The 57,671-nt window shown below is 37.2% G+C and carries 59 protein-coding genes and 1 other annotated feature (2 of these 60 cut by a window edge); of the genes, 53 read left to right on the top strand and 6 right to left on the bottom strand.

Going from position 1 to position 57,671, the window contains the following annotated elements; all coding sequences use genetic code 11:
- Positions 1 to 288: the 5' end (the start) of a sporulation integral membrane protein YtvI gene (gene ytvI, locus BMX63_RS13260; RefSeq protein ID WP_342733021.1), read on the bottom strand. Its footprint begins 780 nt before the window's first position; the window shows 288 of its 1,068 coding nt (coding positions 1-288); its start codon is at positions 286 to 288; its stop codon lies off the left edge, out of view.
- A gap of 129 nt (positions 289 to 417) precedes the next feature.
- Positions 418 to 795 carry a YugN family protein gene (locus BMX63_RS13255; protein WP_093136513.1) on the bottom strand — a complete coding sequence of 126 codons (378 nt, stop codon included), beginning with the start codon at positions 793 to 795 and terminating at the stop codon, positions 418 to 420.
- A gap of 186 nt (positions 796 to 981) precedes the next feature.
- Here BMX63_RS13255 and BMX63_RS13250 point away from each other — a divergent pair, with 186 nt between their 5' ends.
- The 6 genes from BMX63_RS13250 (at position 982) to BMX63_RS13225 (ending at position 4,199) form a co-directional block, all read left to right on the top strand.
- The gene (locus BMX63_RS13250; RefSeq protein WP_093136511.1) at positions 982 to 1,413 is read left to right on the top strand and encodes a CBS domain-containing protein; all 432 of its coding nucleotides are present in this window, start codon (positions 982 to 984) and stop codon (positions 1,411 to 1,413) included.
- A gap of 113 nt (positions 1,414 to 1,526) precedes the next feature.
- On the top strand, positions 1,527 to 2,609 hold the full coding sequence (locus BMX63_RS13245; protein ID WP_093136509.1) for a CAP domain-containing protein: 1,083 nt from the start codon (positions 1,527 to 1,529) through the stop codon (positions 2,607 to 2,609).
- Between the two features lie 79 nt (positions 2,610 to 2,688).
- Positions 2,689 to 3,081: a spore coat protein YlbD gene (gene ylbD, locus BMX63_RS13240; RefSeq protein WP_093136507.1), complete on the top strand. Its 393-nt coding sequence runs from the start codon at positions 2,689 to 2,691 to the stop codon at positions 3,079 to 3,081.
- A gap of 12 nt (positions 3,082 to 3,093) precedes the next feature.
- Positions 3,094 to 3,333 carry a YlbE-like family protein gene (locus tag BMX63_RS13235; protein WP_093136506.1) on the top strand — a complete coding sequence of 80 codons (240 nt, stop codon included), beginning with the start codon at positions 3,094 to 3,096 and terminating at the stop codon, positions 3,331 to 3,333.
- 106 nt (positions 3,334 to 3,439) lie between these two features.
- Complete coding sequence (locus tag BMX63_RS13230; protein ID WP_093136504.1) at positions 3,440 to 3,880, top strand: YlbF/YmcA family competence regulator; 441 nt, start codon at positions 3,440 to 3,442, stop codon at positions 3,878 to 3,880.
- A 43-nt stretch (positions 3,881 to 3,923) separates the two neighbouring features.
- On the top strand, positions 3,924 to 4,199 hold the full coding sequence (locus BMX63_RS13225) for a YlbG family protein (protein WP_093136563.1): 276 nt from the start codon (positions 3,924 to 3,926) through the stop codon (positions 4,197 to 4,199).
- A 55-nt stretch (positions 4,200 to 4,254) separates the two neighbouring features.
- Here BMX63_RS13225 and BMX63_RS13220 read toward each other — a convergent pair whose 3' ends face one another.
- The gene (locus tag BMX63_RS13220; protein WP_093136503.1) at positions 4,255 to 4,638 is read right to left on the bottom strand and encodes a DUF7147 family protein; all 384 of its coding nucleotides are present in this window, start codon (positions 4,636 to 4,638) and stop codon (positions 4,255 to 4,257) included.
- A gap of 434 nt (positions 4,639 to 5,072) precedes the next feature.
- Between BMX63_RS13220 and rsmD the strand changes: the two genes are divergently transcribed.
- Positions 5,073 to 5,627: a 16S rRNA (guanine(966)-N(2))-methyltransferase RsmD gene (rsmD, locus tag BMX63_RS13215; RefSeq protein WP_093136501.1), complete on the top strand. Its 555-nt coding sequence runs from the start codon at positions 5,073 to 5,075 to the stop codon at positions 5,625 to 5,627.
- Between the two features lie 13 nt (positions 5,628 to 5,640).
- Entirely contained in the window at positions 5,641 to 6,132 is a 492-nt protein-coding gene (gene coaD, locus BMX63_RS13210) for a pantetheine-phosphate adenylyltransferase (RefSeq protein ID WP_093136500.1), read from the top strand.
- A gap of 170 nt (positions 6,133 to 6,302) precedes the next feature.
- Here coaD and ylbJ read toward each other — a convergent pair whose 3' ends face one another.
- On the bottom strand, positions 6,303 to 7,502 hold the full coding sequence (gene ylbJ / locus BMX63_RS13205; protein ID WP_093136498.1) for a sporulation integral membrane protein YlbJ: 1,200 nt from the start codon (positions 7,500 to 7,502) through the stop codon (positions 6,303 to 6,305).
- Positions 7,503 to 7,678: 176 nt separating this feature from the next.
- On the opposite strand from ylbJ, the gene BMX63_RS13200 reads away from it, so the two are divergent.
- Together BMX63_RS13200 and BMX63_RS13195 are read left to right on the top strand one after the other, a co-directional pair.
- The gene (locus BMX63_RS13200) at positions 7,679 to 8,464 is read left to right on the top strand and encodes a patatin-like phospholipase family protein (RefSeq protein WP_093136496.1); all 786 of its coding nucleotides are present in this window, start codon (positions 7,679 to 7,681) and stop codon (positions 8,462 to 8,464) included.
- Between the two features lie 2 nt (positions 8,465 to 8,466).
- Positions 8,467 to 9,483: a SepM family pheromone-processing serine protease gene (locus BMX63_RS13195; RefSeq protein WP_093136495.1), complete on the top strand. Its 1,017-nt coding sequence runs from the start codon at positions 8,467 to 8,469 to the stop codon at positions 9,481 to 9,483.
- 33 nt (positions 9,484 to 9,516) lie between these two features.
- Here the strand turns inward: BMX63_RS13195 and BMX63_RS13190 are convergent, their stop codons facing one another.
- Positions 9,517 to 10,755, bottom strand: coding sequence for a nucleotidyltransferase (locus BMX63_RS13190; RefSeq protein ID WP_093136493.1), 1,239 nt, complete (start codon positions 10,753 to 10,755; stop codon positions 9,517 to 9,519).
- Between the two features lie 262 nt (positions 10,756 to 11,017).
- Between BMX63_RS13190 and BMX63_RS13185 the strand changes: the two genes are divergently transcribed.
- The 4 genes from BMX63_RS13185 to BMX63_RS13170 all read left to right on the top strand — a co-directional run bounded on the left by BMX63_RS13185 (position 11,018) and on the right by BMX63_RS13170 (position 13,121).
- Complete coding sequence (locus tag BMX63_RS13185; RefSeq protein WP_093136492.1) at positions 11,018 to 11,533, top strand: YceD family protein; 516 nt, start codon at positions 11,018 to 11,020, stop codon at positions 11,531 to 11,533.
- Between the two features lie 38 nt (positions 11,534 to 11,571).
- Positions 11,572 to 11,745, top strand: coding sequence for a 50S ribosomal protein L32 (gene rpmF, locus BMX63_RS13180; protein WP_093136490.1), 174 nt, complete (start codon positions 11,572 to 11,574; stop codon positions 11,743 to 11,745).
- A 64-nt stretch (positions 11,746 to 11,809) separates the two neighbouring features.
- Positions 11,810 to 12,580, top strand: coding sequence for an enoyl-CoA hydratase/isomerase family protein (locus tag BMX63_RS13175; protein WP_177167310.1), 771 nt, complete (start codon positions 11,810 to 11,812; stop codon positions 12,578 to 12,580).
- A 55-nt stretch (positions 12,581 to 12,635) separates the two neighbouring features.
- Positions 12,636 to 13,121, top strand: coding sequence for an RsfA family transcriptional regulator (locus BMX63_RS13170; RefSeq protein ID WP_093136487.1), 486 nt, complete (start codon positions 12,636 to 12,638; stop codon positions 13,119 to 13,121).
- Between the two features lie 40 nt (positions 13,122 to 13,161).
- Here the strand turns inward: BMX63_RS13170 and BMX63_RS13165 are convergent, their stop codons facing one another.
- Positions 13,162 to 13,644 (bottom strand): N-acetyltransferase, encoded by a 483-nt coding sequence (locus BMX63_RS13165; RefSeq protein ID WP_093136485.1) that lies wholly within the window; start codon positions 13,642 to 13,644, stop codon positions 13,162 to 13,164.
- 169 nt (positions 13,645 to 13,813) lie between these two features.
- Between BMX63_RS13165 and BMX63_RS13160 the strand changes: the two genes are divergently transcribed.
- The 39 genes from BMX63_RS13160 to carB form a co-directional block, all read left to right on the top strand.
- Positions 13,814 to 14,719, top strand: coding sequence for a ketopantoate reductase family protein (locus BMX63_RS13160; protein WP_220083833.1), 906 nt, complete (start codon positions 13,814 to 13,816; stop codon positions 14,717 to 14,719).
- A complete protein-coding gene (locus BMX63_RS13155; RefSeq protein WP_093136481.1) occupies positions 14,712 to 15,092 on the top strand; it encodes a DUF3397 domain-containing protein in 381 nt (126 codons plus the stop codon). The genes BMX63_RS13160 and BMX63_RS13155 overlap by 8 nt, the downstream gene beginning before the upstream one ends.
- Before the next feature lie 87 nt (positions 15,093 to 15,179).
- Positions 15,180 to 16,805 (top strand): bacillithiol biosynthesis cysteine-adding enzyme BshC, encoded by a 1,626-nt coding sequence (bshC, locus tag BMX63_RS13150; RefSeq protein ID WP_093136479.1) that lies wholly within the window; start codon positions 15,180 to 15,182, stop codon positions 16,803 to 16,805.
- Between the two features lie 262 nt (positions 16,806 to 17,067).
- Positions 17,068 to 17,499 (top strand): division/cell wall cluster transcriptional repressor MraZ, encoded by a 432-nt coding sequence (gene mraZ, locus BMX63_RS13145; protein WP_093136562.1) that lies wholly within the window; start codon positions 17,068 to 17,070, stop codon positions 17,497 to 17,499.
- 34 nt (positions 17,500 to 17,533) lie between these two features.
- Positions 17,534 to 18,511 carry a 16S rRNA (cytosine(1402)-N(4))-methyltransferase RsmH gene (rsmH, locus tag BMX63_RS13140; protein ID WP_093136477.1) on the top strand — a complete coding sequence of 326 codons (978 nt, stop codon included), beginning with the start codon at positions 17,534 to 17,536 and terminating at the stop codon, positions 18,509 to 18,511.
- Positions 18,511 to 18,882, top strand: coding sequence for a cell division protein FtsL (gene ftsL / locus BMX63_RS13135; RefSeq protein ID WP_093136475.1), 372 nt, complete (start codon positions 18,511 to 18,513; stop codon positions 18,880 to 18,882). The genes rsmH and ftsL overlap by 1 nt, the downstream gene beginning before the upstream one ends.
- Before the next feature lie 14 nt (positions 18,883 to 18,896).
- Positions 18,897 to 21,143 carry a penicillin-binding protein gene (locus tag BMX63_RS13130; RefSeq protein WP_093136473.1) on the top strand — a complete coding sequence of 749 codons (2,247 nt, stop codon included), beginning with the start codon at positions 18,897 to 18,899 and terminating at the stop codon, positions 21,141 to 21,143.
- Between the two features lie 288 nt (positions 21,144 to 21,431).
- Positions 21,432 to 23,378, top strand: coding sequence for a stage V sporulation protein D (locus BMX63_RS13125; RefSeq protein ID WP_093136471.1), 1,947 nt, complete (start codon positions 21,432 to 21,434; stop codon positions 23,376 to 23,378).
- 74 nt (positions 23,379 to 23,452) lie between these two features.
- Positions 23,453 to 24,928 (top strand): UDP-N-acetylmuramoyl-L-alanyl-D-glutamate--2,6-diaminopimelate ligase, encoded by a 1,476-nt coding sequence (locus BMX63_RS13120; protein WP_093136469.1) that lies wholly within the window; start codon positions 23,453 to 23,455, stop codon positions 24,926 to 24,928.
- On the top strand, positions 24,928 to 26,289 hold the full coding sequence (locus BMX63_RS13115; RefSeq protein WP_093136467.1) for a UDP-N-acetylmuramoyl-tripeptide--D-alanyl-D-alanine ligase: 1,362 nt from the start codon (positions 24,928 to 24,930) through the stop codon (positions 26,287 to 26,289). Before BMX63_RS13120 ends, BMX63_RS13115 begins: the two co-directional genes overlap by 1 nt.
- Positions 26,290 to 26,319: 30 nt before the next feature.
- Positions 26,320 to 27,306 carry a phospho-N-acetylmuramoyl-pentapeptide-transferase gene (mraY, locus tag BMX63_RS13110; RefSeq protein ID WP_093136465.1) on the top strand — a complete coding sequence of 329 codons (987 nt, stop codon included), beginning with the start codon at positions 26,320 to 26,322 and terminating at the stop codon, positions 27,304 to 27,306.
- Positions 27,303 to 28,649, top strand: coding sequence for a UDP-N-acetylmuramoyl-L-alanine--D-glutamate ligase (gene murD, locus BMX63_RS13105; protein WP_093136463.1), 1,347 nt, complete (start codon positions 27,303 to 27,305; stop codon positions 28,647 to 28,649). Before mraY ends, murD begins: the two co-directional genes overlap by 4 nt.
- Positions 28,650 to 28,739: 90 nt before the next feature.
- Positions 28,740 to 29,822: a stage V sporulation protein E gene (spoVE, locus tag BMX63_RS13100; protein ID WP_093136560.1), complete on the top strand. Its 1,083-nt coding sequence runs from the start codon at positions 28,740 to 28,742 to the stop codon at positions 29,820 to 29,822.
- Positions 29,823 to 30,646: 824 nt separating this feature from the next.
- Entirely contained in the window at positions 30,647 to 31,474 is an 828-nt protein-coding gene (locus BMX63_RS13095) for a cell division protein FtsQ/DivIB (RefSeq protein ID WP_093136461.1), read from the top strand.
- A complete protein-coding gene (locus tag BMX63_RS13090; RefSeq protein ID WP_093136459.1) occupies positions 31,458 to 32,162 on the top strand; it encodes a DUF881 domain-containing protein in 705 nt (234 codons plus the stop codon). Before BMX63_RS13095 ends, BMX63_RS13090 begins: the two co-directional genes overlap by 17 nt.
- Positions 32,134 to 32,880: a DUF881 domain-containing protein gene (locus BMX63_RS13085; protein ID WP_093136457.1), complete on the top strand. Its 747-nt coding sequence runs from the start codon at positions 32,134 to 32,136 to the stop codon at positions 32,878 to 32,880. Before BMX63_RS13090 ends, BMX63_RS13085 begins: the two co-directional genes overlap by 29 nt.
- A 3-nt stretch (positions 32,881 to 32,883) precedes the next feature.
- Entirely contained in the window at positions 32,884 to 33,249 is a 366-nt protein-coding gene (locus BMX63_RS13080; RefSeq protein WP_093136455.1) for a small basic family protein, read from the top strand.
- 158 nt (positions 33,250 to 33,407) lie between these two features.
- The gene (gene ftsA / locus BMX63_RS13075; protein ID WP_093136453.1) at positions 33,408 to 34,703 is read left to right on the top strand and encodes a cell division protein FtsA; all 1,296 of its coding nucleotides are present in this window, start codon (positions 33,408 to 33,410) and stop codon (positions 34,701 to 34,703) included.
- Positions 34,704 to 34,769: 66 nt separating this feature from the next.
- Positions 34,770 to 35,894 (top strand): cell division protein FtsZ, encoded by a 1,125-nt coding sequence (gene ftsZ / locus BMX63_RS13070; RefSeq protein ID WP_093136452.1) that lies wholly within the window; start codon positions 34,770 to 34,772, stop codon positions 35,892 to 35,894.
- Positions 35,895 to 36,250: 356 nt separating this feature from the next.
- On the top strand, positions 36,251 to 36,970 hold the full coding sequence (locus BMX63_RS13065) for a nucleotidyltransferase domain-containing protein (RefSeq protein WP_093136450.1): 720 nt from the start codon (positions 36,251 to 36,253) through the stop codon (positions 36,968 to 36,970).
- 418 nt (positions 36,971 to 37,388) lie between these two features.
- Complete coding sequence (spoIIGA, locus tag BMX63_RS13060; RefSeq protein ID WP_177167308.1) at positions 37,389 to 38,312, top strand: sigma-E processing peptidase SpoIIGA; 924 nt, start codon at positions 37,389 to 37,391, stop codon at positions 38,310 to 38,312.
- A gap of 86 nt (positions 38,313 to 38,398) precedes the next feature.
- A complete protein-coding gene (gene sigE / locus BMX63_RS13055; protein ID WP_093136447.1) occupies positions 38,399 to 39,118 on the top strand; it encodes an RNA polymerase sporulation sigma factor SigE in 720 nt (239 codons plus the stop codon).
- Positions 39,119 to 39,225: 107 nt separating this feature from the next.
- Entirely contained in the window at positions 39,226 to 40,005 is a 780-nt protein-coding gene (sigG, locus tag BMX63_RS13050) for an RNA polymerase sporulation sigma factor SigG (RefSeq protein ID WP_093136446.1), read from the top strand.
- 116 nt (positions 40,006 to 40,121) lie between these two features.
- A complete protein-coding gene (locus BMX63_RS13045) occupies positions 40,122 to 40,406 on the top strand; it encodes a YlmC/YmxH family sporulation protein (RefSeq protein WP_093136445.1) in 285 nt (94 codons plus the stop codon).
- Between the two features lie 64 nt (positions 40,407 to 40,470).
- On the top strand, positions 40,471 to 41,271 hold the full coding sequence (gene pgeF, locus BMX63_RS13040; RefSeq protein ID WP_093136444.1) for a peptidoglycan editing factor PgeF: 801 nt from the start codon (positions 40,471 to 40,473) through the stop codon (positions 41,269 to 41,271).
- Between the two features lie 21 nt (positions 41,272 to 41,292).
- Positions 41,293 to 41,970, top strand: coding sequence for a YggS family pyridoxal phosphate-dependent enzyme (locus tag BMX63_RS13035; RefSeq protein WP_093136442.1), 678 nt, complete (start codon positions 41,293 to 41,295; stop codon positions 41,968 to 41,970).
- A 20-nt stretch (positions 41,971 to 41,990) separates the two neighbouring features.
- Positions 41,991 to 42,407, top strand: a complete 417-nt coding sequence (locus tag BMX63_RS13030; RefSeq protein ID WP_093136440.1) for a cell division protein SepF — start codon at positions 41,991 to 41,993, stop codon at positions 42,405 to 42,407.
- Between the two features lie 16 nt (positions 42,408 to 42,423).
- Positions 42,424 to 42,690, top strand: coding sequence for a YggT family protein (locus BMX63_RS13025; protein ID WP_093136439.1), 267 nt, complete (start codon positions 42,424 to 42,426; stop codon positions 42,688 to 42,690).
- A gap of 24 nt (positions 42,691 to 42,714) precedes the next feature.
- A complete protein-coding gene (locus BMX63_RS13020) occupies positions 42,715 to 43,488 on the top strand; it encodes a YlmH family RNA-binding protein (protein ID WP_093136437.1) in 774 nt (257 codons plus the stop codon).
- Between the two features lie 101 nt (positions 43,489 to 43,589).
- Entirely contained in the window at positions 43,590 to 44,117 is a 528-nt protein-coding gene (locus BMX63_RS13015) for a DivIVA domain-containing protein (RefSeq protein WP_093136436.1), read from the top strand.
- Positions 44,118 to 44,160: 43 nt separating this feature from the next.
- Positions 44,161 to 44,392: a binding site (T-box leader), on the top strand.
- Positions 44,393 to 44,477: 85 nt separating this feature from the next.
- The gene (gene ileS / locus BMX63_RS13010) at positions 44,478 to 47,228 is read left to right on the top strand and encodes an isoleucine--tRNA ligase (RefSeq protein WP_093136435.1); all 2,751 of its coding nucleotides are present in this window, start codon (positions 44,478 to 44,480) and stop codon (positions 47,226 to 47,228) included.
- A gap of 88 nt (positions 47,229 to 47,316) precedes the next feature.
- The gene (gene lspA / locus BMX63_RS13005) at positions 47,317 to 47,832 is read left to right on the top strand and encodes a signal peptidase II (protein WP_281242756.1); all 516 of its coding nucleotides are present in this window, start codon (positions 47,317 to 47,319) and stop codon (positions 47,830 to 47,832) included.
- Positions 47,829 to 48,740 (top strand): RluA family pseudouridine synthase, encoded by a 912-nt coding sequence (locus BMX63_RS13000; protein WP_093136433.1) that lies wholly within the window; start codon positions 47,829 to 47,831, stop codon positions 48,738 to 48,740. Before lspA ends, BMX63_RS13000 begins: the two co-directional genes overlap by 4 nt.
- Before the next feature lie 180 nt (positions 48,741 to 48,920).
- Positions 48,921 to 49,463: a bifunctional pyr operon transcriptional regulator/uracil phosphoribosyltransferase PyrR gene (gene pyrR, locus BMX63_RS12995; protein ID WP_093136432.1), complete on the top strand. Its 543-nt coding sequence runs from the start codon at positions 48,921 to 48,923 to the stop codon at positions 49,461 to 49,463.
- 429 nt (positions 49,464 to 49,892) lie between these two features.
- A complete protein-coding gene (locus BMX63_RS12990; protein WP_093136430.1) occupies positions 49,893 to 51,275 on the top strand; it encodes a solute carrier family 23 protein in 1,383 nt (460 codons plus the stop codon).
- A gap of 2 nt (positions 51,276 to 51,277) precedes the next feature.
- The gene (locus BMX63_RS12985; protein ID WP_093136428.1) at positions 51,278 to 52,180 is read left to right on the top strand and encodes an aspartate carbamoyltransferase catalytic subunit; all 903 of its coding nucleotides are present in this window, start codon (positions 51,278 to 51,280) and stop codon (positions 52,178 to 52,180) included.
- Entirely contained in the window at positions 52,164 to 53,450 is a 1,287-nt protein-coding gene (locus BMX63_RS12980; RefSeq protein ID WP_093136427.1) for a dihydroorotase, read from the top strand. The genes BMX63_RS12985 and BMX63_RS12980 overlap by 17 nt, the downstream gene beginning before the upstream one ends.
- Positions 53,447 to 54,538, top strand: coding sequence for a carbamoyl phosphate synthase small subunit (locus BMX63_RS12975; RefSeq protein ID WP_093136425.1), 1,092 nt, complete (start codon positions 53,447 to 53,449; stop codon positions 54,536 to 54,538). The genes BMX63_RS12980 and BMX63_RS12975 overlap by 4 nt, the downstream gene beginning before the upstream one ends.
- A protein-coding gene (carB, locus tag BMX63_RS12970; RefSeq protein ID WP_093136424.1) for a carbamoyl-phosphate synthase large subunit crosses the window boundary here: on the top strand, positions 54,535 to 57,671 show its 5' portion. Its footprint extends 64 nt past the window's final position; 3,137 of the gene's 3,201 nt are visible here — the first part of the coding sequence; it begins with the start codon at positions 54,535 to 54,537; its stop codon lies off the right edge, out of view. The genes BMX63_RS12975 and carB overlap by 4 nt, the downstream gene beginning before the upstream one ends.

Here is a 57,671-nt window from a genome sequence, read left to right as displayed (position 1 = left end):
TTCTGTAAGTTTAACCAGCTGTGCAACTGATTTTGTGGTTACGTATGTACCTATTGTGGAAATAATTAACAAAAACATAATAAATATAATGATCACACTAATTTTTCGACTGATTCGAAATTTAAATCGTAAAAATCGAACAAGTGGGTTTAAAATGAAAGCTGTGAGCAATGCAAGGATGAGTGGGACAGCAACAGGTAATACAAAAATGATGATGAGTAAAGCAATGATGGAAAGAATGATTTTGGTCCACTGTCGTTTGGTTAATTTATTGAACAATTTCAGCATGTAGCTCCCTTCTAGAAAAACTCTCCTTTTAATATAGCATATAAAAAGGTTTTTGAACATTAATAACGTGTAAATATTAACCATAAAAAGGCTATTGAATTGAAGCGTTTCAATAGCCCTAAATGTTATTTATGCATTTTCTTCCACTTTAAATTCATCGATGTACTCTTTTACTTTTTTAAGGATTTGATTTGATTTTTGAACGATATTATCCGGAAATTCCTCACCATCACCGTACTCAACACCATGAGGGTAGTAATGCTTTCCTAAAAGAGGTGTCAATAATTTAATGACAGCATTTCCACGGTCAACATCACCTTCAATTGCATGACCTTGAACTCTTAAGTAGAAAGTTACATTTTTTTCATTCGTTTCCATTTTATAATCGTATGTAACACGTTCGTAATCCCAGCCAGATGCACGTATGAGTCCGGCTTTTTCCATTAAATGATCTAAAGGTTTAAGGTTTACAACTGAGTCTTCAATACCATGTCCTTCTAATTTCATATAGTTCACCTCTATTTTACTTTTTCAATCTAAATCCATCATAGTAAAAAATGGTTCATTAATCAATTCATTCAATGGAAATCCCCATTTTTTCATAAATATATGTAACAAAATGGACACAATAATAAAAAGAAGGACAATATATTTGTCTTTACACTATCAAGAATTTTTTAAGGAGGACGTTACATGAAATCAATACGTGACATTATGACTCGCGATGTTTCAAGCTGCAGCCCGGATGATACACTTTATGATGCTGCGATGAAAATGAAGGAATTGGATGTTGGGGTTATTCCCGTAACTGATAATCAAAATCATCTTATGGGACTTGTGACAGACCGTGATTTAGTGCTTCGTGGGTATGCAAATAAAAAATCAGAATCCACTAAAATACAGGACGTCATTAGTGATGATTTATATTCTGTTTCCCCAGAAACTGACGTACAAGAGGCAAGTCAGGTTATGGCTGAGAAGCAAATAAGACGTTTACCAGTTGTGGATAATGGGGAGCTAGTCGGAATTGTCTCTCTAGGGGATCTATCATTAGAGAAAAAATCTGACCATGCCGCTGGGGTTGCTTTAAATGAAATATCAGAAAAAAGGGATGAACTGCATTAAGTCAGAAAAACCGCCGTTAAGGGCGGTTTTTTTATATTCAATTCTGCCATATCGAGTAGTATTCGTGTATAATTTTAGATAAAATGGCGTATAACGGAAGTGGAGGGGAAGTGATGATGAAGAAATTTATTGGTATTGTTTTCATAGCTATCGTTATTTTTTATATATTGGAGCAACGCCCTGGAGTTATGGAAGAAGTAAAGGAACTCCTTTTCACTGTCAAAGAAGACATTTCTCAAACGGAACAAGATATAGGTGACTTTAAAATCGGAAAACCACAGCCAGAGGATATATCGTCTGATAAGGAATATGATGGAAGGCTGTTTCATCTTTTTTCAGCTGATCAATCTTCCATAATAAAAACCTTAGGTGAGCCAAATCGCAAGGATCCTACACCATTTGGCTATCAATGGTGGATTTATGAAGACCTGGCTGGTCAATATATTCAAATAGGAATGAAGGAAGGAAAAGTTGTTACGATTTTTGCTACTGGTGAAGAATTATCAATTGATCCCATTTCTATTGGGGATTCATATGAAAAAGTAAAAGAGCATTTTCCTGTTCAATCAAAGGTTGAATTAGAATTATCCAAAGGAAGCTACCAATTTCAATTAAAAGATGAAGAAATGAAACGAAATCCTCTGGTAAAACTTTCTGATAATCGATTTATGCAACTATATTTTGACACCTTTACCAATCAGTTATCCTCAGTGAGGATAATGAATCCTGATACTTTGTTGTATTTAAAACCATATGCCGTGAAATATAGAGGGGATTTACCAGAGATAACTAATTCAGAAGTGCAATGGAAAAAAATAGAAGCGGGACGTGAAAAGCAAATTTTTTCGATTAGTAATGAAATACGTAAACGCTTTTCGCTTGAAACATTTACCTGGGATGAGCCTGTCTCAGAAGTAGCTTTTTCCCACAGTGAAGACATGGCTAAGAATAATTATTTTTCTCACTATGCGCCAAATGGAGAAGGGTTACAGGACCGGTTGAGTGAGCAACAGATCAAATATTTATCAGCTGGTGAAAATATCGCTGCCCAATATCCTGATGCAGCAGCTGCAGTAGAGGGCTGGCTAAATAGTAAGGGACATAGAGAGGCATTGCTTAATAGAGACTTTACACATTTGGGAACAGGCGTCTACAGAGATTATTACACACAAAATTTCCTGCAAAAATTACAATAACTACCCGGTACACATGCACAAATGACAAAACGTTAACATAAATTACTTGTAGTTATTTGTGCACAGGTGGTGAAAGCAAATGTCCAGTTTGCACCCGAAGGTGGAACAATTTAAGTCGTTTGTTGAAAAACATCCGAAGTTAATTGAACATGTACGAACTCAGAAGGGAAGCTGGCAAACTTATTATGAAAAATGGTTATTGTATGGGGAAGAAGATGCCTATTGGAATCAATTCAAAGATGAAGGAACAAAAGCCTCAAGCAAGGAGAAACAGGTAAAAAATCAGGAGTTGTTTAGCAAGTTATCGAATATGATGAACAATATGGATTTGAATAAGCTCCAGGATCAAATGAATCAATTAAGTGGAGTTATATCAAATGTTCAAGGTTTGATACAGCAATTTCAACAGCAAAATTCTGGATCCAGCTGGTCGCAAAACCGGCCCGACCCTTTTAAATTTGGGAAAGATTAAGGAGGGAATCTTGTGCAGGCAAATGTATATCAATATTTGACGAATCGTCCTGAACTCCTGCATTTTGTTCGAATGAACCCTTCCTGGTATCGTATTCTGACACGATATCCGGAACGCGTCGTGTTGTTGGAAAATTCCTCTAAATCTTTTTATGGTCAGACATTCTCTCAAAAAATGGGAAAATTAAATGAACAGTTAAACCTTTTATCTATGCTTTTATCTATGTCAGAATATTTGAACCAGGACGCTTAACATAAATAACTAATGTTTATTTCTGGAGTATAAGACCTGTAAAAAATAGGAGGAAAAGATTTTCATCTCCCGTTATATTTGATATGATAAAAGTGGAGGTGGAATCATGATAGCCACAATGGAAGTTGTTGACATATTAGATAAATCCGAACATATCGGTCAAATGGTTTTACAATCAGAGACTATGCATCGTTTTGAAGAAGCTAAACATAAATTAGAGCAGGATGAAAAAGCTCAGAAGCTAATCGCCGACTTTCAGGATATGAAGGAGAAATATGAAGAGGTTCAGCGATTTGGTCGTTATCATCCTGATTATAGTAAAATCACGAAGGAAGTAAGAATGGTAAAGCGTGAAATGGATATGCATGAAACCGTTGCCTCTTATAAAAAAGCTGAAACAGAATTACAAGCACTCTTAGATGATATTAGCGGTATTTTAGCTGAAGAGGTCAGCTCAACTATTAAGGTACCTAGAGACGGAGCTGTGTTTAAAGATAAAGGTGGATGTGGCTGCGGTAGTGGCGGATCCTGTGGCTGCGCATCTTAAGTTAAACCAACATTATAAATTGAAAAACAATGAGGAAGATCATATGTTTATAAAAAGACAAGGCGTTTTTGTATGGGTGAAAAACATAAAAAATGGACGTAAACTCCGAAAATTTGGTCATATCATTACAATGTCGAAGAGGCAAAGATATGTCTTACTTTATGTCAATCAGGATGAAGTAGAAGATACATTGGAGCAAATACAAAAGCTTCCTTTTGTCGTGAAAGCTGAACCATCATATAAACCATTTATTCGCACTGAGTTTCAAAAAGTTAAAACAGATGAAACAAAAGAAAAAGAATATAGATATGGATTTTAGAATATAAAAAGTTCCCGGTTTATTTTGACCAGGGAACTTTTTACTTTTACACGAATTAAAAGCTCCTCTCTAATCGTGGCAAATAATGATTGGTTCGTAAAATCCCTATTAAATGTTGAAAGTATAACTCCTGCTCATTAAATTTCTTCGAGGGAGAAACGGTTAATTCAATCAAATCATGATGAAGCTCTTCAGCTAAATCCTTCCATAAATCATAGCGTTTACTGGGAACGGGAACACCCTCTAAGCAAATATATATAGGCTGAAATTTTCCAGGATTTGTAGGCTTCATAATTAAAACCAATGATGTTTGATTACTATCATCAAATGGATGTAAAACTAACATATACTCTACTCGCTCGGGCATTGCTTTTGCTATATTCATTAATTCATATAGATCTGAATAGCCGTTTCCTAACGGGATTAATCGTTGAATCATTAGCATACACCTCTTTCTTGTTAAGTCTATTATCTAATGTAGCATGAAAAACGACAAAATTGAACATTTTGATGTGTCCGAATGGATAAAGTAAAATATGCTGCCCGGGTCTGGACAGTTCCTTCCGCTTTTCTCCAAAAAAAATGCCTGCAGATATGTATCCGCAGGCTCTCTTTGTTTCACAACAAAGAGATAAAAAAGGGAGAGGAGAAACCGGAGGAAGAACTTATGGGGAAACGTAAGCCTTCTCCGTTTTAGAACGAATTTTATTTCGTTCTCATTTATCATTGTGACCAGTGAAGAAACAACTTATTCATTTTACATCAAAATTTTTTTAGTTAACGGAAAAGATGCCATTGTAGGTCATATATGGTAGCATATACATACATTCATTCATAAAGGATTTTAATGACTACTAATGGAGTGATGTCAACATGCGGGTTATTTCTGGTACATATAAAAGTCATCCTTTAAGGACCATTTCGGGTAAAAATACAAGGCCCACTACAGACAAAGTGAAGGAAGCTATTTTTCAAGTTATCGGACCTTATTTTGAAGGCGGAATAGGACTAGATTTGTTTGCCGGTAGTGGAGGTCTGGGGATTGAAGCTATTAGTCGTGGGGCGGATAAGGTCCTTTTTATTGATAGCCATCCAAAAGCAATTCAAACCATTCATGAAAACATAAACAACTTAAAAATAAAGGATCAGACAGAAGTGTACAAGAATGATGCTTTTCGTGCATTAAAGGCTGCCTCTAAACGCGGCCTTGTATTTGACTGGATTTTTCTTGATCCCCCTTATAAACGTATTTCCTTTGAAAAGTTATTTAAGGTAATCTTTAATTTGGGAGTTGTTCGTAAGGGAAGTATTCTTATATGTGAACATTCAACAGATGATATATTACCAGATAATTTCAAACGATTGGAAATGGTAAAGACGGAGGAGTATGGGAGTACAATTTCCGTTAGTTTATTTGAAGTTAAATAGGGAGGAATGAAATATGGCAAAAACAGCTATTTTTCCAGGCAGCTTTGATCCAGTAACCTATGGTCATATTGATATCATTGAACGTTGTGCTAAACTCTTTGATTACGTCATTGTAGGAGTATTGCATAATCAGGCAAAATCTCCTTTATTTACACTGGAGGAAAAGAAGGAGATTTTGATTTCGGTAACATCGGAGTGGTCGAACGTTACAGTGGATGCATCTAAAGGTCTATTAATAGATTATGCGAAGGAAAAGAATGCTAATGTTATCATTCGCGGTCTACGTTCTGTAAGTGACTTTGAATATGAGGTTCCTCAGGCCATTATGAATAGAAAATTGGATAATGAAATTGAAACATTCTTTATGATGACGAAGGATGAATACCAAGCGATAAGCTCAAGTTTAGTAAAGGAAATTGCGAAGTTTAATGGAGATATATCAAATTTTGTTCCTGCTATCGTTAGCGAAAAAATGAAACTAAAATTAAATAGTTCATTTGAATGAGTCTAGAACAAAAGTTTTTATAGACTCTGTTAAACATAGGTATTGATTTCCTCTCCAGTGATTCTCTTTCTGCGGGCGGTTCGGGATCCCCATGGGCGTATGCCTCCGGGGTCTCCCGCATACCAATCTTTCCGCAGGATAAGGAAAGCTTCGATGATTATATTCCAGCCTCATTCTTTTCTTCTTCTATGAAATATAATTAGGACTCCAATTAATAAGGTTAACAGAGTAAGCATCGGTCCATAATGCTGGAAGTATTGCAGAAGTTCTGCCCAGAAAGAATGGGTGTTCACATAATCAGAAACAGGTATATCCCCAGTTGAAGCCTGCTTAGCATCTGAATAAAGTGGTTTAAATAAAATGAGAGCTAAGAGACTTGCAAAAAAACCATGTAAAATCCTGCCTATAAAATAGGGGAAAAAGCGAATGTCTGTTTCAGCTAAAATACTAGCAACCTGAGCTTGTACAGATAGGCCATTAAATCCCAGTACAAAACAGACAATCACAATTTGCTGTAATAAAGTAGCTGTAGTTTCGGAAGTCATTTGAGCACCTAAAGTAATTTCAAACATGCCGGCGATAAATGGAATAGATAGCACATCAGGTAAACCAACGATAGAAAAGATAAACTGTAAAAATTGACCAATAAAAGGTGTAATATTAAGTGAAAATAATAATCTGTTAATAACGGAAAAAATAATGATAAAGCCACCAATCATCATTAACGTCTGAATGGAATTTATAACAGAGTCACCTAATATTTTCCCAAACGGTCTATTATCTTTTAATCTTGTTTCATGTAATTCTTCAAAAGCTCTTTTGATGGAAAGAGGCTGCTTCAGTCTAGGATGATATTCTTTTTTTCCATAAAAACGCATGCAGATTCCAACAAAAAAATTGCCTACATAGTGACATACAGCCAGGAGAATCCCTAATTGCTCATCATGAAAAAATCCAATAGATATGGCAGCGATAATAAATAAAGGATTTGAAGCATTTGTAAAGGAAACAAGCCGTTCAGCTTCAGTTTTTGAAATTTGTTTTTCCTGTCTTAGTCTAGCCGTTAATTTTGCGCCGGATGGGTATCCACTAGCCATTCCCATAGCCCATACAAAGCTTCCGGCCCCTGGTACGTTGAACAGCGGACGCATAAAAGGCTCGCATAAAACACCAAAAAATCGAACAACACCAAAGGCTATTAAAATTTCTGCTGTAATAAAAAATGGGAGAAGTGATGGAAAGACGATTTCCCACCACAAACTAATTCCGCGCTGGGAAGCTTCAAGTGCTTCTTTGGGATTTTGAATAATGGCTATCCCGATGAACAGAGCTCCAGATGCTAGGAGTATAGATTTTAATTTTCCATTCATGAAGTTCGTCCTCCTGCAGGGTTTAATATAATATTCTGTACGAATAATCATTGGGGTAGTAAAATGAAAGTGAAGTAATGTTAGCCATCGTTCGTACAAGCACTTCTATACAATATACGCTCATGATTAGGTTTGTTATGCATAATATGTTTAAAAAGCAGCAAAGGGTGGTTAACTTGGGAAGGCCTAAAATAGGTCTAGCACTTGGATCAGGTGGAGCTAGAGGTTTTTCTCATCTAGGTGTACTAAAGGTACTAGAAGACAGTCACATTCCAATTGACTATATTTCCGGAAGCAGTATGGGTGCTTTAATCGGTTCTTTGTATGGTGCCGGTCAATCCATTGACCATCTTTATCAAATGGCAAAGTACTCCCGGAGGAATTATTTTCTTGATGTTACAGTATCTAAACTGGGATTTTTCCAGGGGAAGCGAATTGAAGAGTATGTTCGTTTATTTACATATGGAAAAAAACTTGAGGATTTTTCTATTCCTGTTAGTATAATAGCAACAGACTTACATTCAGGGAAAAGAGTGATATTTACAGAAGGAGATGCAGCGAAAGCGGTACGGGCCAGTGTCTCCATTCCCGGGATTTTTGTACCTGCCGAAATAGATAAGCGTTTACTTGTTGATGGGGGAGTTATAAAGCGTGTTCCCATTACGGCTGTACAGGAAATGGGAGCGGACATTACCATTGCAGTAGATTGTGCTCATTATACCCCAAGTACTGAGGTGCATTCGATATATGACGTCATTATACAAAGTATCGATATTATGCAGAATGAAGTTGTAAAAGTTAAGGCAACTAATGCTGATATCATGTTGAGACCAGATGTGTCTCGGTTTAGCTCGCGAGCATTCAAAAATATTTCAGAAATTATTCAAGAAGGCGAAATAATAGCGCTGCAACACATCAATTTTATAGAAAATAAGATGAACAACTGGAAGGAGAACACGTAAACATGAAAAAACGATCAACCCAATTAGCCGTCACGGCCATTGTTCTTGTTATTATCGTATTTCTCACTACCTATCAGTTACCCTACTATGTATATCAGCCGGGTAATGCATCGAAATTAGACCCAATGGTATCGGTGGAAGACGGATATTCCAGTAAAGGAGATATGCATCTTGTGACTGTACGGGGAGGACAGGCAACACCAGCCTATTATTTGTGGGCGAAGTTTCACCCCTATTTTCAAATTCATCCGATAGAGGACATTCGACCAGAAGGAATTAGTCAGGAAGAGTATAATCATATCCAAATGGAATATATGGATTCCAGCAAAAATCAAGCGATTGCCCTCGCATTCCAAAAAGCTGGTTTAGAAGTATCATATAAAAATGATGGGGTTTATGTTTCGTATGTTGAGGATGACATGCCAGCCGGTAAAGTTTTTGAAACAGGTGACAAAATTGTTTCCGTAGACGGAATAAAGGTGGATGAGTCAGAGGAATCCGTGGAGTATGTTACCCAAAAAGAAGAGGGAGAAACGGTAAATGTTGTTTTAATGCGAAACGGTGAAGAAATAAAAGATGATATTAAGCTTGCTCCTTTTCCGGATGATCCAGATAAAGTAGGGATGGGTGTTGGTCTCGTAACCAAACGTAATATCGTTACAAATCCTGAAGTCAAGATTAACAGCCGTGAAATCGGAGGCCCTAGTGCTGGTTTAATGTTTAGTCTGGAGATTTTTGACCAATTGACAGAAAAGGATTACACAAAAGGAAAGCAAGTTTGTGGAACAGGAACTATAAATAATGATGGTGAGGTTGGAAGTATAGGTGGGATTGATCAAAAGGTAGTAGCTTCTGATAACGATGGCTGTAACATCTTTTTTGCGCCGAATGAGGGTGGACGAGAGAACTCAAATTATGAGGTTGCTACGGAAACAGGGAAAAAGATAGATACGAATATGGACATTGTTCCCGTTGATACGTTTCAGGATGCAATTGAATATTTGCAGGAGTTACAATAATGTTTAATCAAATATAGAGGGGATTGACAAAGGTCAATCCCCTCTATTTTTGGTGATTGATGATAAGTAGATAGGTGGACCTACCTCCCGTTTACGCATATCGATTTGTGTGGCCCGTTGTAAAGGGAGATAATAAGTATCCGCAGCTTTCTCTTCGATGTCCAAAAAAAGATGATCTCCTTGTTGAAGCTGTGAGAGAAGGGGGAGTTTCATATTCTTTTTTTGGGTATGTAAATAGGCACGTCCCTTTTCTGTCATGCCTAATATTCGTGTATAGGGGAGCTCATCTAATGTTTGAATAGCTTCTACATCACGTTTTGATGTATTGGTTAACAAATGTACAAACATTCTTTGAAGTCTTGTCCATGTATATCGCTTTGTTTTTATTTGTTTCATCCAATGCTGAAAGGATTGGGCATATTTTGCTGTTTTCTTCAGTCGATACTCTAATCCCTCCTCCATTCCATGTATTGTACTTAAACGTGTAATGCTTTCTGTCATAACCTTATATTGTAAATAGGGAAAATAGGGTTCCCAATGATGAAAAATTCCTGTTTTATGCTTATAATCCATGAGGGATTGATATGTACTAGCTGGAATCGTTGATTGGACTTGAGGATGGATGTCCATATTTTTAAGAATTTCTTTTCTTATACTTGTAGCACTCGCAATATTCTGTTTGATTTCCTGGTCATGATAACCGCTTTTTGTTCTGCGAATCGTTTCTGGTTTAATATCCTTATTTTCATCATAGATAGCCTTTACATAGCTAAATCCCAATATATTATTTGGTTGAGTAAGATCCAGGGCACCTGTATTTAAATCAATCATATCATAGGCTTTTCGACTTGCTTCAGGAAAGGAAAACCCTTTATTTAAGTTCTCCTGGAGTTCGCTTTCAAAAGTTTTCTCCTGATTTTTGTATTGTTGATATGATTGAATAAATGGCTGAATATCTCCTTGTTCACTGCCAAAAACAACTGTATTAGTATTTAAACTTGCAAGCGTTAAAATAGCTCCTTTTGCAAACAAATCAGCATGTTGTACTGCGAATACATAAGGCAGTTCCAGAACAACATCCATTCCCGTATTTAAGGCAGCTTCAGCACGATGCCATTTATCAATAATGGCTGGTTCCCCACGCTGCAAAAAGTTACCGCTCATAACCCCAATGACAACATCAGAATCTGTCTTCTTTTTGGCTTCCTCCAAATGATAAACATGACCATTATGAAATGGATTATATTCAACGATTAAACCACAAGCCTTCATTATCAAAATACTCCCTTACAAGTTTTCTAACTCTATTGAGAAGGAATATACAGGAAAAGTCAAGCTTGAAGTGAATTTTGTGATGTTGGGTTAACTGTTTATCTTGAAGGCTGTTTGAAGCAACTTCCTTTTTATTTCTCTATGTAATCTTTCAATCAAATTGGAATACAGTCCTGGAATAAGATTATCCTGTTAAGAAAAAATATTGACAAAATGTGCTTTTCCTTTTAAAATAACTCTTGTTGCCATGAGGTGATGTTTCATGAAAATTTCGATTCAAAAAATTAAAGCAAAGTCACCTCTTCCATTAGAAGAAGATGTGGACGTAACTGAATTGGAAGAGTTGAACAACGACATTCGTAAAATTCCACCCGTTCATGTACAAGGTGAGGCAACATCTCAGGGAGATCAGATTACTTTTCAATTAACGATTTCCGGAATGATGATATTGCCTTGTGCAAGAACGTTAGCAGATGTGGAGTATCCTTTTACGATTAAGGCTGTTGAAATGTTTTCGACTTCTCCTTATCATAAAGAAGGAGAAGATGAAATACATGAAATTCATGGAGAAGTGCTTGACTTAACGCCTTATATTAAGGAAAATATTTTATTAGAAGTCCCTTTGCAAGTATTTGCGGATAATGTGAAAGAGAAAACTGTGGATGAAGGCCAGGGATGGAATCTGGTCGATGAAAATTCCAGGAAAGAGCAAAAAGTCGATCCCCGGCTTGCAAAGTTAAATCAGTTTTTTGATGATTCATCAAGTAAGAAAAACTGATCGTTGTTTTTTTTGTTATATTTAAGGAGGTGTAACACATGGCAGTACCAAAGAGAAGAACTTCTAAAAAGAAAAAGAATCAACGCCGTACACATAAAAAACTACATGTACCAGGTATGGTAGAATGCCCAAACTGTGGTGAATACAAAAAATCTCACCATGTTTGTGCTTCATGTGGACATTATGATGGCAAAGAGGTTGTTGAAAAATAAAGAACAGCAAAGAGGGTGCCTTAAAAAAGGCATCCTTTTTTTATATATAACAGGGGGGATTGACATGTTTGAAACGATTCTTTACGAATATTTTCAGGATTATCAATTTGCCAAAATTACGTTGAATAGACCCGCCAAGAGAAATGCAGTCTCTTTAAAGATGGGTGGAGAGTTATATGAAATACTGGAAGACCTCTCTCACAACCCTGAATTAAAATTCTTAGTTTTGACTGGTGCAGGGGATCGGTCATTTTGTTCAGGAGGAGATTTGCATGATTTTCATGGAGAGATGGATAAAAAGGAGGCTTACCAAAAGTTAAGTCGGATGAAGGGGGTTTTGTACAAATTAGCCACTCTTCCTGTGCCAACCATCTGTTTATTAAATGGAGATACAAGAGGTGGGGGATGTGAACTTGCAACGGCTTGTGATTTTCGTTTTGCCAAACCAGATACCAGCCATGGTTTTATACAAGGAAAGCTGGGGATTACGCCTGGATGGGGCGGGGGTGTGCTCTTACATAAAAGGATGGACTCCTTAAAAGCTTATCAATGGCTGCTGAATTCCAATATGATAGATGCTCAACAATTATTTGATTGGGGATGGATTCAACAATTTTATTCAGATGAGCAAGCTCTATGGAGTATTTTTCAACCGCTTATAGAAAAAGAAAGAATCCCTTTAACCTATTTTAAACAACAGTACCTCAATCAAAATTCCTTCTCTCAAATAGAAGAAAAAATGGATAAAGAAGTTGAGCGCTGTGCACATTTATGGGTTTCAGATGAGCACAAAAAAGCAGTAGAGGCATTTTTCAGGAGGACAGGAAAAAAATAGTCTACCATGCCTGTTTCTTGCATAGATTGATAGTAAAAGAAATAGGAGGGATAGAATGATCCATAATAGACAGGATGCCTGGACAGAGGATGAAGATAAACAACTGGCAGAAACTGTTCTGCGATTTATCCGTGAAGGAAAGACGCAGCTGGAAGCATTTGAAGATGTAGCAAAGCAATTATCCAGAACACCCGCAGCCTGTGGATTTCGCTGGAATGCTACAGTCAGAAAACAATATGATCAGGAGATTCATTTAGCTAAAAAAGATCGCAGAAAGAAATCTACTCAACAACCCCAAGAGAATTCAAAATCCTCTCAACAACCGTTTGAATTTGATGAAGCCATTGATTTATTACGGAAAATTAAGCAAACTTATGAAACAAGCTCCAACTCCTCAGATTTAGTAGATGAACGAATGCAACAAATCGCAAAAGAAAATGAAATCTTGCGTAAGAAAATCGAAAAATACGAAGAAGCTCTTAAACAAATAATGACGATTTGGGAAAATGTTTCATCGGATAGTGAAGAAAGGCAAGGCTAAATCTTATTAGCCTTGCCTTTCTTCACTATTTGATGGTATTTTATTGAGTTCGATTTTGTTCTTCTACTCCTTCAGGTAGCCAGATTAATGGATTCTCACCTAAATCACGTTCCATATCATAACGAACCTTCTGGAAACCCATTTTCTCCCAAAATCCATGGGAGTTAATACGTGGATTGGTCTTAATCGGCAATTGAAAGCTCTTTGCAAAGTCAACAAGCTTGCGTCCTAAGCCTTTTCCCCTGTAATCGTATAGAACTTCTAATTTCCACAGCTCAAGGTAATCCTGATGCGGCTCAAAGTATTCATCATACTTTTTATCAATTCGGTATAAACTCATACGTGCGACAAGTGAATTTCCATAATAGATCCCATAAAAAGGGGATTCACTATTGTTCTCCACCATATTGTTTTCGAGATCTTCCAGCATCGATAATTCTTGGATTCCGTATTCTTTAAAGCGTTTAAATTCTTCCAGTGTTTTATAGTTAATCAATAACCGTTCAACTTGAAACGTTTTCATTTTTTAATCCCCCTTGGTCCTATTGATCTTATAAGTTTATTATAATATAAAATTATAATAAACAAAATGTTAAAAAATACAAATGTTCAAAAAACTATCTAAAAAACCTTAAACAATAGGCCGAAAGTTTGGTAAAATGTCAGGGAATAAAGTTGGGATGGTGACAGATATGAAAATAGGGATTATTGGGTTGGGATCCATAGGATTATTACTATCTGCCTGCTTAGCAAGAGAAGATCATCAAGTCACCTGCTATGTACGTAGAAATCAGCAAAAAGAACGGTTAAGAACAAAAGGAGTTTCTTTGTATACCCTTCATCACAATCGTCCTTCCTCATTTAAAGTAAATGCTAAAAGCCTGGGAGAATTGGACGAGCATGATTTATATGTGGTTTGTGTTAAATATCCACAGCTAGATGAAGTCATTCAAACGCTACGAACAAAGGCTCCAGACAACAAACCAATCCTTTTTTTGCAAAATGGAATGTCCCATGTAGAATGGGTTTCCACCCTTCAGCAACCAGTTTTTATTGGAGTCCTGGATCATGGTGCCAGGCGCAAAAATGACCATTCGGTAGAGCATACGGGTGCAGGAGTTATTCGAATTGGTGCATTAGTAAAAAAGGATAAAACACTGATGAATCATATATTAGATGTACTTGATACTTCAGATTTCCCCTGGATTTATGATGAAAATCCAATTAATCTGCTAAAACAAAAACTTGTGGTTAATGCTGTTATAAATCCATTAACAGCTATATTTGACGTTGAAAATGGTGAGCTGTTAACTAATCCATATTTATATCATTTAGCCAAAGGCCTTTGTGAAGAAACGTGTCAGGTACTACAATTCCCATTTGATAAGTATTGGGATTATGTAAAGCGTGTCGCCAAACATACGGGAAGAAATTCATCATCTATGAGAGAAGATATTCGTAATCAAAATCAAACGGAAATTGATACGATAAGTGGTTATGTGCTCAAACAATCCATTCGGAAGCTACCTTATACTTCTTTTGTTTATAATGGTATAAAGGCATTGGAGAATCGTACTGGGAGTGTATCCCATGATTGACTTTTTTGCTTATCTGGCAGCAGTCTTAATCACAGTGCCCTTTATAGTTTTTATTCTATGTTATTTTATTATGAAAAAAATAACCCAGGATGATCGAAGGGCTGTAAGAGTTAGCGCGGATGTGACAACCTTTTTCTTAGTGATGTCAGTGCACTTTTGTTATCAGATGAATTTGGAGGTTATGGTTTTCGGGTGGATTGTTGTTTTTTTACTTTTGTTTCTAGCATTATTTATATTTTTACAATGGAAGTTTCAAGAGGAAATCATTTTAATAACAGCTTTAAAGAGGTTCTGGAGATTTTCTTTCTTTATTATGAATATTCTTTATCTTGTAGGAATTGTCTTTGGTATTATTCAACGGATTTTTATCTGAATAAACAGAACAGATGCAACAATGGATTGTTTTCGTTACAATTACAAAGGATGTATTAATTAGGCTTTCAAAAGGAGAAGGTTATGTATGAGATTAAAGCCGATTTCGTTTGAGTCACAAAAAAACCTCATAAGAGATTATCGAAATCGTGACCAAAACGCTTTACAATTTTTTAGTTATGATCCATTTGATGAAAAGGTTTATGAAAAAAGATTGAAGGACCTGTCATCGATTGATTACCAACGTAAAGAACTTAGTGATGTACTAAAGGAACGCAATAAAAAATGGGGAGCCCCTGAACGAACCATCTCCAATATTGAACGGTTAAAGGATGAGAAAAGTGTTGTAGTCGTTGGCGGTCAACAGGCAGGATTACTAACCGGTCCTTTATATTCTATACATAAAATGATTAGTATTATAAAACTTGCGGAAGAACAGGAGCAGGCATTAAGTGTTCCAGTCATCCCTATGTTTTGGATTGCAGGGGAGGACCATGATTATGAAGAAATTAATCATGTTTTCCTGCCACGTGCAGAAAGAATGAAGAAATTCAGGACGCTGCAACAGCAGAAAAAGAAATCGTCCGTTTCCCACATGACATTAGACCAGGAATTAACCCATCAATGGCTGGATAATCTTTTTAAACATATGGATGAGACCACTTATACAAAAGAGTTATACAAAAATATAAAGTGTATTGTTGATAAAAGTGAATCATTTGTAGACTTTTTTGCCCAGGTTACTTTCTATTTATTTCAACATGAAGGGCTGGTACTGCTGGATTCTGGAGATACAAAAATTCGAGCCTTGGAAAATAACTATTTTCAATCCTTAATTCATCATCAACCTGAAATTACAAAAGGTGTAGCAGAAGCTCTTCATCATACTAGTCAGGCTGGTTATTCCATAGGGGTAGATGCAGATAAATCAGACGCGCATTTGTTTTATCATGAAAATGGTGAGAGGATTTTACTTACGATTGATGAAGATGGCCATTGGGTAGGCAAAAATAATGATTGTTCTTTTACAAAAGAGGAGATGCTGGATATTGCTTACCACTCCCCACACTTGTTAAGTAATAATGTGGTAACAAGGCCCATGATGCAAGAGCTTTTATTACCTGTACTTGCATTTATTGGCGGCGGGGGCGAGGTGTCCTATTGGTCTTTATTAAAATCAGGATTTGAAGCATTACAACTTAAGGTTCCTCCTGTGTTGCCCCGATTATCTTTTACGTTAGTTGATTCTAAGAGAGAGAAGAATTTACGTTCGCTGTCTTTATCTGTAGATCAAGTTGTTCAAAAAGGTGTTGATGTGGAGCGTATAGCATGGCTTAAACGTCAAACAAATGCTCCTGTTGAAGAGGTTGGTGATCAAGTGAAATTAACAATTGAAAAGGTTCACCAGCCATTACGGGAAATAGCTAAAGAAATAGGAGATGATCTAGGACAGTTAGCAGATAAAAATCTTTCCTATCTTATAAGAGAAGTTGATTATTTGGAACAGCGTATCGAATATTCATTAAAACTAAAACATCATCAAATCTTACAATTGTTTGATGATTTAGAATTGGTACTACATCCAGAAGGAGGTTTGCAGGAAAGAATATGGAATGTAGTTTATTGGCTTAATCAATATGGGGACGATTGGATCCATGAACTAATTGATAAACAGATGTCCTGGAGTAAAGATCATTATGCTGTTTATTTATAAATCCCCCACCTTCCACCACCTGTTAAAAAATAAAATAATCCCATTAAATGTGAGAGACCTAACTCTTAATTGAGATAGGTCTTTTTTCTTGTTTTAAAGGCAAAAAAATAGACTTAATCATTCTCTTTTTTCCTTAATCGCACTGCTGGAAGGGATTATGATGATTTCTTCTTACTTACACAAAATGAAATAAAGATTAAAATTAATGTGGAGGAAAGTGGGGGATTGTGGTACACTAGAAACAGAAAGTGGGGCGATGTATATGTTCATGGGGGAATTTCAACATAATATCGACTCGAAAGGCCGTATAATCATGCCTGCTAAGTTTCGTGAAGAATTAGGTGAAGGATTTGTTATTACCCGTGGTCTTGATAAATGCTTATTCGCCTACCCCATGGATGAATGGCGCCAGTTAGAAGAAAAGCTTAAAAAACTTCCCCTTACAAAGAAAGATGCCCGTTCTTTCACCCGCTTCTTCTTTTCTGGTGCTGTTGAATGTGAAGTAGATAAACAGGGAAGAATAAACATTCCATCGCCCCTAAGAAAATATGCTGATTTAGACAAAGAGTGTGTGATTATCGGTGTATCCAACCGAATTGAAATATGGTCACAAGATAAATGGGAAGTATACTTTGAAGAATCAGAGGAATCTTTTGCTGAGATTGCAGAAAACATGATGGATTTTGATATTTAATGTAAACTCATCAGGCATAAAAGCAGGTGTGAGAATGTTTGAACATTACAGTGTACTGAAAAATGAAGCGATAGAAGGACTTAACATTAAACCGAATGGAGTTTATGTGGATTGTACTCTAGGTGGAGGAGGTCATTCCGAGCAGATTGTGCAAGCCTTAGGACCTGATGGAAAACTGATTGCGTTTGATCAGGATGAACAGGCACTTCAATTTGCCAGAAGCCGTCTTCATGAATATGAGAAACAATGTTTGTTTGTTCATGCGAATTTCCAACTGTTAAAAGAAAAATTATATGAAAATGACATTAATGAAGTCGATGGTGTTCTCTTTGATTTAGGTGTATCATCACCCCAGTTAGATCAAGAGGAAAGAGGCTTTAGTTATCATCAGGATGCACCTTTGGACATGCGCATGGACCAATCACAAGCATTGTCAGCCTATGATATTGTTAACAGTTGGCCTTATGAAAAACTAGTGAAGATTTTTTTTCGGTATGGAGAGGAAAAGTTTTCTAAGCAGGTTGCCCGAAAAATTGAACAAACAAGACAGGTGCATGAAATTAGGACAACCTCTCAATTAGTCGAGGTGATTAAGGAAGGTATACCTGCAGCTGCAAGAAGAAAAGGTGGTCATCCAGCTAAACGGATTTTTCAGGCCATACGAATTGCTGTTAATGATGAATTGAATGTATTTCGTGATGCTTTACATCAAGCAGCAGAAATGACAGCTATAGGCGGAAGAATATCTGTAATTACCTTTCATTCACTGGAAGATCGCATTTGTAAAAAGAGCATGAAAAAATGGAGTACACCTCCGCCGATACCAAAAAATATTCCGATTATTCCTGAAGAAGCACAACCGCCATTTAACCTTATTACCAGAAAGCCAATAACACCTGTTGAGGAAGAACTTGAAGAAAATCGGCGTTCTCGGTCAGCGAAACTTCGGATTGCTGAAAAAATTAAAGCGTGGGATTATCAGTTTAGTTATCAAGAAAGGGGCAATGTATAATGGCTTCGGTATTTGCACGTAAATTAGATACTTATCAACCACAAGAACAACAGCAAAAACAAACCAAAGTACAGGTGAAAGTACATAAAAAACGCTGGATATCAAAAGGAGAAAAGGTTTTATATTCCTTTTTTGTAGGTGTTACGGCTTTAACTAGTGCTATTGTCATCTCTTATTCAGCTAATCTGGATAGTGTAAACCGGGATGTTCAGGAACTAGAGACTAAAGTAGAAGAGAAAAGTGTAACTGTTGATAATCTACAAGCCGAGGTAAAAGAACTTAGTGAACCTAGCCGTATTTTACAAAAGGCCAAAGAAAATGGTCTTCAAATGCAAAATTCAAAAGTAGAACAGGCAAATAAAGTCCGTTAAAGGAGAACTACATAATGAAAAAGTTACAAACTACGAACCTATTTGCCATTCTTTTTATGATTGTCTTTGCTGTTGTATTTGCCATTTTGTTTAGTCGTTTAATGTATATTCAAGCCTCTGGAGAAGTAGATGGAGTTGATTTAAATAGGTGGGCTGAAAAGCAACGAACTGCTTCGTATACATTACCAGCTGAAAGAGGACAAATACTGGACCGTTCAGGTATGGTTTTGGCTGATAATCGTCCCTCCTATAATTTATATGCTGTAATAGATGAAGATTACTCTCAGAATTCAGATGAACCTTTACATGTTAAAAATCCAGACAAAACAGCAAATAAACTGGCTCCTGTCCTTGATATGGAAGCAAGAAGGATTATGGAATTAATCCAAAATGGAAAGGAAAAAGGTCTGTTTCAGATTGAGTTTGGTTCGAATGGTGAGGAATTGACAGAGAAGCAAAAAGAAGAGATAGAAGCTCTTGATTTACCAGGTATCTATTTCCAGGAAAACCAGAAGCGTTATTACCCAAATGATAAATTTGCTTCTCATGTTATTGGTTTTACTCAAAAAGAAGAACAGGAAAAATTAAAGGGTGCCATGGGCATTGAAAAATCGATGAACGATCAATTAATGGGAGAAGATGGGCATATTTCCTACGAGCAGGATCAATACGCTAATAAACTATTAGATCCAAATGAAGTCCTTACACAACCTAAGGACGGTTCTAATGTCTATTTGACTCTTGACCAGAAGATACAAACCTTTTTAGAAGATGCGATGTCAGATATCAATGAACAATATAAGCCAAAACAAATGATGGCAATTGTCATGAATCCTAAAACAGGTGAAGTACTAGCTATGTCAAACCGGCCAACCTTTAATCCAAATACCAGAAATAATATCGATAACTGGTATAATGATATTATTTCTTATCCATTTGCACCTGGTTCAACAATGAAGATTTTTACCGTTGGAGCAGCTATGGATGCAGGCGTTTATAATGGTAATGAAAAATATCAGTCTGGTTCTTATAAATTTATGGATGGAGTAAGACCAGTAAACGACCATAACTGGGGCGAAGGTTGGGGTAAAATTACTTATGATGAAGGGATTCGCCGTTCATCGAATGTTGCTGTATCAAAACTTGTATGGGAGAAGCTGGGGACAGAAAAATTCCTTGAATACTTAAAACGGTTTGACTTTGATAAGAAGACAGGAATTGATTTATCAGGTGAGGTTGCCGGTGAAATTACTTATAAGTGGCCCTCTGATAAGGTCCGAACTGCATTTGGACAGAGTACAACTGTAACCCCTATTCAGTTAATGAAAGCAGCTACATCAGTCGCCAATGATGGAAAAATGATGAAGCCTTATGTGATTTCCAAAATAACAGATAAAAATCAGGATAAAGTGTTAAAAGAAACAAAGCCAGAGGTAGTTGGTGAGCCTATTAAAAAAGAAACGGCTAAACGTGTAAGAGATATACTGGAGACAGTAATCACTGGTGAAAATGGTACTGGAGCAGATTATCGATTAGATGATTATTCTGTCGCAGGAAAAACAGGTACCGCCCAACTTCCTGATCCTGAAAATGGAGGCTTTTTGACTGGTAGAGAGAATTATATATTTTCCTTTTTGGGTATGGCACCAAAAGATGATCCTGAGCTAATGATGTATGTTGCCATAAAGCAACCTGAATTAGAGAATACGGAAGCTGGTTCTGAACCTGTATCCTATATTTTTAAATCTGTAATGGAAAACAGCCTGCATTATCTGGATATTAGTCCTGATAAGAAGACAGAAGAGATGACTGTTGATCCTATTAAATTATCTGACTATAAAGGTCAATCGGTAGAATCAGTTAAACAAACCTTAACGGATCAAAACGTTCAAGTAAAAGTGGTCGGAAACGGAGATAAGGTGAAGGAAACCATACCCCAGGCAGGTGAAAATATCCTCCCAGAAAGTGATATCATGATATTAACGAATGGGGATGCCCAAATGCCAGACTTAACAGGATGGTCGCTTCGAGAAGTGTTAAAGTTTGCTTCATTCTATGACCTTAAAGTAGAGCAAATGGGAAATGGCTATGTTACCAAGCAAAGTACAGAACCAGGAACGAAGGTGAAAGAAGGATCCTATTTAAGTGTAAAACTAAAGCCGCCTAATGATGGGGAAAATGAAGAACCAGAATCAGAAAACGATGGTGAAAGCCAGGAAGACAACGAAAATGAGGAAGAAGCTCAGGAAGAAACCGGATAATAAGATTTTTTTAACGGTAGGAACCTGCTACAAGGTTGCTGCCGTTTTTATTATACAGGTTGGACCTAGGAGCCCTCGTTTTGTTGGCCAGCTACGACTCCTAGGTCCGGGCTATCATAAGCAAAATCCACTTTGTGACTAAAAAGCTTGTCGCTCTGTGTACTTTGCTTATACATCAGGACCTGACCAGTCGCCTTCTGTTTTCAGTTCTACTTTTAAACTTGGGTTCATATATTGTGATACAAGCCTACCTTGTAAAACGAGTGAATGGTAAAAGGATGATGTAGTGTGAAACGTGTATCACAAGTTACTGTGCGGAGACGGTTGGTCGCTGTTTTTCTTTTTGCGTTGATATTCTTTTTCATTATGTGTATTCGGTTAGGATATGTTCAATTTATAATGGGAGAAGAAATCACAGAAAAGGCTGAAGAGCTTTGGAGTCGGGATATTCCGTTAAAACCAGAAAGAGGAGAAATTTTGGATCGAAATGGAGAAGTTTTAGCAGGGAATGTCTCAGCTCCATCTGTTGCTGTTGTGCCGAGGCAAATTCAAAATCCACAGGATACAGCTGAAAAGCTTGCTGATGTTTTAAACATGGATGTAAAAGACGCTTATGAATATGTAACAAAAAATGTATCGGTGGAAGTGATTCATCCAGAAGGTAGAAAAATTTCCGAGGAGCAGGCAATAAAACTTCAGGAATTGAATCTGGAAGGAGTATATATTGCCGAAGATTCGAAGAGATACTATCCGCATGGAAAATATTTGTCACATGTTTTAGGTTTTACCGGGATTGATAGTCAAGGATTAGCGGGTATTGAGTTGTACTATGATAATAAATTGAATGGAAAAGAAGGTTCACTCTCCTTCTTTTCTGATAACAAAGGGCATAAACTCAAAGATATAGCCGAAAATTATAACGAACCGGAAGATGGTTTAGACTTAAAATTAACCATTAATGAGAAAATCCAGACCATTATCGACCGGGAATTAGATTTAGCTGAGTCCAAATATAATCCTGATGGAGCTTGGGCTATAGCTATGGATCCTGATACAGGTGAAATTTTGGCGATGGACAGCCGACCTGATTTCCATCCAGCCAATTATAAAGAAGTAGATCCCGAAATATATAATCGTAATCTGCCCATCTGGAGTACATATGAGCCAGGTTCCACCTTTAAAATTATTACGTTAGCTTCAGCCCTGGAAGAAGGATTAGTGGATTTACAGAATGATCATTTTAATGATACAGGTTCCATTGAGGTCTCAGGTGCCAAAATTCGATGCTGGCAGGATGGAGGCCACGGCAACCAAACTTATTTAGAAGTGGTACAAAATTCCTGTAACCCTGGTTTTGTATCGATGGGCGAGAAAGTAGGGAAAGAGAAGCTATTTAGCTATATAGATGACTTTGGTTTTGGGAAAAAAACCGGAATTGATTTACAAGGAGAGGGTTCGGGTATTCTATTTGATGAAGAAAATGTAGGTCCTGTAGAGCTTGCTACAACCTCATTTGGTCAGGGTGTTTCTGTAACCCCTATACAACAAGTAGCAGCAGTATCTGCAGCAGTAAATGGAGGCTATCTATACAAACCCTTTTTGGCTAAAGAATGGTTAGACCCCATTACAGGTGAAGTAGTAGAAAAAACAGAACCTGTTCTAAAGGATCAAGTAATATCCAATGAAACATCTAAAGAAATCCGTAGTACTTTGGAAAGCGTAGTTGCTAAAGGTACAGGGCGAGGGGCTTATGTAGATGGGTATCGTGTTGGTGGTAAAACAGGAACAGCCCAAAAAGTCGGTGAAGATGGAAACTATTTAAGTGATAACCATATTGTTTCCTTTATAGGATTTGCTCCGGCCGATGATCCAGAAATCGTAGTATATGTAGCTATTGATAATCCTAAAAACACCGTGCAATTTGGTGGAGTCGTAACTGCACCCATTGTTGGTACGATTATTGAAGATAGTTTACGAGCAATGGATGCAGAAGAAAGAACTGAAGGGCTGGAGAAGGAATATAAATGGCCTGAACAACCTAAAGTAAAAGTACCTGATTTAGTCGGACTATCTAAAAAGGACTTACAGGAATACCTGGTCAATCTTTCTGTTGAAAGTGAAGGAGAAGGGAATACGATCATTAAACAATCACCTGAGGCAGGAAAAATGGTCGAACAAGGTTCCACGATAAGAATCTTTTTAGGTGATGAAGGCTCGACTGAAAAAGAGGAATAGATTTTTCATCGTTAATAACCATTAAATTTGCTATAATAGTAACGAATGTTTTAAACGAGGTAGGCGAATTAGACATGAAATTAAACCAATTATTAAAACCATTAAAATTTTATCAGTGTGCGCAAAATATAAATGATATTGAAGTACAAGGAATTGAAATGGATTCACGTCAAGTTCAGAATGATGATTTATTCATCTGTATAGATGGGTTTACAGTTGATGGCCACGATTTTGCTCAGATGGCTGAAGAAAAGGGGGCATGTGCTGTTATTGCTGAACGCCCCCTTTCATTGACTATTCCTGTAATAATCGTTAATGATACAGTAAAAGTTTTAGCCCAATTAGCGAATCAATACTATGATTATCCAAGTGAAAAAATGCAGTTAATCGGAGTTACAGGTACCAATGGGAAAACAACTCTTACTTATTTATTGGATGAAATATTCCAGCAATATGGTGATGATACAGGTTTGCTAGGTACAATTCAGATGAAGATAGGAAAGGAAACCTATCCTGTACGAAATACGACTCCTGACTCATTATTTTTACAAAAATCTTTACATAAAATGGTTCAAAACGATGTGGACACGGTTATGATGGAAGTTTCCTCTCATGCTTTAGATTTAGGGAGAGTATTCGGATTAGACTTTGATATAGCCGTATTTACTAATTTGTCCCAGGACCATTTAGATTATCATAAAGATATGGATGATTACTTAAGAGCAAAAAGTCTGCTGTTTGCACAAATGGGGAATCAATATCACAATCGTAAAAAGCTTGCTGTTCTAAACTATGATGACCCTGCTTATTCCTTACTTGCAAGAAGCACTGCACATGAGGTGCTGACATATGGACTGGACGAACGGGCGGATGTCCGTGCAAAAAATGTTTCCTTACGTCCTGATAGAACCATTTTTGATATGATTACGCCGATTGGTGACATTCAAATTAAAAGTAATCTTGTCGGCGAATTCAGCGTTTATAATATGCTTGCTGCAGCCAGTGCCGCAATCTGTGCTAATATCCCGCTAGAGACAGTCCAAAAATCGTTATCTTTAACAAATGGAGTCCCAGGTCGTTTTGAACCTGTTCAAAGAGGTCAGGATTTTGGTGTTATAGTAGACTATGCTCATACGCCGGATTCCTTAGAAAACGTCATAAAAACCGTGAAGACCTTTACGAAAGGGAAAATCTATGTAGTAGTTGGGTGCGGTGGAGATCGGGATAAAGGAAAACGCCCTAAAATGGCGAATGTAGCCGTGAAATATAGTGATTTAGCTATATTCACATCAGATAATCCACGAACTGAGGATCCAGATCAGATTCTTAAAGATATGACTACGGGTCTTGAAGCACAAAATTTTGAAGTAGAGCAAGACCGAAAAGAAGCTATCTCAAAGGCCATTCAATTATGCAATCCGGGTGATGTCGTCATGATTGCCGGAAAAGGACATGAGACATATCAGGAGATAGGTACTGAGCGGTTTACCTTTGATGATCGGGAAATTGCATCTAATATGATAGATGAAAAACTAAAGGAGCGTTTTTAATGTCAAAATTTACAACAAATTGGCTTGCATCCCTATTCCCGGACTATCAAGGTGTTGTTTTAGATCCAATACAAATAGATGATGTATTTACAGATAGTCGTCAGTTTACCCATTTTGGTTTATTTATACCCATTGAAGGTGAACGCTTTGATGGCCATGAATTCCTGAAAGATGCGATTAAACATGGTGCAATCGCTACTTTATGGAGTAAGAATAAACCAGTTCCGAGGTTTGTACCTACAGATTTTCCTCTCTTTTTTGTAGAAGATACGGTCGAAGCGATGCAAAAATTAGCCACTGCTTATCGGGAGAAAGTGAAACCAAAGGTTATTGGAATTACAGGGTCTAATGGGAAGACAACAACAAAAGATTTTGTGGCAACCGTTTTAAATCAGAAATTTAAAACGTGGAAAACGAAGGGAAATTTTAATAATCATATTGGTCTTCCATTGACTATTCTTCAAATGACTCCTGATACAGAAGTATTAATTTTGGAAATGGGTATGAATCATTTTGGGGAAATTGAAACGTTAACGAAGATTGCTCATCCTGATATTGCCATGATTACAAATATAGGAGAATCTCATATAGAATATCTAGGATCAAGAGCCGGGATTGCACAAGCCAAAAGTGAAATCGTTGAGGGTTTAAAGGAAGATGGTCTTTTATTAGTAGATGGAGATGAACCCCTGCTGGATTCTGTTGCTCAACAATATAAGAGCTACCGCATTGGAACAAATCCCGATAATGATTATGTCATCAAAAATATACAAATTACCAATGATGATACCACTTTTGAAGTAGAGCAAAAACGTTTTTCAATCCCGGTTTTAGGTGAGCATCAAGCCAAAAATGCCACATTTTGCATTGTGACAGCAAAACGTTTAGGTTTAAATGTAGAACAAATTGAGTCAGGATTACAACAGGTTGAATTAACGGGAATGCGATTTGAAAAGATAAAAACAAAGGAAGGAACATTTCTAATAAATGATGCTTATAATGCTTCCGCTACTTCCATGAAGGCATCCATTAACGTTATAAAAGAAATGGATGCAGAACGAAAAATTTTAGTCTTAGGTGATATTCTGGAGCTTGGGGAGCATTCTCAGGCTATTCATCGTTCTGTTGCGGATGTCATTCAACCACCAATAGATACACTATATACTTATGGGGAAGAAAGCAAAGCCATCATCGAGGCCTTAAACGAGAAAGAGGAAGGAAGAATTAAAACTCTTTCCTTTTCATCTAAAGAAGTGCTTGTTAAACATCTGCGGAGTGAGTTGAACCCAAATACAATTATCCTTTTTAAAGGTTCCAGAGGTATGCGCTTAGAAGAAGTAATCAATCAATTAACAAAGTAAGTCCGCAGTGAAGAGGGAGGAACTTAGGTAATGTCACAAACTATATTATTAATCACCATGGCCGTATCCTTTTTAATATCAGTACTTATATCACCCATTTTGATTCCTTTCCTACGTCGTCTTAAATTTGGTCAAAGTATAAGAGAAGAAGGACCTGAATCACACCAGAAAAAAGCTGGCACACCAACCATGGGCGGTTTAATGATTATTATTTCCGTAGTTATTACAGCTTTATTTATGGTTTATAAATTTAAACCAGCTCCTGTTAACTTTGAAATATTTTTAGTTTTATTTGTTTTAGTAGGTTACGGTTTAATCGGTTTCCTGGATGATATTATAAAGATTCTTAAAAAGCGAAATTTAGGATTAACGTCCAAGCAGAAGATGATTGGGCAAATTATTATTGCAGTAGTTGTTTATTTTATTCTAAGAGAGCACGGTTTTCCTACTTACATTGGCATACCAGGAACGGATTTTCAATTTGATTTAGGGATTTGGTATGCTGCTTTTCTTTTATTTATGCTTGTCGGTTCATCAAATGCAGTGAATTTAACAGATGGTCTGGATGGATTATTAGCAGGAACAGCAGCTGTTGCTTTTGGTGCCTTCGGAATCCTTGCATGGGGAGGAAACCTTCAATTTGAAGTGGCCATCTTCTCTCTGGCTATCGTAGGTGCTTTATTAGGATTTCTTGTATTTAATGCTCATCCCGCAAAAGTTTTCATGGGGGATACGGGTTCCCTTGCATTAGGTGGAGCCATAGCCATTATAGCGATTTTGACCAAATTGGAATTATTACTCATTATTATTGGTGGCGTTTTTGTACTTGAAACATTATCCGTAATCATTCAAGTTATATCATTTAAAACTACCGGAAAAAGAGTATTTAAAATGAGTCCGCTTCATCATCATTATGAATTAAAAGGTTGGTCTGAGTGGCGGGTTGTTGCAACCTTTTGGGTAATCGGAATTTTATTTGCAGCATTAGGAATTTACATCGAGGTGTGGTTATCTTGAATACATTAAAACAATTTCCATATGAACAAGTACTTGTACTAGGATTAGCAAAAAGCGGGGCGGCAGCAGCTCGTATTCTGCTGGAAAATGGTAAAAAAGTTAGAGTGAATGATTTTAAAAAAGAAGAGAACAATTCAACAGCCCAGGAGCTGCGGAATTTCGGAATAGAAGTGGTAACAGGTGGCCATCCGCTTTCAGTATTAGATGATGTAGAAGTGGTTATTAAAAATCCAGGTATTCCTTATGATAATGTGATTGTAAAAGAAGCAATTCACAGAAATATTCCGGTTATAACAGAGGTTGAACTAGCTGGACTATTAACAGATGGACCGATTGTCGGAATCACAGGTTCCAATGGCAAAACGACGACGACAACTCTCATATATGAAATGCTTCGGGGCAGTGGAGAACAGGCCAAATTATCAGGTAATATCGGAACAGTGGCCAGTGAAGTAGCACGAGAAAGTGAGCCTGAAGATATTCTGGTCATGGAGCTTTCTTCATTTCAATTGCTGGGTATTCAGACATTCAAAGCAAATGTATCGGTACTATTAAATATTTTTGAAGCCCATTTAGACTATCATAAAACGCTAAATCATTACGCAAATGCAAAGGCTAAAATTTTCGAAAATCAAACGAAAGATGATTTTGCTGTTTTTAACTTAGATGATGATATGGTTGTTCAGCTTGTGGATCAAACCAATGCACAGAAGATTCCATTTTCTGCAACACAGCCTTGTAAAGATGGAGCCTGGTTTGATGGAAACATGGTTTATTTTAAAGAAAAGCCAATTATCAAACGCAAAGATATTGTACTTGTTGGTGAGCATAACTTTGAAAATATTTTAGCAGCTATAGCTGCAGCAAGTTTAATGGGTGCTACACCTGAAGCCATACGTCATGTATTAACTACTTTTCAAGGTGTAAGACATAGGATGCAATTTGTCAGGGAATTTAAAGACCGCACGTTTTATAACGATTCGAAAGCTACAAATATTTTGGCTACATCGAGTGCTTTGAATGCTTTTCAACAACCTATTGTTTTATTAGCTGGTGGTCTTGACCGTGGAAATGACTTTGATGATTTAATCCCCTACTTAAAAAATGTCAAATCAATGGTTCTCTTTGGCCAAACAGCAGAAAAAATAAAAGCAGCTGGCAACATGGCAGGAATAGAACGTGTTGAAATCGTCGATAATGTAGAACAAGCCGTACAACATGCTTATGCTCAATCGGAAGAAGGAGATGTAATTCTTCTATCCCCTGCTTGTGCAAGCTGGGATCAATATCGTTCTTTTGAAGAGAGAGGAGACATGTTTGTACGAGCCGTGCATAAGTTATAGTAGGGGCTTGTTTTACGATTAGCCCCAAATTCCATTGCTTGGAAATTGGGGGTGTTTTTTGTTTTGAACCGTAGTAAAAATAAAAAGAAAATGCCTGATTTGACACTTTTAATTGTTGTCTTTGCTCTTTTATTATTTGGCGTTGTAATGGTTTATAGCTCATCTGCAATATGGTCCTCTTATAAATTTGATGATCCTTTTTTCTATGCCAAACGACAATTGCTGTTTGCAGTGATTGGATTAATGGCCATGTATTTTATGATGAATATCCCTTATCAAAAATGGCGTGAATACTCCAATATCATTATAATGGTATGCTTTGTTCTTCTGATTGCTGTACTCATACCGGGGATTGGTTTAGAACGAAATGGGGCTAAAAGCTGGATCGGTGTAGGAGCTTTCAGTGTACAGCCTTCAGAATTTATGAAAATAGGCCTCATCATATTTCTGGCTAAAAGTTTAAGTGATAATCAAAAATATATCACAACGTTTAAACAGGGATTTCTTCCTGCATTGCTTCTTGTATTTGTACCATTTGGTCTCATCATGCTGCAGCCTGATCTGGGTACAGGAATGGTTCTTGTCGGTACATGCTTTGTCATGATATTTATTGCAGGAGGAAAAATTTCGCACTTTGTAGGTTTAGGATTGATTGGGGTTATTGGATTTATCGGACTAATTATATCGGCCCCTTACCGTATTAGCCGTATTCAAGCCTTCCTAAATCCCTGGGAGGATCCTTTAGGCGACGGCTTTCAAATCATTCAGTCTCTTTACGCCATTGGACCTGGTGGTTTAATGGGAATGGGTCTGGGTCAAAGTCTGCAAAAGTTTTTTTATTTGCCTGAACCTCAAAATGATTTTATATTCGCTATATTAGCAGAGGAGCTTGGATTTATTGGGGGCAGCTTTGTTATTCTACTCTTTTTCTTACTAATGTGGAGAGGAATAAGAATTGCTTTAGGAGCACAGGACTTGTTCGGCAGCTTACTTGCGTTAGGGATTATAGGGATGATTATCATCCAAGTCTTTATTAATGTAAGTGTTGTTATTGGGTTGATTCCCGTAACAGGAATTACACTTCCTTTTATAAGTTATGGAGGTTCTTCCTTAACCTTAACCTTACTATCTATGGGCATATTGTTAAACATAAGCAGATATGCCAAAATATAAAAGCAAGCTGACTCAAATAGAGTCGGCTTTTTTTATGGACAAAAATCCTTGTTTTGGCTAATTATTTTACAGTAAACTGAAAATTACACAGGTTTATGTCACAAAAGTTCTTAAAGAATGATAAAATATAAAGCAGGATTAGTATTGTTTAATAGACATCATAAACCGGATAACCGATGGATGACCTCAAACAACAATTAGAATATGTACAAGAAGGAAAAAGAACCATTGTCAAAACATACAACAATCAAAATTGGTGCCCCAGTTGATTTATTTATAGAACCTGACAGTATTCAAAGTTTAGCAAGTTTTAAACATTTTTAGAGAAAACCACAACTCATATTTCCAAGATTCTAGTAAAAGCTCATATTTTATCCCTGATGGTACATGGAAGTGGTTTTCAAATGAGAAAATACATTTTTTATACCGCACATCTGTTATACAAAATGATATTGTGTGGAAGTTATTTTTAACTTAAGAATGGGGATAGAGATGAAATGGTAAACGAAATGAGGACTTTAAAGATTATAGACGTAAGACGACGCCATGAAGTCCACCCATACTACGGCAGTGGTTTTTTGTCCCCATTATCCCAACCAGGTGAGCTTGTTGAAGTGCTCGGTTTGTGGAGTCAAAATCTTACCGCTTCATGGCAATTTTATTGTCAACGATCAAAATGCTACATATCATGATGTCATGGCTTTGATATCATAAATGGAAAAAAGTTTATGAGACCGATTAGATCTCGTTACAACAGAGATTGAAATAGTCCATTCTTAACGAATGCACTATTATGATTACTTTTTAAGGGGAAAGACAGTATAATGGCTAAAAAAAAAGTGATATCAATTGAGAATCGAATACCAAAGCTGAAGGAAGCCAGAAAGAAAAAGGCGAATAAACGATTAATTTTTTATTTATTACTTTTTTTCATTCTGATTTCCGTTATCGTTTATCTTCAGTCTCCTTTAAGTGATGTGAACAACATCACTGTTGAGGGAAATGATCTCGTAGACAAAAAGACAATCGTGAAATTAAGTGAAATAACTACCAAAGATAATATGTGGAATTTGGAACTGGATGAAATGGAGGAGAAAATCTCAGATCTGTCTCCTATAAAGGAAGTAACCGTTAAGCGTAATTTACCACGAACCGTCAATATTTCTGTTAAAGAATATGTTCGGGTGGGTTATGTGAAAGAAAATGGCCATTTTATCCCTATTTTAGAAAATGGACAGTTATTAAAGAATCATACTGTAGAAATCCCTAATGGTGATGCTCCTATATTATCAGGATGGGAAGAGAATAGTACGTATTTATCAGAGATGACTCAAGAGCTTCGTAATGTAAAACCGTCTTTAGCAGCACAAATTTCTGAAATTCATTGGGTTCCAGAAGAAACCAATCCCTATACTATTCAACTATTTATGAATAATGGACAGGAAGTTGTCGCCTCTATTCGGGATTTTTCCGAGAAAATTCAGGTTTATCCATCCATTGCATCACAAATTGACCCGGATAAGGAAGGGGTCATTCATATTGATGTAGGGGCCTTTTTTGTTCCCTATGACCAGGAAAAATCAGGCGATCAGGAAGAAATTAACGAGGGACGAGAAACAGAAGGGGAGGCTGACAATGGGACTGAAGGGTAAACATGTCATATTCTCCTTTATTTTACTTGTAGCAGGTTTTCTGTTGGCTTTTGGCTATAAGCTGGCAAATGAGAATGGTAAAATAGTTAGCATGAATGAAGAAGAGCTACAGGAAGAATTACAATATCAGGAACAATTGAATGATATAGAACAGGAAAATAAGGAATTAAGATCTGAACTAGAATCGTTACGGAACGAAATTCGAGATTTTGAGGAGAAATTAGGAAGTCAGGAAGAACAGGTTAACACATACATTGAAGATAGAAATAGACTTGAAGTATTAACGGGTGATGTACCTGTAGAAGGACCTGGTATAACCGTTACTCTAAAAGATGCTGAATATATACCAAATGAAGATAATGTGAATGATTACATTGTCCATGATTTGCATGTTCATTTGGTTATTAATGAATTACTGGCTTCTGGAGCAAATGCGATTTCCATTAACGGACAGCGAATATTAAAGGATAGCTACATTACCTGTACAGGTCCTGTCATAACAGTTGATGGAAAAAAGCATCCGGCTCCATTCGTTATTCAGGCAATTGGTGATTCGGAAGTATTAGAAGCCAGTATGGCTCTTCAAAATGGCGTTCTGGATCGGCTAGTAAGTGATCATGTAGAAGTAAACATAGAATCAAACGACAATATTTCCATGGATGCAGTGGTTTCGAGTGAAGGGTGGTAATTCTACATTGAAGAGAAACGTTTTAATATCAATAGCAGCCTTATTAGCTGGTCTTATGGGAACCATTCTATTTCAATCGAATCAAGCACATGAAGAAAGAGATTCTAGAGATTTGTGGGAAGTCAGAACCGAGATTCATGATAAACAAGAAACCCAGCAAAATTTATATACACAAATTCATGAAGCAGAACAAAAACTTGATGAGTATCAAAGTCAAAATAATAAGGAGCGAATCGAACTACTTAAGGAATCTGTACAAAAGCTGAAAAAAAGGGCAGGATTAACCGAAATAAAAGGGGAAGGCATCAAAATTACGATTAAACCTATTTTAGTTAATTCTGATCGTGTTCAGGAATATCCTGAAATTCCACCTGAATTACTTCAACGATTATTTAATGAATTATATACGTATGGAGCAAATGATATTGCAATTGAAAACGAAAGAATTATTCAAATATCTCCAGTACGTGATGTAAATGGGGAAACCTATGTAAATAATCGTCCATTACCTTCTGTACCGGTTGAAATATCCGTATTAGCAGAGGATGCAAAAGAGCTTATGGAATATATGCAGGTGAGTAAAGTGAATGACTATTTTGCTGTTGAGAATTTAGAGGTACAATATCAGGTAGATTTTCATCTAACGTTACCTGCTTATCAGCAGCATATTGATTTAGAATATATTCGTTCCGCAGAATCAGAAGAGGGTGGCAAGTAGAGCATGTGGCTGACCATACTTTTTTTAATCATAGGAGTAGCTTTAGGATTATTGACTGATATACGCATACCTGAGCTGTATGCAGACTATTTAGCTGTTGCAGTACTGGCAGCTTTTGATACACTTATTGGGGGAATTAGATCTCATTTAGAGGAACAGTTTGATGAACAAGTCTTTGTTACTGGTTTCTTCACCAACATTTGTTTAGCTGGTTTATTAGTGTTCGTTGGTGTTCAACTGGGAATAGATTTGTATCTAGCTGCAATATTTGCTTTTGGTATACGACTCTTTCAAAATATTGCGATTATACGGCGTATTTTGTTGGAAAAAGTTAGATATGCAAGAATGAAAAAAAACTCAAAAAAATAAAAGGGAATGCTTTAATTTTTGTTGAATTAATAAATATCAAAAATACTTTTTATTTTCTTCTTATTCTATAGTAGAATAGACTATATGAACTTCAATTAAAAATATGTATATAATTTAACAATTAGATTGGCTCTTTCTCTTTACAGGAGGTGCAAAGATTGAACAACAATGAAATACTTGTAAGCTTAGACATCGGAACATCCCGAGTAAAAGTAATCATAGGTGAAGTTACAAAAGATTCGTTAAATATTATTGGTGTAGGAACAGCTAAATCAAATGGTATGAAAAAAGGAGCCATTGTTGACATAGATCAGACCGTTCATGCTATACGCTCTGCTGTTGAACAAGCGGAACGAATGGTTGATATGCAAATTGATCGTGTTGTGGTAAATATAAATGGTAATCATGTTCAATTACTACCATGCCATGGGGTTGTTGCTGTATCAAGTGAAAATCGCGAAATTGGACAAGAAGATATTGCTAGAGTAATAGATGCTGCACAGGTTCTGTCAATACCACCTGAACGTGAAATTGTTGATGTTTTTCCGAAGCAATTTATCGTTGATGGACAGGATGAAATTACAGATCCAAGAGGTATGATAGGTGTTCGCTTAGAGATGGAGGGAACACTGATTTCCTGCTCAAAAACCGTTTTACATAATATTCTTAAATGTGTTGAAGGAGCAGGTCTTAAAATTCAGGATATTTGCCTGCAGCCTCTTGCGTCTGGTTCAGTAGCCTTATCAGAAGACGAAAAAGCTCTAGGAGTTGCCCTCATTGATATTGGTGCTGGTAATACAACCGTTTCTGTCTATGAATCTGGTTATTTAAAAGATACAACCGTTTTTCCATTAGGTGGAGATAACATTACCAAAGACTTATCTATTGGATTGAAAACCTCAACAGAGGAAGCAGAAGATGTGAAGCATCAACATGGACATGCTTTCTATGATACAGCTTCTGAGGATGAGTTATTTGAGGTTACAACCATAGGTAGTAATCAAAAACAAACTTTTAATCAATTACAAATTTCTGATATGATTGAAGCAAGATTAGAAGAAATATACGTATTTGCCAGTCAGGAAATACGTAAAATGGGATACAATGATTTACCAGGTGGTTTTGTTTTAACAGGCGGAGTCATGAATATGCCTGGTGTATTAGAGTTAGCCCAAGATCTGTTAAGGGTAAATGTTCGGGTTGCAATCCCTGATTACATAGGTGTACGCGATCCTCAATACACAGCAGGAGTAGGTACATTACAATTTGCTTATCGTAATTCTCAAGTTCAGGGAAAAGAACTATACCCATCTGTTAAAATGAACAACGTGGAACAAAGAGCTGTAAAACAAAGAAAACCAAAATCGAGTCAAGCGGGGAACCAAACACCCGAAAAGAAAAAAGATAATAAAGAATCAGGTTTCGCAAAATTATTTAGTTACTTCTTTGACTAATTTGGCGTTTCCTTCAAAACATATCAAAACAAATCTGGTAAACTTGCAAAGTGGGAGGAACGATGTATGTTAGATTTTGATACAGGTATGGAACAATTAGCGACGATAAAAGTAATTGGTGTTGGCGGAGGCGGAAGTAATGCTGTCAACCGTATGATTGAGCATGGTGTGCAAGGTGTAGAGTTTATTGCTGTTAACACAGATGCACAAGCTTTAAATCTATCAAAAGCAGAAGTGAAATTACAAATCGGTGAAAAACTTACAAGAGGATTAGGTGCCGGAGCAAATCCGGAAGTAGGCCGAAAAGCAGCAGAAGAAAGTCGTGAACAAATAGAAGAGACGTTGCAGGGTGCCGATATGATTTTTGTAACTGCTGGTATGGGAGGCGGAACGGGAACAGGTGCTGCACCTGTAATTGCCCAAATTGCCAAAGAATTAGGTGCCTTAACGGTAGGAGTGGTAACAAAGCCATTTCTATTTGAAGGCCGCAAACGTTCAACACAGGCTGTTTCAGGAACCGACGCATTAAAATCAAGCGTAGATACTTTAATTGTAATTCCTAATGACCGTTTACTTGAAATGGTTGATAAAAATACGCCAATGCTCGAGGCATTCCGTGAAGCGGATAACGTTTTAAGACAAGGTGTACAAGGGATTTCCGATTTAATAGCTGTACCTGGTTTAATTAATGTTGACTTTGCCGACGTTAAAACTATTATGGAAGACAAAGGTTCTGCGTTAATGGGTATAGGTGTGGCGACTGGGGAAAGTCGATCTCCGGAAGCGGCTAAAAAAGCTATATCTTCTCCATTATTAGAAACAAGCATCGATGGAGCCCGCGGAATTCTAATGAATATTTCTGGGGGAGAAAACTTAAGTCTTTTTGAAGTACAGGAAGCAGCGGATATTGTTACGTCAGCTGCCGATCAGGAAGTGAATGTAATTTTTGGTTCGGTCATCAACGAGGACTTAAAGGATGAAATTGTTGTGACAGTAATTGCAACAGGTTTTGATGAGGCAAAAACTACTCAGCAAAAATCACGCCCTTCACTTGGTAGTGAAAAACCAGAACGAACCACAACATCTGCAACAGAACAACGCAGAACAACGAATCGTACAGAAAATCAATCAAACGTTGAGGAGGATACGTTAGATATCCCAGCGTTCTTGAGAAACCGTAATCGCAGGTAAAATAGAATAATTGTTTAGATAAGTAGTTCCGTTTCGGTGGAAAAATACGGGATAGCATATAAAATGAGCAGACCAAATCGCATTTGATTTGGTCTCTTTTTTCTTGTGATATCAAAGATTAAGGTTTAAAGACAGTATAAATTAGCATACGGAATCGCAACCCAAATCATATAAACATCCGTTGTCAACGTGTTAATTATAACGTTAATTGTGTTGTTGTTTGCTATGTTAATTTTGATAAATTAAAAGGGAATTGTAATTTTATATTAAACGAATAGGTGGTATGGGAAGGATTGCTCTCTTAAACGAAAAGGCAGTAGTGTATAAGAAGTAAATTATCTAAAAGAGGGGTGTTTATGGGGGATTTTAACAAATTAGAGCCAATAAAAGCAGCACAGAAATTTATCAATAAATATTTTCAGTATTGTGATGGAGCTTTATTGGCAGGAAGTGTTGTTCGAGGTGAAGCAACAGAAACATCTGACCTTGATATAGTAATATTTGATAACACATTTAGCTCGTCTTATAGGGAGTCAATAATTGATTATGAGTGGCAGATAGAAGTGTTTGCACATAACTTAAATTCCTATCGAGACTATTTCGAAAGTGATTATAAACGAGCTAGACCATCACTGCCACGAATGGTATCAGAAGGAAAAATTCTAAAGGATAATGGGGTAATTGAATCTATTAAATGTGAAGCAAAGGAATTGATAGCAAAAGGTCCAGAAAAATGGTCAGATGAAACAATAAAGACCAAAAGATATTTTATTACGGATAGCCTTGATGATTTTATTGGTTGTAATAGTAGAGCAGAGGGTATTTTTATTGCTAATACTCTAGCTGAACTTGTTAGTGAATTTGTATTAAGAACTAATAATAGATGGATAGGTACTTCTAAATGGATAATACGTTCATTAAGACACTTCGATGTAAATTTTGCCGATCAATTTGTTGATGCTTTTGATATGTTTTACAAAAATGGTGAAAAACAAAAAATTATCAAGTTAGTTGATGAACTATTACAACCCTATGGAGGACGTTTATTTGATGGATTTTCATTAGGTAAGAAATAACTTTTTTTGAACGAACGGATGCTTTCATATAACAAGACGATATAAGACAAACCAAAAACGATTGGATAAGCTATGTTTATCCAATCGTTTTTCTGTGTTATTTCGAGTATGAAAGTCATTGTTAAAGATACTAGGAAAAAATATGCTATTTGTTGTGTGATTTGATATTGTATCCACGGTAAGTGTACTACTTACTGTTTACGAGATCTTTTTTATCCCAAAATTTAATTTGCCCTTGATTTGTTTTAATAATTTTTGCTTATGCAGTCGGACCTGATCAGTTGGCTTCGCTTTTCTTACGACAAAATGGGAAAAAATAAGTTTATTTTTGCAAACAGGATATGACAGACTTTTTAGTTAGCTTTTTTTATACTTACCGATAAGAGTAAAGTTGTCCAATGGAAAGGGCGGAAATGTTGTGACTTTATATTTGGATGCAGTTTGGCTCTTGAATTTTTTAATCGATTGGATGATTTTACAGATTGTACATTGGATTACAAGGTCGGGAACGCATAGGGGCAGGCTCATACTGGGTAGTTTTCTTGCTTCACTGTTAGTTCCCATAAATCTCTTTTTTCCAGATAATATTTTGGCAACTTTACCGGGTAAAATCTTATTTTCCTGTTTCATTTTAATGGGCTCTTTTGGTTTTCGAAACGTTAAATTATTTTTAAAGCAATTTTTCACCTTTTACTTTGTAACCTTTGCTATTGGTGGTGGTTTATTCGGGATATATTTTTTAATGGGTCAACAGTTTCAGTCACAGGATGGTCTGTTTATTACTTATAATAGCGGCTATGGTGATATGATCAGCTGGATATTTGTACTTATAGGTTTTCCCATTGTATGGTGGTTTACAAGACGTCGCCTGGATCAAATCTCATTTGACAATATACGCTTTGAAGAATTGTGTACGGTCAAAATTCGTTTGAATGAGAATACGCATGAGACAACAGGCTTTTTTGACAGCGGGAATCATTTAGTGGATCCTTTTACGAAGAAACCGGTTATTGTCTGTGATGAAATAGTTTTACGACCATTTTTTACAGACAGTGAGTGGGAAGAATTGAAAAACTGTTATAAACATTGGACATTTGAACAGCTGCCTGAAAAGTGGATTTCCAGAATTCGTATGATTCCTTTTCAAGGTGTTGGGGGAAAGCGCACTTTTATACTTATATTCAAACCTGATGCTTTATATGTTCGATATCAGGATAAGGATTATGCTTTTGATCATGTATATATAGGCATCCAATTCGGCGAGCTCTCATCAGATGGAACCTACCATTGTTTATTACATCCAAAAATGATGCAATCACCGAAACTGCAGGTCTCTTCCTAAAAACATGAAATACAAGTGCAGAAGTTTTTGACAACGTTTGTTTATAGTATCTTGCTTAATACATAAAAAGGAGGAAATTCGGGCAAATGAAAAGATTTAAAATGAAACTCCAATTACTGTGGTATAAAATCTTGTTTAAACTCGGAATAAAATCTGATGAAATCTATTACATAGGAGGAAATGAAGCCCTTCCTCCACCACTTTCAAAGGAAGAAGAGCAGGAGTTATTAAAAAAATTACCAGAAGGCGATATGGCTGCCCGCTCCATTTTAATTGAAAGAAACTTGCGGCTTGTCGTGTATATAGCAAGAAAATTTGAAAATACTGGAATAAATATTGAGGATCTCATTAGTATTGGAACAATTGGTTTGATTAAAGCGGTAAATACTTTTAATCCAGAGAAGAAAATTAAATTAGCTACTTATGCTTCCCGTTGTATTGAAAATGAAATCTTAATGTATTTAAGACGAAATAATAAAATACGTTCTGAGGTTTCTTTTGATGAACCTTTAAATGTCGATTGGGATGGCAATGAGTTATTACTCTCAGATGTATTAGGAACAGATGAAGATATTATCACCAGAGGACTTGAGTTTAATGTAGATAAAAAATTGCTGCATAAAGCTCTTTCTACTTTAAACGCTCGGGAAAAACAAATTATGGAGTTACGGTTTGGTTTGATAGGAAAGGAAGAAAAAACACAGAAAGATGTAGCAGATATGCTGGGAATTTCTCAATCCTATATATCACGCCTTGAGAAAAAGATTATTAAGCGGTTAAGGAAGGAATTTAATAAAATGGTCTAAGATTTTGTAATTTTAGAATACAATAGATGATACTGGCTGCTGCATAAAAATCCCTCCAATGGAGAAACTGTTTGTTGACACTATCTCCACTTAGGAGGGGTTTTATATTGACACGACATAAGGTAGAAATATGCGGTGTCGACACATCAAAGTTGCCAGTACTGAAAAATGATGAAATGAGAAAACTATTTAAGCAAATGCATGAAGGTGATGAATTCGCAAGAGAAGAACTAGTCAATGGAAACCTCCGACTCGTTTTAAGTGTCATACAGAGGTTTCATCATCGTGGTGAGTATGTTGATGACTTATTTCAAGTTGGCTGTATTGGACTAATGAAATCCATAGATAATTTCGATTTAAGTCAAAATGTAAAATTCTCAACTTATGCAGTACCAATGATTATCGGAGAAATTCGCAGATACTTACGTGATAACAATCCTATCCGAGTATCCCGTTCTCTAAGAGACATAGCATATAAAGCATTACAGGTTAGAGAACGATTAATGAACAAAACGTCTAAGGATCCAACGCCAATGGAGATAGCTGAAGAAATGGGAATTCCACATGCTGATGTTGTTTTTGCCTTAGATGCTATTCAGGATCCTGTTTCACTGTTTGAACCCATCTATAATGATGGTGGGGATCCCATATTTGTGATGGATCAATTAAAGGACGATAAAAACAAGGATTCTATATGGATTGATGAAATTGCTTTAAAGGAGGGAATGAGAAGGTTAAACGAAAGGGAAAAAATGATTTTAAACAAACGATTCTTTCAAGGGAAGACCCAGATGGAAGTGGCCGAGGAAATCGGAATCTCGCAGGCTCAAGTGTCAAGATTAGAAAAGGCAGCAATTGAGCAAATGAACAAAAATATTAATCAATAAAAGAGCATTTATAACCGTACCTGACCTTGTCCGTATTTAATGGACAAGGTTTTTTATATTTTTTAAATGAATGATAGCTATTTTATGCATATATTAGAAGTAAGGTGGTGAGTAGAATGACCATATCTGAATTACAAGTAAAAGATATTGTGGCGGTTGAAGACGGAAGAAAATTAGGTTATATTTCCGATTTGGAAATTGACGTTGACAAAGGCTATATTGTTGCATTGATTATTGCATTAAAAGGAAAAATGTTTGGATTGTTTGGTAAAGATGAAGAAATAACGATTCCATGGAATCACATTGTAACGATAGGAGCAGATGTCATTTTAGTGAGAACCGAAAACCAAAAGCTAACCCATAACATTCATGACAATCAGTATGATGTACAGGAAAGATAATAGGAGAAATGAGACGAAAAATGTGGTAAAATAAAAGAGTGTAAGATTTTTTGGGAGGATTAACATGGGTGAAATGTTTAACCAGACAGATATGTCCTCTATTTTGGAAATTTCAAAATGGAAAGGGGAAGGTGTCATTGCTGGAATCACCACTAGAAAAGGTGGTTTTAGTCAATCACCCTATGATACATTGAATATGGGCTTTCATGTACATGATGATTCAGAGCTTGTTACAAAAAATTATAATCGTATAGAGGAAGAACTGGAAATCCCGTTAGATTGGTGGGTAAGTTCAAAGCAGGTTCATGGTACAGATGTATATGAAGTAGGTGAACCTATCCATCCGGAACACTCTTTACGACCGCCGAATTTTACATTGGAATATGATGGGTGGATAACAAATCAGAACAGGGTGCTGTTAACTGGGGTATTTGCTGATTGTGTACCGTTGTATTTCCGCTCTAAAGAATGGGTTGGTTTAGCTCATGCCGGCTGGAAAGGGACTGTCCATGAAATGGGACCTAAGATGATTGATCGCTTCATAGCTCATCATGTACCTTTAGAAGAAATAGAAGTAGTGATTGGCCCTTGTATTGGGCCATTGCATTATGAAGTTGATGATACAGTTGTGAAGCATATTTCGAAAGCCTTTCAGACAGAAGATGTAATGACTAGAACAGATGAGAACCATTATTTATTAAACCTTAAACAACTTCATAAAAATCTTCTCATACAAAAAGGATTAAAAGAAGACCAAATAAATGTAACCAATTATTGTACATATGAAAATGAAGATCTATTTTATTCACACAGAAGAGATCAGGGAAAAACCGGGAGAATGATGGCATTTATTGGATTCCACTAGCACGAGAGGAGGACTTTTGCAGTGAATGTAGCTGAAAATCTGGACGCTATTAACCAAAATATTGAACATGCCTGTCATAGGAGCGGACGTAAACCACAGGATGTAAATATTATAGCAGTAACAAAATATGTATCGACAGACACTGCTAGAGAAGCGTTACAGGCAGGAATAAAGCATATTGGAGAGAATCGGAAAGAAGGTTTTCTTGAAAAATACAATCAACTTAATCAAGAAGTTCAATGGCATTTTATAGGTACTCTGCAATCAAGAAAGGTAAAAGAAATTATTGATTATATTGATTATCTTCATTCTTTGGACAGGCTGTCTCTCGCCAAAGAGATTAATAAACGTACATCCCAAAAAGTTAAATGTTTTGTACAAGTAAATGTGAGTGGAGAGGAATCAAAGCATGGAATAAACCCGGATGAAGTGCTTCCCTTTATTGAAGCCCTTAAAGACTATGAAAACATTGAAGTAGCTGGACTAATGACGATGGCTCCGCATATTGAAGATAAGAAAGTCTTAAGGACATGTTTTCAAAAACTGCGTGAATTAAGAGATAATGTGCGGGAAAAACAATTTTCCCATGCACCGTGTTCTTATTTATCCATGGGTATGAGTAATGATTATTCTATTGCTGTAGAAGAAGGTGCGACTCACATTCGAATTGGTACTAAACTGGTAGGAAAAGAATTTTAGTGAAAAATGGAGGTTGAACAGTGAGTATTCGAAATAAATTTAAATCTCTTTTTACATTTGAAGATGAGTATGAATATGTGGAAGAGGAAACAGAGGTGCCTGAAAAGCAAGACTATCAAGCATCAAAATCAGGCGGCAATAATGTTGTCCATTTAGAAAGCATTCAGTCAACCTCTAAAGTAGTTTTGTGTGAACCAAAAAATTATGATGATTGCCAGGAAATTGCTGACCACATAAAAAATCGACGGGCTGTTGTCATTAATTTACAAAGGACAGACCATCATCAAGCAAAGCGAATAGTGGATTTTTTAAGTGGAACCGTTTATGCTGTTGGAGGGATTATTCAAAAGTTAGGCCAGCAAACTTTTCTCTGTGCACCTGATAACATTGATGTATCAGGAAGTATTACGGATTTGGTAGATGAAGACTTATTATAAAGGTGGGAATAATTAGATGATACAAATCTACAATTTATTGCAAACAGCACTGACCATCTATATGTACGCAATTGTTATATACATTTTAATGTCCTGGTTTCCTGGTGCCAGAGGATCAACTTTCGGCCAAATGCTGGGGAAAATCGTAGAGCCCTACTTAGAACCATTCCGAAAATTTATTCCGCCACTTGGAATGATTGATTTTTCTCCCATCGTGGCTATTTTTGCCATTCAATTTGCTAAAATTGGTTTAGAACGACTCTTTTGGATGATTCTTTCTTAAACAGGTAATTTAGGGAGATTCTATATGGATATCTATCAACATTTTCGGAAAGAAGAACAGGCATTTATTGATCAAGTCTTAGCCTGGAAGGAAGAAGTAGAACAAACCTATCAACGAAAGCTTACAGATTTTTTAGATCCCAGAGAACAGTACATTCTATCCTCGGTTATCGGTAATCACCCGGATATGAACCTTCAGTTTTTTGGCGGGTATGAGGAATCAGAGAGAAAGAGAGCCATCTTAGCTCCTTTTTATGAAGAAATATATAAAGAAGACTTCGGGATTGCATTAGTTCAAAGTCAGTTTGCTCGAAAATTCATTCAGATTAACCATCGTGATGTATTAGGCGCTCTTATGTCACTTGGCATGAAACGTAAAAAGCTGGGCGATATTATGATTGTGGAAGACACTATTCAAGCTCTGACGGATGAAGAACTGATTTCTTTTCTGGAAATACATTTAACAGGAATTAAGAAAGCACGTTTACAATTTAAGTCTGTTCCTCTGAAATTCATTCAATCATCGTCTGAAAAATGGCATACACAAGAAGGGACCGTTTCATCCCTAAGACTAGATACCGTTTTAAAGGAAATCTATAATCAGTCACGTAATAAGACCAGTGAATGGATACAAAAGGGATATGTGAAAGTAAATTACCGAGTGGTTGAAAATCCTGCCTTTCAAATGGAAGAAGGAGATATCATTTCGGTTCGCAAAAAAGGGCGTAGTAAACTCATCGAAATTTCAGGTCAAACGAAAAAGGACAAATGGCGAATAATAACAGGTATATTAAAATAAATGTAAATATTAGCAGGAAAAGGACAAATGACGTCGAAATATTGTAAAAAGCAAACATTTGAATGTTTACTAAAATAGATTAAATCAAGGGGGTTACCTTTGTGGCTTTAACACCACTCGATATTCATAACAAAGAATTCACCCGAACCTTTCGTGGTTATGACGAAGATGAGGTTAATGAATTCTTAGATCAGGTAATAAAGGATTATGAGAAAGTCATTCGTGAAAAGAAACAATCTGAAGAAGAAGTTTCAGAATTAAAAGAGAAAATTGGACATTTTAATGATATTGAAACAACACTCAATAAATCTATTTTGGTTGCTCAGGAAACAGCAGAAGATGTGAAAAATAATGCCAATAAAGAGGCTAAGCTTATTATTAAAGAGGCTGAGAAGAATGCTGATCGAATTATTAATGAGGCTTTAGCTAAATCCAGAAAGATTACGCTTGAAGTAGAAGAGTTGAAAAAACAGGCGAAAGTCTTCCGTACCCGTATGAAAATGATTGTTCAGGCACAGCTGGACATGATAGAGAATGATGATTGGGATGAACTATTTGAAATGGAGTTAACTCCAAATGAAGAGGAACAAAAAGAAGAAGAATATCAATTTTCCGATAACCAATCTTGACTCCGACATGATTTTTCAATATAATTCAAAAGTAAAATAGTGCAGAATGACTATGACAGGGACAGTACATAGAATGATCGAGGTAAAGCGAACCAGGGATGGTGGGAGCCTGGGCAACACACATTCCATGGAAAATCACCCTTGAGTCTCCTGGTGAAAAGATGTAAGTAGCCAAGGACGATTTCATTCACGTTACGAGTGAAAAAGAGGATGGATAGAGATACGTATATCTATTCATCAATCAGGGTGGTAACGCGAGGCACCTCGTCCCTTTATAGGGAGGAGGTGCCTTTTTTATACTAATCATTTAAAATCTTGGAGATAACTGTCTTATCATAAAACATAAAAGGAGAATGGGAAATGAGTTATAAAGAAACGCTATTAATGCCAAAGACGAAGTTCCCTATGCGTGGGAATCTTCCTAACAAAGAACCTGAAATGCAAAAACGCTGGGAAGAAGAAAATATTTATGAAAAGGTACAAAAACGAACAGAAGGAAGACCTCTGTTTGTCTTACATGATGGACCTCCATATGCTAACGGAGATTTACACATGGGGCATGCATTGAACAAAATTTTAAAAGATATGATTGTTCGTTATAAATCGATGGCAGGTTATCATGCACCCTATGTTCCAGGCTGGGATACACATGGTTTACCAATTGAACAGGCGCTTGCGAAGAAAAAAGTAGATCGAAAGTCCATGAGTGTTTCAGAATTTAGAAAAATTTGTGAGGAATATGCGCGTGAACAAATTGACCGGCAACGTCAGCAGTTTAAACAGCTTGGTGTCCGTGGTGATTGGGAGAATCCATACATCACCCTGACAAAAGATTATGAAGCTGCACAAATTCAGGTCTTTGGAGAAATGGCGAAAAAGGGATACATTTATAAAGGACATAAGCCTGTTTACTGGTCTCCTTCTTCAGAATCAGCATTAGCAGAAGCTGAAATCGAATATAAAGATAAGCGTTCGCCATCTATTTATGTTGCATTTGAAGTAAAAGATGGAAAAGATGTATTAAGCGGAGATGAAAAAATAATTATTTGGACGACAACGCCATGGACCATACCGGCAAACCTGGCCATTTCTGTTCATCCTAATTTAGAATACTCAGCAGTTTCTGTTCAGGGTGAAACCTATATAATTGCTTCTGATTTAGTTGAAGAAGTGTCAAATGAGCTGGAATGGGAAGATTATGAAGTCACTAAAACCTATAAAGGTGATGAATTAGAACGTGTTGTAGCTCAGCACCCATTCTACAATCGTGATTCCCTGGTGATTTTAGGTGAACATGTTACAACAGATGCTGGTACAGGATGTGTTCACACTGCACCAGGTCATGGGGAAGATGACTTCTGGGTTAGTCAACAATATAATCTTGATATTTTATGTCCAGTTGATGAAAAAGGAGTCTTTACATCAGATGCCCCTGGATTTGAAGGTGTATTCTATGATAAAGCCAATAAAATGATTACCGAAAAGCTGGAAGAGGCTGGTGCATTATTAAAATTAACCTTTATTACGCACTCCTATCCACATGACTGGAGAACGAAAAAACCAACGATTTTCCGTGCAACATCTCAATGGTTTGCATCTATTAAGGATTTTAGAGAGGATATCTTAAACGAAATCCAGCGAATTCAATGGGTACCTGAATGGGGCGAAACCCGTCTTTATAATATGGTACGAGATCGCCAGGACTGGTGTATTTCCCGTCAACGTGTCTGGGGAGTTCCTATCCCTGTATTTTATGGCGAAAATGGCGAGCCCATTATTAACGATGAAACCATTAACCATGTTTCTGAATTATTCAGAGAACATGGCTCCAATGTATGGTTTGAACGGGAAGCTAAAGATCTTTTACCTGAAGGCTTTACACACCCATCAAGTCCAAATGGTAAATTTACAAAAGAAACCGATATTATGGATGTCTGGTTTGATTCCGGTTCATCTCATCAGGGAGTACTAGAACAACGTCCTGAGTTACAACGTCCAGCCGATATGTATTTAGAAGGATCCGACCAGTATCGTGGCTGGTTCAATTCGTCTATCTCTACTTCCGTTGCTGTAACCGGAAAAGCGCCTTATAAGTCGATTTTAAGTCATGGATTCGCCCTTGATGGTGAAGGACGCAAGATGAGTAAATCATTAGGGAATGTAATGGTTCCTGGCAAAATCATGAAGCAGTTTGGTGCTGACATTTTGCGCTTATGGGTTGCAAGCGTCGATTATCAGGCTGATGTTCGAATTTCCAATGAAATTTTAAAGCAGGTTTCTGAAGTTTATCGTAAAATCAGAAACACCGTTCGTTTTATGTTAGGGAACCTTAATGATTTTGATCCTCAAACTGATCGGGTCAAGGATGAAGACTTAGAAGAAATTGATCGTTATATGCTTATTCGTCTGCAGAACCTCATTGAAAAAGTGGATCAGGCTTATGAAACGTATGAATTTTCGGTTATTTATCATGCCATCCATAACTTCTGCACGATCGATTTAAGTTCATTCTATCTTGATTTTGCAAAGGATATTCTCTATATTGAACCAGAGAATGATCATCGTCGTCGCAGTATTCAAACCGTTTACTATGAAATTATTACATCTCTAACAAAACTGCTTTCACCAATTCTGTCTCATACAATGGATGAGGTTTGGAATTACATTCCAGGTGTAGAAGAGGAAAGTGTCCAATTAACGGATATGCCTAAACTGCGTGCATTACCGCACCAGGATGAATTAAAAGCTAAATGGGATCATTTCATGGAAGTTCGCGATGATGTGTTGAAGGCATTGGAAGAAGCACGGAATGAAAAGGTAATCGGAAAATCATTAGAGGCAAAAGTAATGCTTTCAGCCAAAGATAATCGTACCAAAGCTTTACTGGAGGAAATTGAACATTTACATCAATATTTAATCGTTTCTGAAGTTGAACGGACCGATAGCCTATCAGATGCGAAAGAATACGAATATGTAAAGGTTGCAGTTGAAAAACATCCAGGTGAAACTTGTCAGCGCTGCTGGGTTTCTTCTGAATCAGTAGGTTCACATGAGAAACATTCTGATTTATGCGATCGTTGTGCTGATATTGTTGAAAAGCACTATGCCTAAACTTATAATAAAAAGGTTGTCTCAGCCGGTATGGAGGCAGCCTTTTTGTTTTACCTACCATAAGTAAATAAGATTTTTTTGCTTGGATATGATAAAATGCTTGAAGAATGAATCTAAGCAGACGGGGGAAAATGATGTGTGGAATTATATCGTAATAATCATTATTGTAGCCATTGATCAATTGACTAAATGGATAGTTGATAAACAAATGGTTCTTTATGAGCGTATACCTGTAATAGAAAATTTCTTTTACATAACTTCTCATCGGAATAAAGGAGCCGCATGGGGTATTTTGCAAGGACAAATGTGGTTTTTCTATATTGTGACCGTTGCGGTTATCATTTTTGTTTTATACTACATGCAAAAGCATGCCAGAGATCATGTCCTGCTAGGCATATCTTTGAGTCTTATCTTAGCTGGAGCAGTAGGTAATTTTATTGACCGGGTTTTTCGCCAGGAAGTTGTTGACTTTTTTGATTTTATTCTGTTTGGTTATGATTATCCAATATTTAATGTAGCCGATTCTTCACTTGTGGTAGGTGTTATACTCATGTTGATATATACCCTTTTTGAAGAACGATTTAAAGGAGAGGCAAAAGAATGAGTTTACAATCATACACCGTAACGGAATCAGAGCAAAATGAGCGTATTGATAAACTCTTAACAAAGGTTAATGATCAAGCATCAAGGTCTCAAGTTCAGTCATGGGTGAAAGGGCAACTGGTAAAAGTGAATAATAAGCAAGTAAAAAGTAATTATAAATGTCAGGCAGGGGATGAAATTACATGGACCATCCCTGAGCCAGAACCCGTTGATATCATGCCGGAGAATATCCCGATAGACGTGATATATGAGGATGAACATGTATTGGTGGTCAATAAACCACGTGGTATGGTGGTTCATCCGTCTGCAGGTCATATGTCCGGAACCCTTGTAAATGCTATTCTTTATCATTGTGATGATTTATCCGGCATAAATGGGATAATGCGTCCAGGGATTGTCCACCGTATTGACAAAGATACAAGTGGATTATTAATGGTAGCCAAAAATGATCAGGCCCATGTTGGATTAGCAGAGCAGTTAGCGGATAAGACGATAAAGCGTAAATACGAAGCGATTGTCCATGGCGTATTAGAGCATGAAGCAGGGACGATAGATGCTCCTATAGGGCGCGATCCAAAAGATAGACAAAAGATGGCTGTTGTTGATCATGGAAAACATGCGCTCACCCATTTCAACGTCCTCAATCGATTTGAAGAATTTACTCATATAGAGTGTGAATTGGAAACGGGTCGAACCCATCAAATCCGCGTTCATTTTAAGTATATAGGATTTCCGTTAGTAGGAGATCCGAAATATGGCCCCAGAAAAACATTAGATTTAGATGGTCAGGCTTTACACGCTCGAATGCTTGGATTTAATCATCCAATTACGAATAAATGGCTTGAATATGAAGTTGATGCTCCTGAGGAATTTCAGCAAATTTTACGGGAGTTACAACTGCGAGGTTGACAAATGATACGAATTCTGTGACAATATTCTTTGAATAAAACAAATGACCCTTTAATCCAGTCCCGAGAGGCTGAGAAGGTGGCGGATATAAATACGGATGAATGTTGCCGGCGTATACCCTTTTGCCATCTTTGGTAAAAGGGTTTTTATTTGGGTCAGGTTTATTGGGAGGTGTAATGTTTGGAATTAAAAACCCAGGTTATGGATCAACCAGCTATCGGTCGTGCTTTGACTAGGATTTCCCACGAAATTTTAGAAAAAAATAAAGGAACAGATGGGTTAATCCTTGTTGGAATTAAAACACGCGGCGTACCCATTACAGAAAGGTTAGCTGAAAAAATTGCTGACATTGAAGGTGTTAGCGTACCAACAGGTGAAGTAGATATTACGTTATATAGAGACGATTTAAGCAAAATAGACGATCGAAAGGAACCTGAGCTAAAGGGTACGAGTATTAAAGAAAATCTTGAGAATAAAACCGTTGTGCTGGTTGATGATGTTCTGTATACAGGACGTACGGTTCGGGCAGCTATGGATGCTATCATGGATATTGGACGACCAGGGAATATCCAATTAGCTGTATTAGTTGACCGTGGGCATCGCGAACTGCCAATTCGAGCAGATTACGTCGGAAAGAATATCCCAACCTCTCAAGAAGAAATCATTGTTGTTCAAGTAGAAGAGACAGATGAAAAGGATGAAGTAAGTATCTTTAAAAAATAGGCTTTGCTAAAGCTTATTGTTGATTTTCTACCTAGTTGATTGGAGCGGAAGTGGCCAGAGAATCTTGCCGGAAAAGCGGGGCCCCACAGGCGTATGCCGAGGAGGGTTCTGGACTGCCCGCAAAAAAGCAAGTGCACTAGAGAGGAAATCAACACTCAAGTTTAACAAAATAAGACCTTTAATTTAGTCCAGAGAGACTGAAAAGGGCGCAAATTTTAGAAGTGTCGTATACCTTCTTTGATGGATACGTATACCTCTTTGCGATCTTTTCGCAAAGAGGTTTTTTTATGCTATAGAAAACAAAACGAGCTATTATGTGGACTTATTCGAGGAATAGTTATCTCCGGCTCAAGCACTCAGTGATTACCGAGACACCAATAAAGCGGCTCAGCCAGCTTTTGTTCTAAATAAAAGAAGGAGGAATTTTAAATGCAAAGAGAAGAAATGGTCATGGATGTACGGGATATACCGAAGAAAACAAAATGGTTCATCTTAAGTTTACAGCATTTATTTGCGATGTTTGGATCTACCATTTTAGTACCTTTTTTAACAGAAATGTCACAAGCAGCAGCACTCGTATCAAGCGGATTAGGTACCATTGCTTATCTGCTTATTACTAAGGGAAGAATTCCTGCTTATTTAGGCTCGAGTTTTGCCTTTATAACCCCTATTACTCTGGCGGATGCCGCCTATGGAATGCCAGGGGTTATGCTTGGAAGTTTTCTCGCAGGAGTTGTTTATGGAATTATTTCACTTCTCATTCGTGCACTTGGTACAAAATGGCTAACAAACATCTTACCACCGGTTGTTGTGGGACCGATTATTATCGTAATTGGACTAGGATTGGCCCCTACCGCGGTTGATATGGCCATGAATGTTGAAGGTGAATATAGTTCAACACATTTTATGGTTGCCCTAGTAGCATTGGCTATTACGATAATAGCGACAATGTTCTTTAAAGGATTCTTAAGTGTTATTCCCATCTTAATCGGGATTATTGGAGGTTATGTTTTCGCAATCACACAAGGAATTGTGGATATGGAAGCTTTAAATAGTCATTGGAATGAACTCGCTAATAGTGAATCAATCGGAGCTTTTTTTGCGACCTTTTTCCAAGCTCCTGACTTTATCATCCCTATTCGAGACTACAATCCACTAGAAGTTCTAAATTGGGGAATTGTTGCAATCATGGTACCCATTTCACTCGTGACGATCGCAGAGCATATTGGGGATCAAATGGTCCTCTCCAAAGTTGTCGAGCGAAACTTTTTAGAAAAGCCTGGACTTCATCGTTCCATAATGGGTGATGGGCTGGCAACCATGATTGCCTCCTTCATTGGTGGACCGCCAAACACAACTTACGGAGAAAACATTGGTGTATTAGCCATAACAAGAGTTTTTAGTGTATTTGTAATAGGAGGTGCAGCCGTTTTAGCCATTCTCTTTGGATTTACAACCAGTGTCGTGTTAGTCATTGAATCCATTCCGTCAGCTGTCATGGGGGGTGTATCGATTCTATTATTCGGAATTATTGCATCTAGTGGTTTAAGAATGCTTGTGGATAATCAAGTTGATTTAGGAGATAAACGAAATTTAATCATTTCTTCTGTCATCCTCGTATTAGGAATTGGTGGAGCCTATATTCAAGTAACAGAAGAATTACAGATTGCTGGTATGGCACTTTCAGCCATTGTAGGTGTATTCTTAAATCTAATTTTACCAGGAAAAGAAAAAGCTTATGGTAATGGAAACATGTTTAATACCGATGAAGAGATGAAATCTGAAGAGACGAATAAGAAAATGGGGGCATAAGCATGGAACACGTACTTTCAATGAAGGATTTAACGCGTGATGAAATCTATTCACTACTTGATGATGCTCAAAAGATCATAAATGGTGAACAACTTCACATCCAGAAGAAAACGTTGGCGTTACTCTTTTTTGAACCAAGTACACGTACAAAAATGAGCTTTGAAATGGCTGCACACCGTCTGGGCATTTCTCTTCTCCATTTTACTAAAGACACATCAAGTGTACAAAAGGGAGAGAGCCTTTACGATACGGTCAAAACCTTAGAAGCGCTTGGGACTAATCTTGTGGTTATTCGTCATCCTGATGATGCTTTTTATCAAATATTAAAAGAAAAAGTAAATATCCCGCTTGTGAATGCAGGTGATGGAAAAGGTGAACATCCTACCCAATGTTTATTGGATCTTTTCACTATCTATCAAGAATTTGGCACGTTTAAAAATTTAAACATTACCATAGCTGGAGATATTCTTCACAGTCGGGTCGCAAAGTCCAATGCATATGCATTAAAAAATTTAGGAGCGGTTGTGAAGTTTGCCGCTCCTTTCATATGGAGAGATGAGGATATACCAGTGGACTATGTTTCCATCGATGAAGCAGTTGAACAAAGTGATGTACTCATGCTTTTAAGGGTCCAGAAAGAACGTCATCAAGCATCAGCTATACCTCAAGTGGAAGATTATTTATCTAACTATGGACTAACCATAGAACGGGAAAAAAGAATGAAGCAGGGAAGTATCATTTTACATCCTGCTCCGGTAAATCGCGGGGTTGAAATTGATGATAGATTAGTAGAATGCAAACGGTCCAGAATATTTAAGCAAATGCATAATGGAGTGGCTATCAGGATGGCGATTATCCACCAACTGTTAAAAGAAAGGGGCAAACTAAATGTCGTTGCTAATTAAAGACATCATCCTTCCAGAATCTGTCAATCAAGGTGAACGCAATGAGATTTACATAAAAGAGGGAAAAATTCATGCGATAGGGAAACGTCTTAATGCAGAAGCAGATCAAGTCATCAATGGGAACGGAAATCTTCTTTTACCAGGATTGATTGATATTCATGTTCATCTTCGCGAGCCTGGAGGAGAAGCAAAAGAAACAATTGAAACGGGTACATTAGCAGCTGCGAGGGGGGGATTTACAACCGTTTGTGCCATGCCTAATACAAAACCTGTTCCAGATTCAGATGATTCCCTGCAAGAAATCCTAACTCGTATTAAGCCCAGAGCAAACGTAAGGGTACTGCCATATGCATCCATCACAGAAAATCAGCAAGGACAGAAGTTGACAAATGTAAAGTCATTAAAAGCATTAGGTGCAGTAGCTTTTACAGATGATGGATTTGGTGTTCAATCCGCAGAAATGATGTTTAAAGCGATGAAAGAGGCTTCTGAAATGGATGCATCCATTGTTGCCCATTGTGAGGACATTGATCTCGTATATAAGGGAGTTATACATGAAGGAAGGAAAAATCATGACCTGAAACTTCCAGGGATTCCTTCAGTAAGCGAATCGGTTCACATTGCAAGGGATATATTACTGGCTGAAGCTACAGGCTGTCATTATCACGTCTGTCATGTAAGTTCAAAGGAATCGGTAAGAGTGATTAGAGATGCCAAAAAAGCGGGGATTCACGTTACCGCAGAAGTAACTCCACATCATTTACTTTTAAATGAAGAAGATATATCCAGTAATGATGCGAACTATAAAATGAATCCCCCTTTGCGTTCAAGGGATGATCAAGCCGCTTTAATCGAAGGGTTATTAGATGGAACGATTGATTGTATTGCAACAGATCACGCCCCACACACAAAAGAAGAAAAGGGTGGTGGCTTTTTACATGCTCCTTTTGGAATTGTCGGTTTAGAAACCGCCTTTCCGCTTTTATACAGCCAGTTCGTAAAACCAGGAATTCTTTCTTTACAACGATTAGTTGAACTGCTAACTGTTGAACCCGCAAACATTTTTGGTCTTCCTTATGGCAAACTAACGCTTGGAAGTAGTGCCGATGTTGTTTTAATAGATTTGCAAAAGGAAAAAAGCATTGATCCCAGTCAATTTGTATCTAAAGGAAGAAATACACCGTTTCAAGGCTGGAAGGTACAGGGCTGGCCGGTACTAACGATTGTAAACGGGAAAATGGCATGGAAGGAGGGGGATTCAATCCAATGATACAACGAAAACTTGTTTTAGAAGATGGAACAGTGTTTAAAGGTGAAGGGATAGGTAGTGAAAAAGAGGTTATGGGGGAAGTGGTCTTTAATACAGGTATGACAGGCTATCAGGAAATCATATCAGACCCGTCTTATTGCGGGCAAATTGTTACACTAACTTATCCGCAAACAGGCATTTATGGGGTGAATATGGATGACTTTGAGACAGTTGACCCAAGTATCGGCGGCCTAGTAGTAAAAGAAAGCTGTGATTCGCCTTCCCATTTCCGAAGTGAACAAACGTTAGATCAATTCTTAAAAATGAAGAACATTCCAGGAATACAGGGAATTGATACCCGGAAATTAACGAAACGAATCCGAAGCAGAGGTACGTTAAAGGGAATCCTTACCTCCTCTGAAACTCCAGATGAGATTATCGTTCGTCAACTATCGGAAGCAATACCGCCCTCTGATCAAGTTAAACAAGTATCAACTATGAAACCTTATGTAGTTCCGGGTAGAGGCCAACGAATCGTTTTGATAGATTATGGAATGAAGCATGGCATTTTACGAGAATTAACGAAGCGCAATTGTCATGTTACCGTTGTACCTTATGACACAACGGGTGAGGCAATTAAACAACTAAAGCCTGATGGAATTATGCTCACAAATGGTCCAGGTAATCCAAAGTGTGTACCAGAGGCTATTGAGACGATTCAATCATTGATAGGAGGAATACCAATATTCGGTATTTGCTTAGGTCATCAGCTGATTGCTCTAGCATGTGGAGCAGATACCCACCCTTTAAAGTTTGGTCATCGGGGTTCAAATCATCCCGTATTTGATAACGAGAGCGGCCGTGTTTGGATGACCTCTCAAAACCACGGGTATGCAGTTGACGTTTCATCATTACAAAATACTGAATTAGAAATGAATCAATATGCTTTAAATGATGGAACTGTTGAAGGACTCAGACATAAAAGATATCCAGTCTTTTCCGTTCAGTACCATCCGGAAAGTTCACCTGGACCACAGGATTCAAATTCGCTTTTTGATCGTTTTCTAACAATGATTCTTGAGCACAAAAGACAGGGGGTACAATCATGACCAAATGTACAGACATTCATAAAATCCTGGTGATTGGATCAGGACCTATTGTCATTGGGCAAGCCGCTGAATTTGATTATTCTGGAACACAAGCTTGTCAATCGCTAAAAGAAGAAGGCTATGAAGTACTGCTAGCAAACTCCAATCCCGCCACGATTATGACGGATCAAACGGTTGCAGATAAAGTATACATGGAGCCATTAACGGTTGATTTCGTAACGAAAATTATTCGAAAGGAACAGCCTGACGCGATTTTACCGACACTAGGTGGGCAAACAGGGCTAAATTTAGCTATGCAATTAAATGATAGTGGAATTTTGGTCGAGTATAACGTTGAAGTTTTAGGTACACGACTGGATGCTATACAGAAAGCGGAGGATCGGGATCAATTCCGGTCCCTTATGAAAGAAATGGGGGAACCTGTACCTGAAAGTACCATTGTGAGCAATGAAGAGCAGGCACTTTCATTTGCCCGTCAAATTGGGTATCCCGTGATTGTTCGTCCCGCTTATACCCTTGGTGGAACAGGTGGGGGGATGTGTGATAATGAAGAATCATTACTTGAGATCATTCGTCATGGTCTCATGACATCTCCTGTTCACCAATGCTTAATCGAAAAAAGCATTGCCGGCTTTAAAGAAATTGAATATGAAGTAATGCGTGACTGTCATGATCATGCGATTGTCGTTTGTAACATGGAAAATGTTGATCCAGTTGGGATTCATACAGGAGATTCTATTGTTACGGCACCCTCTCAGACACTAACAGATCGTGAGTACCAAATGCTGAGGGATGTTTCTTTAAAAATTATCCGTGAATTGGAGATTGAAGGAGGCTGTAATGTTCAACTGGCTTTAGACCCAAATAGCTTTCAATATTATGTCATTGAAGTAAACCCGCGAGTAAGTCGTTCATCTGCACTAGCATCTAAAGCAACGGGCTATCCAATTGCCAAAATTGCAGCTAAAATCGCTGTCGGATTAACATTAGATGAAATGAAAAATCCGATTACAGGAAATACATATGCCTGTTTTGAACCTGCTCTTGATTATATCGTAACCAAAATTCCGAGATGGCCCTTTGACAAATTTAGTTCAGGTAATCGAAATTTAGGTACGCAAATGAAAGGAACAGGTGAAGTGATGGCAATCGGTCGTACATTTGAAGAATCGATTTTGAAGGCTGTTCGTTCCCTTGAAGTAGATACAATTGAACTCTACAGAAATGAATATGAAGGAATGAGTAAAGAACACATCATGGAACGATTAAAGCGAGCAGATGATGAGCGGTTGTTTCTTCTGGCAGAAGCATTAAGACAGGGGTTTACCATTCATGACTTGCATAAATGGACGAAAATTGACTTTTATTTCTTATCAAAAATCGAAAAAATCATTAAATGGGAATCAAAATTAAGCCAAAATTGCTGGAATAAAAACACTTTGGCAAATGTAAAGCCATTAGGCTTTTCGGATGAAGCGATAGCAAGATTATGGAATACGAGCGTTTTGGAGGTTGAAACCTTCCGTAAACAACAGGATATTATACCTGTTTATAAGATGGTCGATACGTGCGCTGCTGAATTTGAGTCGACAACACCTTATTTTTATAGCACCTACGAAGAAGAGAATGAATCGAATCCATCTAATCGTAAAAAAGTTGTAGTGCTTGGTTCAGGGCCCATTCGAATTGGTCAAGGTATTGAGTTTGATTATGAGACGGTACATTCTGTTTTAGCCTTAAAAGAAGTGGGTTACGAAGCTATTATTGTCAATAACAATCCTGAGACAGTCTCCACGGATTTTAGTGTTTCGGATAAATTATACTTTGAACCCTTAACGATAGAAGATGTCATGAATGTTATTGATCTGGAACAGCCAGAAGGGGTGATTGTTCAATTTGGGGGTCAAACCGCTATTTCTCTTGCAGAAGGCCTTGCAAAAAGAGGTGTCCGGATCTTGGGAACAGACCTTGAATCAATTGATGCTACAGAAGATCGTAACCAATTTGAAAAAACGTTAGATCGATTAAACATTGCAAGACCAAAAGCGAAAATCGCAACATCCATTCCAGAAGCCATAGAGAGCGCGGAAAAATTAGGATTTCCAGTACTTGTCCGTCCATCCTATGTACTGGGGGGAAGAGCAATGGAGATTGTTTATGAGCGTGAAGATTTAGATCGCTATATGAAGGAAGCTGTAAAGGTTCACAAGGATCATCCTGTTTTAATTGATCGATACTTAACGGGCATTGAAATGGAAGTTGATGCGATTTGTGACGGTGAAACAGTTGTTATTCCTGGAATCATGGAACATATTGAGCGGGCAGGTGTTCATTCAGGAGATTCAATTGCCGTATACCCAACTCAACGATTGAGTGATAGCCAAAAGAATCGTTGTATCGAAATCACCCAAAAACTGGCCAAAGAATTAGGTGTCATTGGTTTAATCAATATTCAATTCGTTTTACATGAAGATATAATCTATGTCCTTGAAGTTAATCCCCGAGCAAGCCGTACAATACCATTTTTAAGCAAAGTAACTGGACTAATTATGGCAAATTTAGCGACAAAGGTTATGTTGGGAACGAAGCTGAAAACGTTAGGATATAAAAGTGGTGTGTTACCAGAAGCAGAGGTGGTATCTGTTAAGGTTCCGGTCTTCTCCTTTGAAAAATTACGGAGGGTAGACATTAGTTTAGGACCAGAAATGAAATCAACAGGAGAAGTCATTGGCCGGGATATCAATTTAGAAAAAGCATTATACAAGGGATTATCTGCATCTGGATTAAGCATACCAAATGGTGGTGCAGTGTTACTTACCGTTGCAGACAAAGATAAAGAAGAAATGAAAGGGATAGCGAGCAGGTTTCATAATCTTGGATTTAAAATTTTAGCTACAGAAGGAACAGGCAGATTATTGGAACAATTAAACATTCCGGTAAGTAAAGTCGGTAAAATTGGAGCAAGAGCTCAAAGTGTACTGGATGTGATTGAAAATGGAGATGTACAGTTTGTAATTAATACGTTAACAAAAGGAAAGCAGCCCCATACCGATGGATTTAGAATAAGGCGCGAGGCAGTCGAACATGGGATTGCATGTTTTACTTCGCTGGATACTGCAAGAGCTATGTTACG

It is taken from the genome of Salinibacillus kushneri (assembly GCF_900111405.1).
GTDB classification, from domain to species: domain Bacteria; phylum Bacillota; class Bacilli; order Bacillales; family Alkalibacillaceae; genus Salinibacillus; species Salinibacillus kushneri.
This window is presented reverse-complemented; position numbering and strand designations above follow the sequence as displayed.

Coding starts and splice junctions, on each gene's coding strand:
- rsmH (WP_093136477.1), top strand. CDS start 17,534: ATGTTTGAACATTACAGTGTACTGAAAAATGAAGCGATAGAAGGACTT.
- ylbD (WP_093136507.1), top strand. CDS start 2,689: ATGTCCAGTTTGCACCCGAAGGTGGAACAATTTAAGTCGTTTGTTGAA.
- BMX63_RS13190 (WP_093136493.1), bottom strand. CDS start 10,755: ATGAAGGCTTGTGGTTTAATCGTTGAATATAATCCATTTCATAATGGT.
- BMX63_RS13120 (WP_093136469.1), top strand. CDS start 23,453: ATGAAATTAAACCAATTATTAAAACCATTAAAATTTTATCAGTGTGCG.
- ileS (WP_093136435.1), top strand. CDS start 44,478: ATGAGTTATAAAGAAACGCTATTAATGCCAAAGACGAAGTTCCCTATG.
- BMX63_RS13170 (WP_093136487.1), top strand. CDS start 12,636: ATGATCCATAATAGACAGGATGCCTGGACAGAGGATGAAGATAAACAA.
- BMX63_RS13225 (WP_093136563.1), top strand. CDS start 3,924: ATGTTTATAAAAAGACAAGGCGTTTTTGTATGGGTGAAAAACATAAAA.
- BMX63_RS13255 (WP_093136513.1), bottom strand. CDS start 795: ATGAAATTAGAAGGACATGGTATTGAAGACTCAGTTGTAAACCTTAAA.
- BMX63_RS12975 (WP_093136425.1), top strand. CDS start 53,447: ATGATACAACGAAAACTTGTTTTAGAAGATGGAACAGTGTTTAAAGGT.
- ftsL (WP_093136475.1), top strand. CDS start 18,511: ATGGCTTCGGTATTTGCACGTAAATTAGATACTTATCAACCACAAGAA.
- BMX63_RS13220 (WP_093136503.1), bottom strand. CDS start 4,638: ATGATTCAACGATTAATCCCGTTAGGAAACGGCTATTCAGATCTATAT.
- rsmD (WP_093136501.1), top strand. CDS start 5,073: ATGCGGGTTATTTCTGGTACATATAAAAGTCATCCTTTAAGGACCATT.
- BMX63_RS13250 (WP_093136511.1), top strand. CDS start 982: ATGAAATCAATACGTGACATTATGACTCGCGATGTTTCAAGCTGCAGC.
- spoVE (WP_093136560.1), top strand. CDS start 28,740: ATGCCTGATTTGACACTTTTAATTGTTGTCTTTGCTCTTTTATTATTT.
- BMX63_RS13230 (WP_093136504.1), top strand. CDS start 3,440: ATGATAGCCACAATGGAAGTTGTTGACATATTAGATAAATCCGAACAT.
- ftsZ (WP_093136452.1), top strand. CDS start 34,770: ATGTTAGATTTTGATACAGGTATGGAACAATTAGCGACGATAAAAGTA.
- BMX63_RS12980 (WP_093136427.1), top strand. CDS start 52,164: ATGTCGTTGCTAATTAAAGACATCATCCTTCCAGAATCTGTCAATCAA.
- BMX63_RS13245 (WP_093136509.1), top strand. CDS start 1,527: ATGATGAAGAAATTTATTGGTATTGTTTTCATAGCTATCGTTATTTTT.
- BMX63_RS13165 (WP_093136485.1), bottom strand. CDS start 13,644: ATGAAAACGTTTCAAGTTGAACGGTTATTGATTAACTATAAAACACTG.
- BMX63_RS12990 (WP_093136430.1), top strand. CDS start 49,893: ATGCAAAGAGAAGAAATGGTCATGGATGTACGGGATATACCGAAGAAA.
- BMX63_RS13080 (WP_093136455.1), top strand. CDS start 32,884: ATGTGGCTGACCATACTTTTTTTAATCATAGGAGTAGCTTTAGGATTA.
- BMX63_RS13020 (WP_093136437.1), top strand. CDS start 42,715: ATGGATATCTATCAACATTTTCGGAAAGAAGAACAGGCATTTATTGAT.
- BMX63_RS13115 (WP_093136467.1), top strand. CDS start 24,928: ATGTCAAAATTTACAACAAATTGGCTTGCATCCCTATTCCCGGACTAT.
- BMX63_RS13195 (WP_093136495.1), top strand. CDS start 8,467: ATGAAAAAACGATCAACCCAATTAGCCGTCACGGCCATTGTTCTTGTT.
- pgeF (WP_093136444.1), top strand. CDS start 40,471: ATGGGTGAAATGTTTAACCAGACAGATATGTCCTCTATTTTGGAAATT.
- BMX63_RS13130 (WP_093136473.1), top strand. CDS start 18,897: ATGAAAAAGTTACAAACTACGAACCTATTTGCCATTCTTTTTATGATT.
- BMX63_RS13065 (WP_093136450.1), top strand. CDS start 36,251: ATGGGGGATTTTAACAAATTAGAGCCAATAAAAGCAGCACAGAAATTT.
- lspA (WP_281242756.1), top strand. CDS start 47,317: ATGATAAAATGCTTGAAGAATGAATCTAAGCAGACGGGGGAAAATGAT.
- mraY (WP_093136465.1), top strand. CDS start 26,320: ATGTCACAAACTATATTATTAATCACCATGGCCGTATCCTTTTTAATA.
- BMX63_RS13095 (WP_093136461.1), top strand. CDS start 30,647: ATGGCTAAAAAAAAAGTGATATCAATTGAGAATCGAATACCAAAGCTG.
- coaD (WP_093136500.1), top strand. CDS start 5,641: ATGGCAAAAACAGCTATTTTTCCAGGCAGCTTTGATCCAGTAACCTAT.
- BMX63_RS13160 (WP_220083833.1), top strand. CDS start 13,814: ATGAAAATAGGGATTATTGGGTTGGGATCCATAGGATTATTACTATCT.
- bshC (WP_093136479.1), top strand. CDS start 15,180: ATGAGATTAAAGCCGATTTCGTTTGAGTCACAAAAAAACCTCATAAGA.
- mraZ (WP_093136562.1), top strand. CDS start 17,068: ATGTTCATGGGGGAATTTCAACATAATATCGACTCGAAAGGCCGTATA.
- sigE (WP_093136447.1), top strand. CDS start 38,399: ATGAAAAGATTTAAAATGAAACTCCAATTACTGTGGTATAAAATCTTG.
- BMX63_RS13155 (WP_093136481.1), top strand. CDS start 14,712: ATGATTGACTTTTTTGCTTATCTGGCAGCAGTCTTAATCACAGTGCCC.
- BMX63_RS13090 (WP_093136459.1), top strand. CDS start 31,458: ATGGGACTGAAGGGTAAACATGTCATATTCTCCTTTATTTTACTTGTA.
- BMX63_RS13025 (WP_093136439.1), top strand. CDS start 42,424: ATGATACAAATCTACAATTTATTGCAAACAGCACTGACCATCTATATG.
- BMX63_RS13175 (WP_177167310.1), top strand. CDS start 11,810: ATGTTTGAAACGATTCTTTACGAATATTTTCAGGATTATCAATTTGCC.
- BMX63_RS13085 (WP_093136457.1), top strand. CDS start 32,134: ATGCAGTGGTTTCGAGTGAAGGGTGGTAATTCTACATTGAAGAGAAAC.
- rpmF (WP_093136490.1), top strand. CDS start 11,572: ATGGCAGTACCAAAGAGAAGAACTTCTAAAAAGAAAAAGAATCAACGC.
- BMX63_RS13000 (WP_093136433.1), top strand. CDS start 47,829: ATGAGTTTACAATCATACACCGTAACGGAATCAGAGCAAAATGAGCGT.
- BMX63_RS13185 (WP_093136492.1), top strand. CDS start 11,018: ATGAAAATTTCGATTCAAAAAATTAAAGCAAAGTCACCTCTTCCATTA.
- ylbJ (WP_093136498.1), bottom strand. CDS start 7,502: ATGAATGGAAAATTAAAATCTATACTCCTAGCATCTGGAGCTCTGTTC.
- BMX63_RS12985 (WP_093136428.1), top strand. CDS start 51,278: ATGGAACACGTACTTTCAATGAAGGATTTAACGCGTGATGAAATCTAT.
- BMX63_RS13045 (WP_093136445.1), top strand. CDS start 40,122: ATGACCATATCTGAATTACAAGTAAAAGATATTGTGGCGGTTGAAGAC.